44 protein-coding genes and 2 pseudogenes (2 of these 46 only partly in view) are annotated in these 57,671 nt (G+C 70.1%); 32 read left to right on the forward strand and 14 right to left on the reverse strand.

Features of this window, described 5'->3' with window-relative positions; all coding sequences use genetic code 11:
• Positions 1-247, forward strand: the 3' end of a protein-coding gene (locus AB5J54_RS34535; protein WP_369147860.1) for an AAA family ATPase. Its footprint begins 278 nt before the window's first position; 247 of the gene's 525 nt are visible here — the last part of the coding sequence; its start codon lies off the left edge, out of view; its stop codon occupies positions 245-247.
• 40 nt (positions 248-287) lie between these two features.
• Here the strand turns inward: AB5J54_RS34535 and AB5J54_RS34540 are convergent, their stop codons facing one another.
• A complete protein-coding gene (locus tag AB5J54_RS34540) occupies positions 288-1,361 on the reverse strand; it encodes a tyrosine-protein phosphatase (protein WP_369147861.1) in 1,074 nt (357 codons plus the stop codon).
• A 335-nt stretch (positions 1,362-1,696) separates the two neighbouring features.
• Here AB5J54_RS34540 and AB5J54_RS34545 point away from each other — a divergent pair, with 335 nt between their 5' ends.
• The 7 genes from AB5J54_RS34545 (at position 1,697) to AB5J54_RS34575 (ending at position 8,949) form a co-directional block, all read left to right on the forward strand.
• On the forward strand, positions 1,697-2,368 hold the full coding sequence (locus tag AB5J54_RS34545) for a DUF4097 family beta strand repeat-containing protein (RefSeq protein WP_369149552.1): 672 nt from the start codon (positions 1,697-1,699) through the stop codon (positions 2,366-2,368).
• A 59-nt stretch (positions 2,369-2,427) separates the two neighbouring features.
• Positions 2,428-4,704 carry a DPP IV N-terminal domain-containing protein gene (locus AB5J54_RS34550; RefSeq protein WP_369147862.1) on the forward strand — a complete coding sequence of 759 codons (2,277 nt, stop codon included), beginning with the start codon at positions 2,428-2,430 and terminating at the stop codon, positions 4,702-4,704.
• 289 nt (positions 4,705-4,993) lie between these two features.
• Positions 4,994-5,590 carry a dihydrofolate reductase family protein gene (locus tag AB5J54_RS34555; RefSeq protein WP_369147863.1) on the forward strand — a complete coding sequence of 199 codons (597 nt, stop codon included), beginning with the start codon at positions 4,994-4,996 and terminating at the stop codon, positions 5,588-5,590.
• Positions 5,591-5,855: 265 nt separating this feature from the next.
• On the forward strand, positions 5,856-6,260 hold the full coding sequence (locus AB5J54_RS34560) for an SAV_915 family protein (protein WP_369147864.1): 405 nt from the start codon (positions 5,856-5,858) through the stop codon (positions 6,258-6,260).
• 75 nt (positions 6,261-6,335) lie between these two features.
• On the forward strand, positions 6,336-7,619 hold the full coding sequence (gene lysA / locus AB5J54_RS34565) for a diaminopimelate decarboxylase (protein ID WP_369149553.1): 1,284 nt from the start codon (positions 6,336-6,338) through the stop codon (positions 7,617-7,619).
• Between the two features lie 102 nt (positions 7,620-7,721).
• The gene (locus tag AB5J54_RS34570; RefSeq protein ID WP_369147865.1) at positions 7,722-8,384 is read left to right on the forward strand and encodes a class I SAM-dependent methyltransferase; all 663 of its coding nucleotides are present in this window, start codon (positions 7,722-7,724) and stop codon (positions 8,382-8,384) included.
• A gap of 205 nt (positions 8,385-8,589) precedes the next feature.
• Positions 8,590-8,949 carry an SAV_915 family protein gene (locus AB5J54_RS34575; protein ID WP_369147866.1) on the forward strand — a complete coding sequence of 120 codons (360 nt, stop codon included), beginning with the start codon at positions 8,590-8,592 and terminating at the stop codon, positions 8,947-8,949.
• 131 nt (positions 8,950-9,080) lie between these two features.
• On the opposite strand, the gene AB5J54_RS34580 is transcribed toward AB5J54_RS34575, so the two are convergent.
• Entirely contained in the window at positions 9,081-11,036 is a 1,956-nt protein-coding gene (locus tag AB5J54_RS34580; protein ID WP_369147867.1) for an amino acid transporter, read from the reverse strand.
• 247 nt (positions 11,037-11,283) lie between these two features.
• Positions 11,284-11,466: a hypothetical protein gene (locus AB5J54_RS34585; protein ID WP_369147868.1), complete on the reverse strand. Its 183-nt coding sequence runs from the start codon at positions 11,464-11,466 to the stop codon at positions 11,284-11,286.
• Between the two features lie 180 nt (positions 11,467-11,646).
• On the opposite strand from AB5J54_RS34585, the gene AB5J54_RS34590 reads away from it, so the two are divergent.
• Together AB5J54_RS34590 and AB5J54_RS34595 are read left to right on the forward strand one after the other, a co-directional pair.
• A complete protein-coding gene (locus AB5J54_RS34590) occupies positions 11,647-13,485 on the forward strand; it encodes an APC family permease (RefSeq protein ID WP_369147869.1) in 1,839 nt (612 codons plus the stop codon).
• Between the two features lie 111 nt (positions 13,486-13,596).
• Positions 13,597-14,355 carry a DUF4118 domain-containing protein gene (locus tag AB5J54_RS34595; protein WP_369147870.1) on the forward strand — a complete coding sequence of 253 codons (759 nt, stop codon included), beginning with the start codon at positions 13,597-13,599 and terminating at the stop codon, positions 14,353-14,355.
• Here AB5J54_RS34595 and AB5J54_RS34600 read toward each other — a convergent pair.
• The 4 genes from AB5J54_RS34600 to kdpB (AB5J54_RS34615) form a co-directional block, all read right to left on the reverse strand.
• Complete coding sequence (locus AB5J54_RS34600; protein WP_369147871.1) at positions 14,333-14,869, reverse strand: hypothetical protein; 537 nt, start codon at positions 14,867-14,869, stop codon at positions 14,333-14,335. The genes AB5J54_RS34595 and AB5J54_RS34600 overlap by 23 nt on opposite strands.
• Before the next feature lie 64 nt (positions 14,870-14,933).
• Complete coding sequence (locus tag AB5J54_RS34605; protein WP_369147872.1) at positions 14,934-15,713, reverse strand: GNAT family N-acetyltransferase; 780 nt, start codon at positions 15,711-15,713, stop codon at positions 14,934-14,936.
• A 154-nt stretch (positions 15,714-15,867) separates the two neighbouring features.
• A complete protein-coding gene (locus AB5J54_RS34610) occupies positions 15,868-16,674 on the reverse strand; it encodes an SDR family NAD(P)-dependent oxidoreductase (RefSeq protein ID WP_369147874.1) in 807 nt (268 codons plus the stop codon).
• A gap of 257 nt (positions 16,675-16,931) precedes the next feature.
• Positions 16,932-19,103 (reverse strand): potassium-transporting ATPase subunit KdpB, encoded by a 2,172-nt coding sequence (gene kdpB / locus AB5J54_RS34615; RefSeq protein ID WP_369147875.1) that lies wholly within the window; start codon positions 19,101-19,103, stop codon positions 16,932-16,934.
• Between the two features lie 638 nt (positions 19,104-19,741).
• Between kdpB (AB5J54_RS34615) and AB5J54_RS34620 the strand changes: the two genes are divergently transcribed.
• The 11 genes from AB5J54_RS34620 (at position 19,742) to AB5J54_RS34670 (ending at position 34,147) form a co-directional block, all read left to right on the forward strand.
• Complete coding sequence (locus AB5J54_RS34620; protein ID WP_369147877.1) at positions 19,742-21,157, forward strand: hypothetical protein; 1,416 nt, start codon at positions 19,742-19,744, stop codon at positions 21,155-21,157.
• A 163-nt stretch (positions 21,158-21,320) separates the two neighbouring features.
• Positions 21,321-21,410, forward strand: a complete 90-nt coding sequence (kdpF, locus tag AB5J54_RS34625; protein ID WP_369147878.1) for a K(+)-transporting ATPase subunit F — start codon at positions 21,321-21,323, stop codon at positions 21,408-21,410.
• Between the two features lie 2 nt (positions 21,411-21,412).
• Complete coding sequence (locus AB5J54_RS34630) at positions 21,413-23,923, forward strand: ATP-binding protein (RefSeq protein WP_369149554.1); 2,511 nt, start codon at positions 21,413-21,415, stop codon at positions 23,921-23,923.
• 154 nt (positions 23,924-24,077) lie between these two features.
• Entirely contained in the window at positions 24,078-25,943 is a 1,866-nt protein-coding gene (locus AB5J54_RS34635; RefSeq protein ID WP_369147879.1) for an NAD-binding protein, read from the forward strand.
• Positions 25,944-26,033: 90 nt separating this feature from the next.
• Positions 26,034-26,189, forward strand: a complete 156-nt coding sequence (locus AB5J54_RS34640; protein ID WP_369144311.1) for a hypothetical protein — start codon at positions 26,034-26,036, stop codon at positions 26,187-26,189.
• Positions 26,186-26,275 carry a K(+)-transporting ATPase subunit F gene (gene kdpF, locus AB5J54_RS34645; RefSeq protein ID WP_369147880.1) on the forward strand — a complete coding sequence of 30 codons (90 nt, stop codon included), beginning with the start codon at positions 26,186-26,188 and terminating at the stop codon, positions 26,273-26,275. The genes AB5J54_RS34640 and kdpF (AB5J54_RS34645) overlap by 4 nt, the downstream gene beginning before the upstream one ends.
• A gap of 8 nt (positions 26,276-26,283) precedes the next feature.
• Positions 26,284-27,948, forward strand: a complete 1,665-nt coding sequence (gene kdpA / locus AB5J54_RS34650) for a potassium-transporting ATPase subunit KdpA (RefSeq protein ID WP_369147881.1) — start codon at positions 26,284-26,286, stop codon at positions 27,946-27,948.
• A complete protein-coding gene (gene kdpB / locus AB5J54_RS34655; protein ID WP_369147882.1) occupies positions 27,945-30,083 on the forward strand; it encodes a potassium-transporting ATPase subunit KdpB in 2,139 nt (712 codons plus the stop codon). Before kdpA ends, kdpB (AB5J54_RS34655) begins: the two co-directional genes overlap by 4 nt.
• 6 nt (positions 30,084-30,089) lie before the next feature.
• Positions 30,090-30,755: a potassium-transporting ATPase subunit C gene (locus AB5J54_RS34660; RefSeq protein ID WP_369147883.1), complete on the forward strand. Its 666-nt coding sequence runs from the start codon at positions 30,090-30,092 to the stop codon at positions 30,753-30,755.
• Positions 30,756-30,888: 133 nt separating this feature from the next.
• Positions 30,889-31,581, forward strand: a complete 693-nt coding sequence (locus AB5J54_RS34665; RefSeq protein WP_369147884.1) for a response regulator — start codon at positions 30,889-30,891, stop codon at positions 31,579-31,581.
• Positions 31,582-31,603: 22 nt separating this feature from the next.
• Entirely contained in the window at positions 31,604-34,147 is a 2,544-nt protein-coding gene (locus AB5J54_RS34670; RefSeq protein ID WP_369147885.1) for an ATP-binding protein, read from the forward strand.
• Between the two features lie 43 nt (positions 34,148-34,190).
• Here the strand turns inward: AB5J54_RS34670 and AB5J54_RS34675 are convergent.
• Positions 34,191-34,853, reverse strand: a pseudogene (locus AB5J54_RS34675) (DUF4097 family beta strand repeat-containing protein); the annotation flags it as partial.
• 351 nt (positions 34,854-35,204) lie between these two features.
• Here AB5J54_RS34675 and AB5J54_RS34680 point away from each other — a divergent pair.
• From AB5J54_RS34680 to AB5J54_RS34695, 4 genes are all read left to right on the forward strand, one after another.
• Positions 35,205-35,351 (forward strand): hypothetical protein, encoded by a 147-nt coding sequence (locus AB5J54_RS34680; protein WP_369147886.1) that lies wholly within the window; start codon positions 35,205-35,207, stop codon positions 35,349-35,351.
• Positions 35,348-36,088, forward strand: coding sequence for a helix-turn-helix domain-containing protein (locus AB5J54_RS34685; RefSeq protein ID WP_369147887.1), 741 nt, complete (start codon positions 35,348-35,350; stop codon positions 36,086-36,088). Before AB5J54_RS34680 ends, AB5J54_RS34685 begins: the two co-directional genes overlap by 4 nt.
• Positions 36,089-36,132: 44 nt before the next feature.
• Positions 36,133-36,687, forward strand: coding sequence for a dihydrofolate reductase family protein (locus AB5J54_RS34690; protein WP_369147888.1), 555 nt, complete (start codon positions 36,133-36,135; stop codon positions 36,685-36,687).
• A gap of 212 nt (positions 36,688-36,899) precedes the next feature.
• Positions 36,900-37,409: a universal stress protein gene (locus tag AB5J54_RS34695; RefSeq protein WP_369147889.1), complete on the forward strand. Its 510-nt coding sequence runs from the start codon at positions 36,900-36,902 to the stop codon at positions 37,407-37,409.
• Positions 37,410-37,446: 37 nt separating this feature from the next.
• Here the strand turns inward: AB5J54_RS34695 and AB5J54_RS34700 are convergent, their stop codons facing one another.
• A complete protein-coding gene (locus AB5J54_RS34700; protein WP_369147890.1) occupies positions 37,447-38,010 on the reverse strand; it encodes a hypothetical protein in 564 nt (187 codons plus the stop codon).
• Positions 38,011-38,210: 200 nt separating this feature from the next.
• On the opposite strand from AB5J54_RS34700, the gene corA reads away from it, so the two are divergent.
• Complete coding sequence (gene corA, locus AB5J54_RS34705; protein WP_369149555.1) at positions 38,211-39,293, forward strand: magnesium/cobalt transporter CorA; 1,083 nt, start codon at positions 38,211-38,213, stop codon at positions 39,291-39,293.
• Between the two features lie 100 nt (positions 39,294-39,393).
• Here corA and AB5J54_RS34710 read toward each other — a convergent pair whose 3' ends face one another.
• The 3 genes from AB5J54_RS34710 to AB5J54_RS34720 form a co-directional block, all read right to left on the reverse strand.
• Positions 39,394-41,646, reverse strand: coding sequence for an NACHT domain-containing NTPase (locus AB5J54_RS34710; protein WP_369147891.1), 2,253 nt, complete (start codon positions 41,644-41,646; stop codon positions 39,394-39,396).
• Between the two features lie 347 nt (positions 41,647-41,993).
• Positions 41,994-42,509 (reverse strand): hypothetical protein, encoded by a 516-nt coding sequence (locus tag AB5J54_RS34715; protein WP_369147892.1) that lies wholly within the window; start codon positions 42,507-42,509, stop codon positions 41,994-41,996.
• A gap of 80 nt (positions 42,510-42,589) precedes the next feature.
• On the reverse strand, positions 42,590-43,588 hold the full coding sequence (locus AB5J54_RS34720; RefSeq protein ID WP_369147893.1) for a GNAT family N-acetyltransferase: 999 nt from the start codon (positions 43,586-43,588) through the stop codon (positions 42,590-42,592).
• A 110-nt stretch (positions 43,589-43,698) separates the two neighbouring features.
• Here AB5J54_RS34720 and AB5J54_RS34725 point away from each other — a divergent pair, with 110 nt between their 5' ends.
• The 6 genes and pseudogenes from AB5J54_RS34725 (at position 43,699) to AB5J54_RS34750 (ending at position 52,049) form a co-directional block, all read left to right on the forward strand.
• Complete coding sequence (locus AB5J54_RS34725) at positions 43,699-44,292, forward strand: TetR/AcrR family transcriptional regulator (protein ID WP_369147894.1); 594 nt, start codon at positions 43,699-43,701, stop codon at positions 44,290-44,292.
• Positions 44,289-45,125, forward strand: coding sequence for an alpha/beta fold hydrolase (locus tag AB5J54_RS34730; RefSeq protein WP_369147896.1), 837 nt, complete (start codon positions 44,289-44,291; stop codon positions 45,123-45,125). Before AB5J54_RS34725 ends, AB5J54_RS34730 begins: the two co-directional genes overlap by 4 nt.
• Positions 45,126-45,512: 387 nt before the next feature.
• On the forward strand, positions 45,513-46,091 hold the full coding sequence (locus AB5J54_RS34735) for a hypothetical protein (RefSeq protein ID WP_369147897.1): 579 nt from the start codon (positions 45,513-45,515) through the stop codon (positions 46,089-46,091).
• A 10-nt stretch (positions 46,092-46,101) separates the two neighbouring features.
• Positions 46,102-46,350 (forward strand): annotated as a pseudogene (locus AB5J54_RS34740) (hypothetical protein); the annotation flags it as partial.
• A 246-nt stretch (positions 46,351-46,596) separates the two neighbouring features.
• Positions 46,597-49,494 carry an RICIN domain-containing protein gene (locus tag AB5J54_RS34745; RefSeq protein WP_369147898.1) on the forward strand — a complete coding sequence of 966 codons (2,898 nt, stop codon included), beginning with the start codon at positions 46,597-46,599 and terminating at the stop codon, positions 49,492-49,494.
• Between the two features lie 47 nt (positions 49,495-49,541).
• Complete coding sequence (locus AB5J54_RS34750; protein WP_369147899.1) at positions 49,542-52,049, forward strand: RICIN domain-containing protein; 2,508 nt, start codon at positions 49,542-49,544, stop codon at positions 52,047-52,049.
• 227 nt (positions 52,050-52,276) lie between these two features.
• On the opposite strand, the gene AB5J54_RS34755 is transcribed toward AB5J54_RS34750, so the two are convergent.
• Both AB5J54_RS34755 and AB5J54_RS34760 read right to left on the reverse strand, forming a co-directional pair.
• A complete protein-coding gene (locus tag AB5J54_RS34755; protein WP_369147900.1) occupies positions 52,277-52,765 on the reverse strand; it encodes a DUF1877 family protein in 489 nt (162 codons plus the stop codon).
• Between the two features lie 190 nt (positions 52,766-52,955).
• A protein-coding gene (locus AB5J54_RS34760; protein ID WP_369149556.1) for a DNRLRE domain-containing protein crosses the window boundary here: on the reverse strand, positions 52,956-57,671 show its 3' portion. Its footprint extends 2,931 nt past the window's final position; only the last 4,716 of its 7,647 coding nucleotides appear in the window; the start codon falls outside the window, past its right edge; its stop codon occupies positions 52,956-52,958.

The following is a 57,671-nucleotide window of genomic DNA, read 5'->3' on the forward strand; positions in this document are numbered from 1 at the left end:
CTCAGGACTCGCCCGGCACGCGATTCCGGTACGTCACTTCGTCCTCCATGCCGACCAGGACACCCTCCGCGCGCGCATCGCGGGCGACACCGTTCTCGGCCCCGACTCCCCGTTCCGGCTCGCGCACCTCGAGCCCTACGCCGAGGCGGCCCGTACATGGCTGCACGCGGAGGCGGAGGTCGTCGACACCACCCACCTCACGCCCGCCCAGGCCGCCCTGCGGATCGCGGAGGCCGCCAAGGGTTGAGGGCCGCTCGTCGATCGCCCCTGGGCGTGGCCTCGTCCGGTCAGCCGACGAGGAGGTCCTTCTTGAGGCGCTTCAGCTCGATGTGGTCGATGCCGAGACCGTCGTTCAGGTAGCGGTCGAAGGTGCCGTACTCCGCCTCGACCTCGTCGTAGCCGGAGTTGAGGTACTCGGGGCGGACGTCGAGCAGCGGCTTGTAGACGGCGGCCTGCTGGGGCGGGAGGTGGCCGAGGAGGGCGTCGTTGGCGGCCTTGCGGTACGTGTTGCTGGCGAGGTAGTCGGCCATGACGGTGTTCCGTGGCACTCCGAGGGCGGTGAGCAGGGCGGCGTCGGACCAGCCGGTGCGGTCCTTGCCGGCCGTGCAGTGGAAGAGCACGGAGCGGGCGTCGTCCTCGCGGATGCCGTCGAAGACCTGGGTGTAGGCCTTCCTGCCGCCGTCGCCGCTGACCATCGCCTTCTCGGCGTCGATCATCATCCGTTCGGCCTCGGCCGGGGTCTTGGGCATGGCCTGGAAGGCGCCGGAGCCCGCGAAGACGTCGGCGACGACGTAGTCGGCTCCGGCCGGGACGTTGTCGGGGGCCTTGGCGCGCTCGTCCTGCGTGCGCAGGTCGAAGACGGTTCGGACGCGCAGGCGCTGGAGCTTGGCCAGGTCCTCGGCGGTGAGCTTGTCGAGGGCGTCGGAGCGGTAGACCTCGCCCATCCTGACCCACTGGCCGTTCTCGGTGCGGTAGCCGCCCACGTCACGGAGATTGACGGTTCCGGAGAGCTGGACAAGGCGGTCGGCGAGGCGCAGGCCCTGGCCGCGGTCGGCCTCGAACCAGAACCACTGACGGTCCGCGACGGGCAGCCCGGTGACCACGGCGCGGCCTGAGGCGCCGCCCCTCGCGACGACCTTGCCGTCGGCGCGGATCTCCACTCGCCGGACGCCTTCCGCCTCCCAGGTGAGCGTGAAGGAGCCGTCGGCGCCGGCGGTGACGGTGGCTGCGGTGAACGGGACGGCCTGACCGGACCGGTGCCGGAAGGCCTGGTCGGGAAGTTCCCGCGCGGAAGCGGGGACGGCGGCGGTGAGGGTGAGGGCTGCGGCGACGGCCGTCGCCGAGAGGATTGCCTTGTTCATGGCCGTGACACTGGGCGGCCGCGGCGAACGTCATATGAACGCGACATGGCTGGATCCCGCCCCGCCGACGGCGAGTGGCAAAACGTGCCACCTCTGCATCATGTGACGGCGCCCTGCTCGTCCAGCTGTTCCCGCAGGCGCCCCTCTGTAACATTCACCTTCAGTCCATTGCAACGATCACATGGCTGTCGTTGCGTTAATCTCCAAGATCATAGCAACGATCTTCCTTCTTTTACCTGCAGTTATGGCTATTTGCGGCTGCAGGGCGGTTGATGGAATCATGAATGCAACGTAGCTTTTCCCTCATCGGAAACAGCGAGCTCAAGGAGAGCACCATGCAGATCTTCGACACCCCCGGCACCATCTCCGCCGTCCTCGACATCCCCGCGGGACGCATCCGGTTCATCGCCACCGACCGGGCCGACACCGTGGTCGAGGTCCTGCCCGCGGACGCCTCGAAGCGCCGCGACGTGCAGGCCGCGGAGAAGACCGAGGTCGCGTACAGCGACGGCGTTCTGCGGATCGCGGCCCCGGAAGCGAAGAACCAGCTCCTCGGCGACTCGGGATCCGTCGAGGTGACCGTCCAGCTGCCCGTCGGCTCCCGCGTCGAGACGAAGACGGCCAGTGCCGAGTTCCAGGGCGTCGGACGGCTCGGCGACGTCGACTTCGAGGGTGCGCAGGGCACGGTCGAGCTCGACGAGACCGCGAGCGCCCGTCTCGCCCTCGCCGCCGGCGACGTCTCCGTCCGCCGCCTGGGCGGCCCCGCCCGGATCAGCACGCAGAAGGGCGACATCCGCATCACCGAGGCCGTGACCGGCACGGTCACCCTGAGCACCGAGCACGGCGCGATCTCCGTCGGCGCCGCCCGCGAGGTCTCCGCCTCCCTGGACGCCCGCACCTCCTACGGCCGGATCCACAACTCGCTCACCAACACCGAAGGCGACGCCGCGGGTCTGAACATCCACGCGACCACCTCCTACGGCGACATCACCGCCCGCGGCCTCTGATCCGCGCGGCGACGCGCCGTGGTACCAGCACACCCCAACCGACGAGAAGGAACCGAAGAATGAGCACCACTCAGAACTACGAGGCCGCCGAGCAGCTCCTGCGCCGGCCCGCCCGACCCGGTGAACTCGTCGTCGGCGACAAGGTCAGGCCGCAGTGGATCGACGGCGGCGCCCGCTTCTGGTACGCGGTGAGCAACGGCGCCGGCAAGCGGTTCGTGCTGGTCGACCCGGCGGCCGGCACCCGTGAGCCGGCCTTCGACCACGCCCGGCTCGCCGCCGCCCTCGCCGCCGCCTCCGGCCATCAGCCCGACCCCGAGTTCCTTCCCACCACGGCGATGGAACTGACAGAGAACACCGTCGAGTTCGACGCGTTCGGCGAGTACTGGCGCTGCCACCTGGACGACTACACCTGCGAGCGCGCCGAGTTCACGCCGCCGGGCAACCCCCTCGAAGTCCCGTCACCCGACCACAAGACCGCGGTGTCCCGGCGGGGCCACGACCTGTGGGCGCGCTCGCTGTCCGACGGCCGCGACTGGGCGCTGACCGACGACGGTGCGCCCGGCCACCCGTACGGCACCGGCCCGGACTGCACGGCGAACGGCACCCTGCTCCGGAAGATCGGCCTGCCGTACATGCCGCCCGCGGTGGCCTGGTCGCCCGACTCGACGAAGGTGCTGACGCACCGCACCGACGAGCGCGCCGTCCGGGAGACCCACCTGGTGGAGGCCAGACCCGCCGACGGTGGGGCCCCGGTGCTGCACACCCAGCGGTACGCCTACCCCGGGGACGAGCACCTGCCGCTGGCCGAACTGGTCGTACTGGACGTCGCCGCGGGCACGGTGGTCCGCGCACAGGCCGATCCGCTGCTCATGCCGCAGCTGTCTCCGATCATGACCAAGTGGGCCTGGTGGGCTCCGGACGGCTCCGCGGTGTACTACCTCGGCCGGCCCCGCGACCTGCGCACACTCACCCTGTACCGGCTGGACCCGGTCACCGGCGGGGTCACCGCCGTGCTCAGCGAGACCGGAACCACCCGCGTGGAGCCCAACCAGTTCGGGTACGAGCCGCCGATCGTGCGGGTCCTCGCCGGCGAGGTCCTCTGGTACTCCCAGCGGGACGGCTGGGGCCACCTGTACCGGTACGACCTGCGGACCGGCGCCCTGCTCGGACAGGTCACCTCCGGCCAGTGGGCGGTACGGCAGATCCTGCGCGTCGACGAGGCCGAGCGGGTCGTGTACTTCACCGCCTCCGGGCTGGTCGAGGAGGACCCGTACCGGCGCACGGTCTGCCGCGTCGCCCTCGACGGCTCCGGCTTCGCCAGGCTCACGGACGACGACCTGGACCACACGGTCACCTTCCCCGACCACCAGCAGTACTTCATCGACTCCGCGTCCACCGTCGACATCCCGCCGGTGACGACGGTCCGCGACCTGACCGGACGGGTCCTGGTGGAGCTGGAGCGCGCCGACATCGGCAAGCTCACCGCCACCGGCTGGACGGCGCCGGAACGGTTCCGCGTGAAGGCCGCCGACGGGGTGACGGACCTCTACGGCGTGCTGTACCGGCCACGCGGCTTCGACCCCGCCCACCGCTATCCCGTGGTGGACAACGTCTACCCCGGCCCGCAGGTCAACCGGGTCGCCCCCTGCTTCGACCCCGGCGGGATGGGCCTCGACGCCGAACCCCTCGCGGCGCTCGGCTTCGTGGTGGTGGCACTGGACGGACGCGGCACCCCGGGCCGGGACAAGGCCTTCCACGACGCCTCCTACGGCCGCCTCGCCGACGCGGGCGGCCTGGCCGACCACGTCGCGGCGCTGTCTCAACTGGCCGCGACCCGGCCCTGGATGGACCTGGACCGCGTCGGTGTGTTCGGCCACTCCGGCGGCGGGTTCGCCGCGGCCCGCGCGATGCTGGACTTCCCCGAGACGTACAAGGCGGGCGTCGCGCTCTCCGGCTCGCACGAGACCCGGCACTTCAACGCCGGCTTCGTCGAGACCTACGACGGCTCCGACAACTCCGAGGCCTGGGTCCGCACTTCCAACGTGGACCTCGCCGATCGGCTGGCGGGCAAGCTGCTCCTCGTCCACGGCGAGATGGACGACCAGGTCCACCCGGACCACACCCTGCGCCTGGCCGACCGCCTCGTCGCCGCGGACAAGGACTTCGAACTGCTCGTCGTCCCGGGCGCCGAGCACACGTTCATCGACCACCTGGCCTACGTCCGGAAGCGCTGCTGGGACTTCCTGGTACGCGAACTGACGGGCACACAGCCGTCCGCCCACCGGCCCGCCCCCATCGCCATCAGCCCCGAGACGCTCGCCGAGCTGTTCGCCTGAGCACGCCACCCGCACGAGCGTTCACGTTCAGGTCATTGCAATGGATCGACGATGGCCCTTGCGTTCAGCGGCAGGACGATTGCAATGATTTCCCTCAACTGACCTGCATGAACAGGAGGATTGAGTGATCCATCGGTTGCTGGGCCCCTGAACGCAACATAGCTTTCTCCCGTCGCGAACGAACGGCAGGGATTCCAGCGGCAGGGAGTCCGACGCGAGCCTTCAGGCCGTCGACACCGCCGCGGCCCACCCCATCTGAACCCAACGGATCAGGAAGCGAGACATCCCCATGCGCATTGCGATCGGCGAATTCATCAGCTTGGACGGCGTTGTTCAGGCCCCGGGGCACCCGGACGAGGACACCGACGGCGGGTTCGCCCACGGTGGCTGGACCCACCCGTTCTTCGACCCGGAGGTGATGGGCGGCGCCCTGGCCGAGTGGCAGACCAGCACCGAGGCCCTGCTGTTCGGACGCCGCACCTGGCAGACCATGGCCGCGGCGTGGCCGGGCCGGGCCGGCGACCCGTTCGCCGACCACATGAACAGCGTCACCAAGTACGTCGTGTCCAGCACCCTCGGCGAGGACGAGCTGACGTGGAACAACACCACGCGCATCCCCGGCGACCAGGCCCTGGACCAGATCAAGAAGCTGCGCGAGGCGGAAGGCCGTGACCTGGTCGTCATGGGCAGCGCGTCCCTCACGCGAACCCTGCTGGCCGAGGGGCTGGTCGACGAGCTCCGTCTCATGATCCTGCCGGTGCTCCTGGGCGGCGGTAAGACGATCTACCCGACCGACGGCCACCTCCGCACGTTCGACCTGGTCTCCACGGTCGTCAGCGGCACCGGAGTGCACGTGTGCACCTACCGGCCGAAGGCCGAGGTGTAGTCGGCGGACGTACGAGCCGATGCCGACCGGGCGGGCGACGTTCCGGGAGGTGATCCGGCCTCGGTCGAGGCCGGATCGCATCGTCCCGTGCCCGGCCTTCGTCAGGAGCGCGTTACGGGTCCGGGGAAAGGCGTCAAGCCCGCGTCAGTGACGTGCCCGGAGCCCGTCCCGGCGGGCATAGCTTCCTCTCGGAGCACGCACGGCCGAACGGCCGGGCGACACCGCATCACCTGCTCCGTCTCCGACGTCTCCGAGAGGCACTGCCATGTCTGAAGTCGAGCACTCCGAGGACCCCGAGCCTTCCGAACGCGTCCCGGCCGGACCCCTCCTCGTCCCCGTCCGGTCGGGCCCCGCGGGCTGCAGCGCCCGCCTTTTCCGTACCCCCCTGGGCGGCCGGACGGCCGTCGGTTTCACCTCCGCGGCCGGACTCGCCGCCACGCTCGGCCCGGACCACGCCTGCGTGAGGCTCTCCGAGCCCGCACTGCGTGCCCTCGTGGCACCGCTGGGTGTCACCGCCCTCACCGTCGACCCGCAGTTCGCCGCCCCCGGCGTCACGAAGACCCCGCGCGACGACAGCTCCTGGCGGACCTGGGACCCACGACACGTGGGCGTCCTGCGCGTGGCGGGTGCCGCCGCCGTCATCTCCCGCATCAATCTCTTGATCGGCTGAGGAGACGTCGTGTCCCCGTCCCTTTCGTCACCCCAGGCGCCGTCACCCGCGCCTCACGGAACCGGCGAACCGTCGATCTGGCCGCGTTCCACCCGCCCCGAGCACAGCGGGGACGTCACCGTCGCCGGTGTGTCGCTGGCCGAGACCGCGGGCCGGTTCGGCACCCCCGTCTACGTACTCGACGAGGACGAGGTCCGGGAGCGCTGCCGTACGTACCGCACGGCCTTCCCGGAGAGCGACGTCGTCTACGCCGCGAAGGCGTTCCTGTGCCGGGCCATGGCCCACTGGGTGCGGGAGGAAGGCCTGGGCCTCGACGTGTGCTCGGCGGGCGAGCTGATGCTCGCCGTCACCACCGGCTTCCCGCCCGAGAAGATCGTCCTGCACGGCAACGCCAAGAGCCCCGAGGACCTCGACACGGCGATGCGGCTCGGCGTCGGGCGGATCGTCCTCGACAGCGCCTCGGAGATCGCGCGCCTCGCCGCGATCGTGCCGCACGGCTCGCGCCAACGGGTCATGCTGCGCGTCGTCCCCGGCATCGCGGCCGGCGGCCACGCCAAGGTGCGGACCGGTACGGAGGACCAGAAGTTCGGGCTGTCCATCACCGACGGCTCCGCGCAGCACGCGGTCGCCCGGGTGCTCGACCAGCCCCGCCTGGAACTCGTCGGACTGCACTGCCACATCGGCTCGCAGATCACCACCGTCAAGCCCTACGTCGCCGCCGTACGCCGCATGGTCGGCCTGATGGCACGGGTCAGGGAACAGCACGGCGTGGCGCTGCCCCAGCTGAACATCGGCGGTGGCCACGGCATCGCCTACCGGCCCGGCGAGGAGAGCCTGGACGTGCATCAGCTCGCGGCACGCGTCCGGGCCGAACTGCGGGACGGCTGCGCCAAGGTGAAGCTGCCCGTACCCCGGCTCACGATCGAGCCGGGCCGTGCGGTCGTCGGACCCGCGGGCGTCTGCGTCTACCGGGTGCTCGCCGTCAAACGCACCGGAGCGCACACCTTCGTCGCCGTCGACGGCGGCATGAGCGACAACCCCCGGCCCGCGCTGTACGGCGTCCGCTACGCACCCCGACTGATCGGCCGGCGCTCCACGGCGGAGCCCCGCCTCGTCACCGTCGTCGGCCGCCACTGCGAGGCCGGCGACATCCTGGCGGACGAGGTTCCCCTCCCTGAGGACGTCCACCCCGGAGACCTCCTGGCCGTCCCCGTGACCGGCGCTTACCACCTGTCCATGGCTTCGGGCTACAACCTGGTCGGCCGCCCGCCCGTCGTCGCCGTGAAGGACGGCACCGCGCGCACGCTGGTACGCCGGGAGTCGCTCGACGACATGAACCGCCGCGACGTCGGCCTCTGACGCTCCCTCGTCTCGTCCGCCCAGCCTGAACATGCCGCTGCCGCCGACCGGGCAGCGCCATGTCTAGGCTGGGCGGGGGAGCACAGCGGGAAAGGGAGCACCGTGGCGGACGAGCGCGAGCAGGTCCAGGCCCAGCAGCGGCACTGGGAGGACACGTACGCCGCCCACCCAGGCATGTACGGCGAGGAGCCGTCCGACCCCGCGATCCACGCCGCCCGCGTGTTCAGGACGGCGGGGGCCCAGGACGTGCTGGAGCTGGGGGCCGGGCACGGCCGGGACGCGCTGTTCTTCGCCCGTGAGGGCTTCACGGTGCGGGCGACGGACTTCAGCCACGTCGGTCTCGAGCAGCTGCGGGACGGCGCCCGCTCCCGGGGCGTCGACGCGCGGGTGACCACCACGGTGCACGACGTCCGCGAGGCCCTGCCGCTGCCGGACGCGTCGGTGGACGCGGTCTACGCGCACATGCTGCTGTGCATGGCGCTGTCGACGAAGGAGATCCAGGCCCTGGTCGGCGAGGTCCGCCGTGTCCTGAGGCCCGGCGGGGTGTTCGTCTACACCGTGCGGCACACGGGCGATGCCCACTACGGAGCGGGCACGGCGCACGGCGACGACATCTTCGAGCACGGCGGGTTCGCCGTCCACTTCTTCGGCCGCGAGCTCGTCGACGCCCTCGCCGTCGGCTGGACCCTGGACGAGCTCCACGCCTTCGAGGAGGGCGCACTGCCCCGCCGCCTGTGGCGCGTCACCCAGACCCTGCCCCGGTGACCGAGCTGCCCGCGCCATCGGTGGACGCCACCCGTCGACGGCGCGGGCCGTCAGGGAAGAGCATGAAGACGACTGGTGGTCGTCAGGATCCCGTCAGGGGCGGGCAGGACGTATGGGGACGCGGGCATAGCTTCGATGCCGTGCCGGATCGCGCTCACGGATCCGGCGGACATCTGTCCGATCGAGGTTCCTCAAGGAGCGCCCCATGTGCCTCTTCCAGTACGAAGACGACGACCCCGAGCCCGAGGAACCCGACCCGGCCGGGCCCCTGTACGTCCCGGGCCGGCCGGGGACACGAACGGTGGCGGTCCGGGTCTTCCGTACCCCGCTGGGCAGTCGTACCGCTGTCGGGTTCACCACCGTGGAGAGGCTGACCGCCACACTCGGCGCCGAGCAGCCCTGGATCCGGCTCTCGGAGTCGCTCCTGCGCGCGCTGGCCGAGCCGCTCGCCGTGGAGCTCCTGACCGTCGACCCGACGCTCACCGCCCCCGCGGTCACGAGCCCGTCGGCCTCCGCCCAGGCATCGCGAAAGAGGCCGGCCGGACGCGTGGCCCGGACTACCTGACCCGTGCTGCGCACCGCGCCCCGCGCGTTCCGCGACTGCGGAACCCGCGGGGCGCGGTCATGGCCCACCCGTGCGACCGGACGAGGACACGGCGACTGCAGGATCTGTGGGCTCTCGGGCAGCCTCGGGTATCAGCCGACGTGGACGCGGGGGCGCCGCTCCCGGTCGGGCTCCGCCTCGCGGAGGATCTCACGGGTGGTGGGCGCGACCTCGCCACGGCCGAGGAGGAAGAAGCGGAAGAAGTTGGCGAAGGGGTTGCCCTCGGTCCACTCGAAGTAGATGTGCGGGCGGACGCCGGTGAGGTCCCGTGCGTGGAGCAGGAGCGCCGCGAGGGCGTTGGGGACGGAGGAGCTCTCCACGGTCAGGACCCGGAAGCGGTCGTGCAGGACTTCGCCCTTCACCGTCAGGCCGGCTTCGAATTCGGAGGGGTCGGTCACCGTCACCTCGACGAAGACGAAGTCCTCCGTGCCGGGGATGTCGTTGTCCGCGCGGATCTGGTCCTTCTTCGCCCGGTACTCGTCGGCGTCCCGGTTGTCCGGCTCGTTGGCGATGAAGCGCGGGGTGCGGCGGGAGATGTCCTGGATGAAGCGCTCGGCCATCTCGTCGAGATCGATGTGGGTGACCCGCAGCTCGAAGGCGCGGCCGAGCCGGGAGAGGAGGGAGATGAGGATGATGCCGGCGATGAAACAGGCACCGATCTTCACGCCGTCGGGACGCTCGATGACGTTGACGACGGTGGTGTACAGGAAGACCACCGAGATCACGCCGAAGCCGATGGTCCAGCCGCGCTGGCCCGCCTTGCGGGCCGCGATGGTCACCGCGATGGCCGCCGACGAGATCAGGACGAGCACACCCGTCGCGTAGGCGCCGCCCTGGGCGTCGACGTCGGCGTCGAAGATCCAGGTCACCAGGAAGGCGACCAGGGTGAAGACGATCACCATGGGGCGCACGGCGCGGGCCCAGTGGGGTGCCATGCCGTACTTGGGCAGATAGCGCGGCATCAGGTTCAGCAGGCCGGCCATGGCGGAGGCGCCCGCGAACCAGAGGATCGCGATGGTGGAGATGTCGTAGATGGTGCCGAAGGTGTTGCCGAGGTACTCGTGGGCCAGATAGGCGAGGGCACGGCCGTTGGCCTGGCCGCCGGACTCGAACTCCTTCTCGGGGATGAGGACCGTGGTGATGAAGCTGGTGCAGATCAGGAAGACGCTCATGATCAGCGCGGCCGTGGTCAGCAGCTTCTTCGTGTCCCGGATGCGGCCCGTGGGCTTCTCCTCGGTGTCGCCCGGGTCGCCCTGGACGTGCGGCATGACGGCGACGCCGGTCTCGAAGCCGGACAGGCCGAGCGCGAGCTTCGGGAAGACCAGCAGGGCGACGCCGACCATGGCGAAGACGTTTCCGTGCTCGGCGGTCAGGGCCGCGGTCCAGTCGGTGACGACATGGCCCTCGGTGATCACGTGCCACAGGCCGTTGACCACGACGACCGCGTTCAGGGCGAGGTAGACCCCGACCAGGGCGACCGCGACGCCGATGGCCTCCAGGAAGCCCTTGAGGAACACCGCGCCGAGCAGTGCGACGAGGATCATGGTGATCAGCACCTGCTTGTCGTGCAGCGCCGATTCCAGATGCGGGTTCTCCACCAGGTGGGTGGAGGCGTCGGCCGCCGACAGGGTGATGGTGATCAGGAAGTCGGTCGCGGCGAAGCCGAGCAGGGTCAGGACGAAGAGCTTGCCCTTCCAGAAGGACAGCAGGCGCGACAGCATCGCGATCGAACCCTCGCCGCGCGGGCTCTCCTCCGCCACCCGCCGGTAGACGGGCAGGGCGCCCGCCAGGGTGACGATCACCAGGACGATCGTGGCGACGGGCGAGAGCAGCCCGGCGGCCAGAGCCGCGATGCCGGGCTGGTAGCCGAGGGTGGAGAAGTAGTCGACACCGGTCAGGCACATCACCCGCCACCAGCGCTGCCCCTGGTGCCCGGCGTCCGCGGCCGGTTCCTTGGGGCGCGAGGGCTTGCCCTTCCCCATGTCGGAGAGGCCCTCCAGCATCCACGCGCGCAATCGTCCGGTGCGCGCGTCCGGTGTGGTGGCCATGAGGTACTCCCGAGCTGGGCTGGATGAGGGGTATCCGTCCATACGTGCGGACGGCCGGGCCAGCGTAAGCAACGCGTCAACGACTGATCGGAGCGGGCGCGTCAGGAAAGCGTCAAGATGCACCGGGCGGGCTCATCTCCGGCACTCACCGACCGAGGGTGTCGGCGCTGTGTGAGACCGGAGGATCGGCACGTCTGCCCGAGGAGACCGCGCACAAGTGCGAGACGACAGGGCGTCGACGGCGATCTCAGGGACGGTAGACGAGTTCGATCAGGATGGCCGCGACGAGGAGCCAGGCTCCTGCGCCGAGCACCCACACGACGTCCTGGACGACTCCGAGGACGCAGACGGGCAGAGCCGCGGCGGCGAGCGACAGCGAGATGCGTCGCATGCGGATCTCGGCGGGTGTCCGCGAGCTGTTCCGGACCATGACACGACCGTAGCCCGATGCGTCCCCACCGGATGCTCGATGACCGGCGGTTCCCGAGCACTCGTGTCAAAAACGTGTGAAGAGAGGCGCACCCGGCGCAAAGAACGCGCCAGGAAGTGCCCGAACCACGTCAGGCGGGGGACACCCTGAGCGGACCTGAGTACGAAGGAGACCACCCGCATGTCCGCTCTGACCACCGAGAACGGGGCCGCGCCCGTCGCTGAGGAGCCCCCGGATACCGGTGCGCGCCACAAGCTGACCGCCGTCACCGGGCTCGCCGCGCTGTCGCTCGACGCGATGGCTTCGGTGGCGTACGGCCCCGAGGCCATCGTCCTCGTCCTCGCGGCGGCCGGCGGCTACGGCCTCGGGTTCACCCTGCCCGTCACGCTGGCCATCGCGGGCCTCCTCGGCGTGCTCGTGGCCTCGTACCGGCAGGTCATCGCGGCGTTCCCGGACGGTGGTGGGTCGTACGCGGTCGCCAAGACGCACCTGGGCTGCCGGACGAGCCTCGTGGCCGCCGGCTCCCTGGTCCTGGACTACGTGCTGAACGTGGCCGTGGCCGTGACGGCCGGTGTCGCCGCCCTCACCTCCGCCTTCCCCGAGCTGTACGGGGACCGGCTGGCGATCTGCCTCGGCGTCCTCGTCCTGATCACCGCCGTGAATCTGCGAGGGATCGTCGACTCGGCGCGCGCGTTCATCCTCCCGACTGCCGTCTTCATCGGCGCGATCCTGGTGCTGATCGTCGTGGGCCTGTTCCGCGACGCGCCCGTCTCCACGGCTGCCTCGGACGGCCACGCCTCCGTCCTCGCCGACAACGCCACCACCGTCGGCACCCTGCTGCTGCTCAAGGCGTTCGCCTCTGGCTGCTCGGCGCTCACCGGCGTGGAGGCGATAGCGAACGCGGTGCCGTCCTTCCGCGCCCCCGCCGCCCGACGCGCCATGCGCGCCGAGATCGCGCTCGGCGCGCTGCTCGGCGTGATGCTGATCGGCCTGTCCGTACTGATCTCCCGCTTCGGCCTCCAGCCGGTCGAAGGGGTCACCGTCCTCGCCCAGCTCGCCGACGCCTCCCTCGGCCACAACTGGGCCTTCTACGTCATCCAGTTCGCCACCATGGTGCTGCTGGCCCTGTCCGCGAACACCTCCTTCGGCGGACTGCCCGTCCTGCTGAAACTCCTCGCCCGCGACAACTACCTGCCGCACGTCTTCGGCCTCAAGGCCGACCGGCAGGTCCACCGCCACGGCGTCGTCTGGCTGGCGGTCGTCTCCGCCGCCCTCCTCGTCTTCTCCGGCGGCGACACCAACACCCTCGTCCCGCTCTTCGCGATCGGCGTCTTCGTCGGCTTCACCATCGCCCAGACCGGCATGGTGCTGCACTGGCGCCAGGAGAGAGGACCCAAGTGGGCGGCAAAGGCCCTGCTCAACGGTCTCGGCGCGGTCCTCACGGGCGTGTCGGCGGTGGTCGTCACCGCCACCAAGTTCCACGACGGGGCCTGGCTGATCGTCATCGCGCTGCCCCTGCTCGTCGCCCTCTTCGAGGCCGTCCACCGCGCGTACGGGAAGATCGGTGAGCGTCTCGGCGTCGGCCGGATCCCGGAGGCCCCGCACCGTGAGCGCTCCCTCGTTCTGGTCCCCGTCTCCTCCCTGACCCGCGTCACCAGCGAGGCGCTGACCGCGGCCGTCTCCCTCGGCGACGAGGTCCGCGCCCTCACCGTCTGCCACCCGGACCCCGAGGACCTGGCGGCCACCGAGGCCCTCGAACGGGACTGGGCCCTGTGGAACCCCGGTGTTCCTCTCGTACGGCTCCCCTCCGAGCGCCGCTCCCTCGGCCGGCCCATCACCGCCTACGTACGCGACCTGCGGGCGGCCGAACCGGGGACCCGGGTCACCGTCCTCATCCCGGAGGCCGAACCCGAGCGCCTGTGGCAGCGGGCCCTGCAGAACCAGCGGGGCGCGGTCGTCGCCCACGCCGTCCGCCGCGACACGAACGCCGTCGTCTGCCGGCTCCGCTTCCGCTGCTGACCCTCGTCAGGGATCCGTCAAAGACTCCTCCGCCCGGTGCCATCCACGCCGCACCGGGCGGAGGCTTGAGGTGTCGGGGGCAGTGGGGGACTGGATCTTGCGAGGTGGATCATGAGGATTCCGCTTCGGGACACGGCCGCTGTCGCCGCCGGAGCCCTGGCGCCGTTCGCCACGGCTCTCGTGCTGATGCCGCTGCGGACCTCCGTCACGCACACCAATCTCGCGCTGCTGCTCGTCGTCGTGGTCGTCGCCGTGTCGGCCTTCGGCAACCGGTTCGCCGGCGCGCTCGCCGCCCTTTCCGCGGCCGCCTGGTTCGACTTCTTCCACACCGAGCCGTACCAGAGCTTCCACATCCGGGACCGGGCCGACATCGAGACCGCCGTCCTGCTTCTGGTCGTCGGTCTGATCGTGTCCCAACTGGCCGTGCGCGGACGGACGATGCGGCGGGTCGCGGTCATGGACGCCATGCATCTGGAGAGGTTGCACGGCACCACCCGTCTGGCCCGATCCGGCACCTCGTCCTCCGACGATGTCGTCCGACGGGTGCGGGAGGAGCTCATCGAGGCCCTCGAGCTGCGAGGGTGCCGTTTCGAGTACGGCGCGCTCATCGGGCGTCCGCCACGGCTCGACCCGGACGGGACGGTGAGGGTGGACGGCTGGATCTGGGACCTGGAGCGGCAGGGCTGGCCGGACGGCGAGATCGAACTGCGCGCCATCGCCCACGGCCGGTACCAGGGCCGCTTCCTGCTGACCCCCGAACCCGGCTCCGTACCACCGCCTCTTGAGGCGCGCCTGGTCGCCGCAGACCTCGCGGCGCAGGCCGCCGCCGCGCTGGACGACGATGCGGTCAGTGCAGGCCCGAGATCCTGAAGACGGAGTGGGCGGTGTCCCGTTCGACACGGTCCTTGAGCCGGTCGAGGTCCCGTACACCGTCCTTGAGGGTGCCGTTCTCGTAGGAGGCCCTCGCGTCGGCTTCCCAAAGCAGCCAGAGAGCCGGATTGGCGAGGAGAATGCGTACGTCGATCTGGGTCCGGCCGCCCTCCATGTCGGTCATGACGAGACGCTGCTCGATCCCGTCAGGCCAGCTGATGGTCGTGAGCCGGTCGGTGCGTACGACCGTCCGGGTCCACAGGGTCCGGACGGTCAGGCTGCCCGGTGCCGCGGTGACCCTGGCGGGCAGCAGGATTACGAAGAGCGCGACGGCCAGCGCGATCCACAACAGCGCGCTCGACAGGGTCAGGCCGTCGTCCCCGGCGTCCACGCTCAGTGACACGGTCAGCAGGAGGCCGGCGCAGCCGAAGGCGGCCCAGGCCTCGCCGGCCCACGCGCCGTCGTGAACGGTACGGCCGACTGGCTCCGACCGAGGGGCGAATCGTGACTCCATGGCACGGACGCTAGAACCATGACCGGCCCCGGCCGGTCTCCGCCGCTCCGTCTTGACGGGGTACTTATGCGGCCTCCGCCGACCTTGACGCGCCGCTGACGGGACCGGCGATGTGATGGACGTATTCGCGGGTGAGGCGGAAGCCGGCGGTCCAGGCGAGGAGGCGGCTCGGACGGTTGTCGCGGGAACAGCTCCAGCTGGCGCGGTGGCTGCGGGCCGCGATGTCGGTCGTAAGGCCGGTGACGCAGGCGAGGGCCAGGTGCTGCCGGCGTTCGTCCGGAGCGGTGGCGCAGGCGACGTCTTCGTACCGGCTGCCGAGGAAGCGTGTGGAGGCGACGGCGAGCACGCGGCCGCGGCGGAACGCGGCCCAGGCCGCACCGGAGGCGGCGAGGGCGGCGGGGCCGTCCCAGGTGCCGTGGATCCAGGCCATGGAGGGATCGAGCGCCGAGAGCGCCGGGGCGTCCTCAGGGGCGAGCCTGCGGACGGTCACGCCACGGGGGACACGGGGTGTGACGGCCTCCGCCCGGTGGACGTAGAGCATCCGCTCCCACGGGACCAGTTGCTCGAAGGCGGCGCCGAGGGCGGGGAGGAAGCGGTCCGCCGCCTCGATGCAGTGCCCGGCGAGCGCGGCCAGCTCCCCGGGGGCCACGGCGGTGGGATCGCCGGCGAGGAGGGCGTGGTCGCCGCAGGAGACCGCCACCACGCGCGGCCGGTCGGCCCGGTCGGTCCACCACTGTCCGTGTCCGGTGGCGAGCACGTGCTCGGCGAGAGCCGCGGTGCCGGGAGCGGCGGAGGGGAACGCCCGGGCGGAGGCGGGAGGCTGATGGGACGGGTGCGGGATCACAGGAGCTCCTGGTACGGAACGGGGAAGGGGGCGGCCCGGGTGCGGGCCGCCCCCCGGGGGGTTCAGCGGGCGCCGGCCCTGCGGCCGTGGTTCGCCTTCTTCTTGCGGCGGTCCTTCTTCTTGCGGGCGCGCTTGGACATGTCCCGGATCCCTCTCAGGCGTTCTGGCCGACGAGGAGGTCGGCGAGCTTGGCGAGGCGCTTGACGGTGCGGGCCTCGGAGGCGGCGGGCGCGGGGGCGACGCGCTGGTCGCGGTCGTAGTAGGCGCCGTTGACGATCTCGACGGCCGGGTCGCAGAGCCGTACGACATGGGCCGCGCCCTCGGCCGGTGACACGCCCTCGTGGGCGTAGAGGGGGAGGAGGCTGGTGGTGCAGATGCCGGGGTGGACGGAGACGGCGGTGACGCGTGGGTCCGCGGCGAAGACGGTCAGGGCCAGCTGGGACTGTGCGTAGGCGGCGAGGCGCGAGTAGCGGCGCACCCGGTTGGGGTCGTTCCACTGGATGGAGCCCGTGCGGTGCAGGGAGGAGGAGACGTTCACGACCCGCCCGCCCGCGCCGCCGGTGAGCGCCGGCTCCAGAAGGTGCGTGAGCAGGTAGTGGGCGAGGAAGTTGACCTGGAACGCGATCTCGTTGCCGTCGACCGTGACGGTGTGGCGCTCGGGCGCGGCCAGGCCCGCGTTGTTGACGAGGATGTCGAGGCGCGGGTGCTCGGCCAGGACCCGGGCCGCGAGGTGCTCGACCTCCTCCAGGCGGGTGAAGTCCGCGCCGAGCGGGCAGAGCCGGGACCCGTCGACGTCGGCGAGGGTCACGAGCCGGTCGGTGGCGGCGTGGGCCTCCTCGGCGGTGCGGCCGTGGACGAGCACCGTGGCGCCGCGCTCGGCGAGCAGCCGCGCGGTCTGGTAGCCGATGCCGGAGGTGGATCCGGTGACGAGAACGGTGCGTCCGGGCAGGGAAGAAGACATGGTTCGTCCAGGGGTAGGTGAGGTGGTGGTACGAGAAAGGGGGCGCCGGACCGGTATGGTCACGGCGCCCCGAGGACTGCGGAGCGGTCGTCAGCGCGAGGCGGACGGCTCCGGACAGCGGGGCGTGCGACACGGCGACGCCTGATGAGGCGGCCGGTCGAGCAGGGGCCACGCGCTGTTCATGACGTCCATCGAACCCCTGCCGCAGTCCCCGTGCAAGAAGAACGGTATTTCCCTTACGTCCTCCTGACGAAGGCTCACCCCAGGCCGGGAACGGTGGACACGAGCAGGTCGATGACCTTGATGCCGAGGAAGGGCAGCACGAGTCCACCGAGGCCGTACACCAGCAGATTGCGCCTCAGTAGGTCGTGCGCGGAGGCCGGCCGGTAGCGGACCCCGCGCAACGCCAGCGGGATGAGCGCCACGATGATCAGGGCGTTGAAGATGATGGCCGAGGTGATGGCCGAGGTCGGGCTGTGCAGCCCCATGATGTTCAGCGCTTCCAGCCCCGGGTACGCGCCCGTGAACATCGCCGGGATGATCGCGAAGTACTTCGCCACGTCGTTCGTGATCGAGAAGGTCGTCAACGCGCCCCGTGTGATGAGGAGTTGCTTGCCGATCTCGACGATCTCGATGAGCTTGGTCGGGTTGGAGTCGAGGTCGACCATGTTGCCGGCCTCCTTCGCGGCCGACGTGCCCGTGTTCATCGCGACACCGACGTCGGCCTGCGCCAGGGCAGGGGCGTCGTTCGTGCCGTCACCGGTCATCGCGACCAGCTTCCCGCCCTCCTGCTCCTTCCTGATGAGGGCGAGCTTGTCCTCGGGCGTGGCTTCGGCGAGGAAGTCGTCGACCCCGGCCTCATGCGCGATCGCCCTGGCGGTGAGCGGGTTGTCGCCGGTGATCATCACCGTACGGATGCCCATGCGGCGCAGCTCCGCGAACCGCTCCTTGATGCCGTCCTTGACGACGTCCTTGAGGTGGACGATGCCGAGGACGCGGGGGCCGTCCCAGTCGTTGACGGCGACCAGGAGCGGGGTGCCGCCGGCCGCCGAGATCTGGTCGCTCCAGGCGCGCGCCTCGCCCGGCACCGTACCCCCGTACATCTCGACCCACGCGATGACCTGCGCCGTCGCGCCCTTGCGGATGTGGCAGACGGCCCCGTTGTCCCAGCGCAGGTCGATGCCGCTCATCCGGGTCTGTGCGCTGAACTCGACGAACCGGGCGTTCGCCAACTCGCCTTCGGCCGGGGCCCGCAGTCCGTACCGCTCCTTCGCGAGCACCACCACCGACCGGCCCTCGGGTGTCTCGTCGGCGAGCGAGGCCAGCTGCGCGGCGTTCGCGAGCTGGGCCTCCTCGATCCCCGGCAGCGGGATGAAGTCGGCGGCTTCACGGTTGCCGAGGGTGATGGTGCCGGTCTTGTCGAGGAGGAGCGTGGTGATGTCGCCCGCGGCCTCGACCGCGCGTCCCGACATGGCGAGGACGTTGCGCTGGACGAGCCGGTCCATGCCGGCGATGCCGATCGCCGAGAGCAGCGCACCGATGGTCGTCGGGATCAGTGTCACGAGCAGGGCGACGAGGACGGTGGTGGAGGGGGCGGCTCCGGCATAGGTGGCCATGGGCTGGATCGCGACGACGACCAGGACGAAGACGACGGTGAGCGCCGCGAGCAGGATGTTCAGCGCGATCTCGCTCGGTGTCTTCTGCCGGGAGGCGCCCTCGACCAAGGCGATCATCCGGTCCATGAAGGAATGGCCCGGGCGGGACGTGACCCGTACGACGATCCGGTCCGACAGCACCGTCGTCCCGCCCGTCACTCCGGTCCGGTCGCCGCCCGACTCGCGGACGACCGGGGCGGATTCGCCGGTGACGGCGGACTCGTCGACCGCCGCGACCCCGTCGACGACGTCGCCGTCGGCCGGGATCAGCTCGCCCGCCTCGACGAGCACGAAGTCGAACAGCCGGAGGTCGGTCGCGGCGACGGCCTCCGTCTCGGCCCGGTCGAGGTCCATGCCGTAGCGCCAGTGCCTCAGCCGCAGCGCCACCGTGTCCGTACGCGCCTTGCGCAGGGACTCGGCCTGCGCCTTGCCGCGGCCCTCCGCGACGGCCTCGGCGAGGTTGGCGAAGATCACCGTCAGCCACAGCCAGACGCTGATCACCCAGGTGAACACGGATGGGTCGAACACCGCCGACAGGGTCGTGAGCACCGAACCGACCCCGACGACGAACAGCACCGGATTGCGCACCAGGGCCCGTGGATGCAGCTTGCGCACCGCTTCCGGGAAGCACTTCACGAGCTGTACGGGGTCGAGCAGCTCACTCCGTTCGGAGCGCCGTCGCTTCGGCGCGGGGGCCGGGAAGCGGGGCGGCGCCTGCGGGGCGGACGGCGTCGGGGGAGTGGAGGGCGCCCGGTGGGGCGCGCGGGATTGCATCGCGGGAGACCTTCTGGATGAGCCCGGCCCCGCCCGATCGGCGCCGGCCGGGAGAGCACGGCAGGGCCGTCCTCGTCCGCGTCCCGTGGGTGCACAGGGGTTCCCGGCAGGGGGGGATCCCCGGCGCCCACAGGACGGCTGCGGACGGACAGCGACGCTCGTGGTGCGGGGGCACGGCAGCCGGATGGGAGGGGGTGCCGTGCCCCCGCGGTCCGGGGACGATCAGGCCACTGACGTCCGCGGCCCGGTGAGCGACCGAGAAGAAAACTAGGCCACCCTGCGAGGCGCGAGCATCATCGGAACGCCCGAATTGACGGCCCCCTGACGGACGTTGGCCCCGGCCGTCAAGGGCCCGTCAATTCGGAAGGCAGCAGCGTCAGGGCCGCGTCAACGCCGTCGGACCGTGGCCGAAACGAACCCCAGACTCCTCACCACGGGGGATCGGACAACCGTCCGAGGTGTGAGGGTGGGAGGGAAGCGTGGTTACCACTGCCGGTAGCGCGCACGGTCCGGAAACGACGGCCCGGAGCGTCACCACCACACCCAGGGCGGCTGTACGAGGGGTGGGCCGCCCCGGTCCGCGACCACGAGGGGGTCGCGGACCGGGCGGGCCATCCGCGGGCGACATCGTCCGGCGCGTGACCCGACGCCCGCACGCGTGGCGGCGCCGCGCCTGGGACACGCTCCCCGCCCGGCTGCGCCTGCTGCGTACGGCCATCCTGCTGCTCGCGACAGCCTGGATCGCGCTCGTGATCACGGCCGGGGTCGCCGCCTCCGACACCTGGGGCGCCGTCACCGGCCACCACGCGCCGCGCACTGTGAGCGCCGCCGGTCTCAACCTCGCCCTCAACGACATGGACGCCCAGGCCGTCAACTCCCTCCTGGCGAACGGCGACGCGGGCAAGGGCCGGATGACCGTCCCGTACGACAAGGCCATCGAGCTGTACGACGAGGCGCGCGAGGCCGTCAGCCGCGATCTGCGGACCCTCGGCGTCGCGGCGGAGGGCGATGCCGGGGCCGAGCAGACCGTCGAACGCGTCACCGCCGACTTCGCCCGGTACCAGGAGTTCATCGGACGCGCCCTGGAGAACGACACCCGCACCGGCGGCAAAGCGGAGGCCGTCGAGAACTACCGCACGGCCAACGACCTCCTCACTCAGCGGCTCCTGCCCGAGGCCCGCAGCCTCGTCGACGGCACCAACCGCCAGTTCGAGGACGCCTACGCCACCGAACGCTCCGACCTCGGCACACAGGCGGCCCTGCTCGTGGGCCTGGGCGTCATCCTGCTCGCCGTCCTCGTCGTGCTCCAGTGGCACCTCGCCCGCCGCTTCCACCGCATCCTCAGCCCTGGCCTGCTCGCCGCCACCGCCTGCGCCCTCCTCGCCGTCCTCCTCGGCACCCAGGCGCTCACCATCACCTCCGAGGACCTGAGGATCGCCCGCCACGACGCCTTCGACTCGGTCGTCGCGCTCTCCCGTGCCCGGGCCATCGCCTACGACGCCAACGCCGACGAGAGTCGCTACCTCCTCGACCGCGACCACCGCACCGCCCACGAGGCGGACTTCCTCGCCAAGTCGCAGAGCCTGTACGGGACGACGGGCGCCGACCTTCCCTCGTACGAGTCACGGCTGGCCGAGACCTGGGAGGCGTACCAGGTGAACCACGAGGACAAACGGTTCACTGGTGAGTTCCGGCGCGAGCTGGACAACATCACCTTCCCGGGGGAACGGGCAGCAGCCGAGCGGACCGTCGAGGCGTACACGGTGTACCAGCGGGACGACCGCACGGTCCGCTCCCTGGTCGCCGCCGGCAAGGAACGGGAGGCCGTCGCCTTCTGCATCAGCTGGGAGCCGGGGAAGTCCAACGCCCACTTCGGCGCGTGGATGAAGGCCCTCGACGAGGTCACGGCCGTGAACAGCCGTGCCTTCGACGCGGCGGCCGACGACGGCAGGGACGCGCTCACCGGACGCCTGCCCTGGGCGGTCGGAGGCCTGCTCGCGGCCGCGGCCCTGGCCGCTCTGGGCCTGCGTCCGCGTCTCGCCGAGTTCCGCTGACCGACTCCGCCGAGCGAGCGGCTCCGCGCTAGAGATCCGCCAAGACGCCGTCAGCATGCGACGGCACCCCGCAAGGGACCCGTCAAAGTGCTCGTACGCGCGCCGCGCACCGGGTTTCCTCACAAGAGACACCCGTAGGGACTCACCAGGGAGTGACGCGCTCATGAGCGTGGAGAACGTGGTCGGCCTGATCGTCGCCCTCAGCATCGTGGGCTATCTCGTGGCCGCACTGATCCGCCCGGAGAAGTTCTGAACCTGCCCGCACCGTCGAGGCCCGTCGACCCGGAGGTTCGTCCGGGGAGGCTCAAGGTCTTCGTCGGTGCCGCCACCGGGGTCGGCAAGACCTACCGCATGCTGGACGAGGGCCGGCGCAGAACCGCGCGCGGCGCCGACGTGGTCGTCGGCATCGCCGACTGCCGGCGCCGCCCGCACACCGAGGCGATGCTCGCCGGTCTGGAGCACCTGGAGCCGGCCCGAACCCCCGGCGCCGTCCGCGCCGGCCGCGTCCGCCCCGAGCTCGACCTCGACCGAGCCCTGCGACGCGGCCCCGCCCTGATCCTCGTCGACGACCTCGCCCACACCAACCCGCCGGGCCACCGCAACGCCCACCGCTGGCAGGACGTCGAGGAGCTGCTCGCCGCCGGCATCGACGTCGCGACCACGGTCAACGTCCAGCACCTGGAGTCGCTCAGCGACGTCGTCGAGAAGATCACCGGGGTGCCGCAGGACGAGACCGTGCCCGACGCGGTCGTCCGCCGCGCCGATCAGATCGAGCTCGTGGACATGGACCCGCAGGAGCTGCGGCGCCGGATGGCCCACGGCAACATCCACCCGCCCGAGGACGTCGACGCCGCCCTCGCCAGCTACTTCCGTACGGGCAACCTCATCGCGCTGCGGGAACTGGCCCTCCTGTGGGTGGCCGACCGGGTCGACGAGGCGCTGCACACGTACCGCTCCGAACGTGGCATCGGCCGCGTGTGGGAGATACGCGAGCGGATCGTCGTGGCCCTCACCGGCGGGCCCGAGGGCGACACCCTGATCCGGCGAGCGAGCCGCATCGCCGCCCGGACCGCCCAGGGCCGGCTCCTCGCCGTGCACGTCGTCCGCAGCGACGGCCTGGCGGCCGGTACCTCGTCCGCGGCCCTCGGCCGTCAGAGGCGGCTCGTCGAGAGCCTCGGCGGGACCTATCACACGGTCGTCGGGGACGACGTGCCCACGGCCCTGGTCGAGTTCGCCCGCGCCGAGAACGCCACCCAACTGGTCCTCGGCACCAGCCGTCGGGGTCGCCTCGAACGCTTCCTGACCGGCCGGGGCATCGGGGAGACGACCGTCGCACTCTCTGGTGACATCGACGTCCACGCGGTCACCCACGAACGGGCGGGACACGGCCGACTGCTCCCCTCACGCCGCCCCACACTGCCGGTCTCGCGCCGGATCGCCGGGCCGCTCGCAGGGCTCGTCCTGCCGGTCCTGCTCACCCTGGTCCTCGACCACACCAGGGGAGTGTTCAACCTGACCAGCGAGGCACTGCTCTTCCTCGCCACCGTGGTCGGCGTGGCCTGCATCGGCGGGGTCGTCTCGGCGCTCGTCGCCGCCGTCACCGCGTCGCTCCTGCTCAACTACTCGTTCATACCGCCCGTGGGTGCCTTCACCTTCGCCGACGCGGACAACATGCTCGCCCTCGCGGTGTTCGTCCTGGTCGCCGCCGTCATCGCCGGAGCCGTCGACCGTTCCCTACGCCTGTCCAGACGTGCGGCCCGGGCCACCGCCGAGGCCGAGACCCTCTCCTCACTCGCCGGGTCGGTGGTACGGGGCGACCACACGGTGCCTGACCTCCTCGCCCGTACGAGGGAGATCTTCGGCGCCGAATCTGCCGAACTAGTGCCCGCCGAACAGGCCACCGCCGCGCACGCGGGAGACCCAGCGGTCAGCCAAGTCGCGGTAGGCGACGGCCACTTCCTCGTCCTGCGCGGCCGGACCCTGCCCTCATCGGATCGCCGTGTCCTGGCCGCCTTCGCCGCCCACGTCACCGCGGCAGCCGAACACGCCCGGCTCGCCGAGGCTGCGGCGGAGGTGGAGCCCGTACGGGCCGCCAACCGGATGCGTACAGCCCTGCTCGCCGCCGTCAGCCACGATCTGCGCACCCCCCTCGCCGCCGGCTGGGCGGCTGTCGCCTCCCTGCGCAGCACCGACGTCGAGTTCACCCCGGACGAGCGAGACGAACTGCTCGCCGCCGCCGACGAGTCCATGGCTCGACTGGCCCGGCTCATCGACAACCTCCTCGACATGAGCCGCCTCCAGGCGGGCGCCCTGAAGCTCTCGCTCCGCCCCACAGCGCTGGAAGAGGTCTTGCCCGCTGCCCTCGACACCCTGCCTTCCGGCGCGACCCGACCCCTTCTGCATGGTTTCGAGCACGCTCCGCCGGTCTTCGCCGATCCACCCCTGCTCGAACGGGTGATCGCCAACCTGGTCGGAAACGCCAGCCGTTACGCCCCACCCGCCCACCCCGTCCTCCTCACCGTGAGCGCACTCGCCGGCCGGGTGGAACTCAGGGTCGTCGACCGCGGCCCCGGACTCCCGCCCAGCGACCGGGAGCGGGTCTTCGAGCCGTTCCAACGACTGGGCGACACCGACAACACCACAGGTGTCGGCCTCGGCCTGGCCTTGGCCCGCGGCCTCACCGAGGCGATGTCCGGCACGCTGACCCCGGAGGACACCCCGGGCGGCGGCCTGACCATGGTCGTCTCGCTGCCGTGCGCGGTGTGAGAAGGCGGTGAAGGAGGCTTCCCTGCGATCCTGACGCGACCTTGACGCCGAACTCTCGTACGAAGGAGGACGCGGCGGGCTTCGTTCGGCAGGGTTGCCGGATGTGACGTCAACGCTCCATCTCCGTATGCCACTTGGGCAGCGCTCTCAGCACATGGTGATCTGTGGGGACGACAGTCTTGCTCACCGCCTCGCCGTCGAACTCGACGCCGTCTGCGGCGAGGCGGTCACCGTAGTCCTCCCCTCACGGCGTGACCAGCACGGCGCCGACATCGCCGCGCTGCACCGCGATCCGCGCTCCCCGATCGAACTGATCGTGGCCCCCGCCCCCGACGAGCGGACGCTCCGAGCCGCCGGCGTCGAGCGCGCCGCCGCGCTCGCCCTCACCTACGCCGACGACCAGGTGAACATGACGGCCGCCCTGCTCGCCCGTGGCCTCAACCCGTCCATACGCCTGGTCATCCGCATGTATCACCGTGAGCGGGGGCGCCATCTGGAACGGCTCCTGGACCGGGCGGCGGGTGTGCAGGGGGAGTCGGACGCCTCGACGACCGTCCTCTCCGACAGTGACACGGCCGTTCCCGAGCTGGTGGCCGCGGCCGCAGTCGGCGAGGGTCACACCCTCCAGGTCGAGGGGAAGGTGTTCCGCGGTGTGGTGCGCGCGGCGGGCACCTCACCGCACACCGCCGACCTTGCCACCCTCGCCATCCTGTCCGGGGCGCACGAGGACGACCCGGCGAGCGAGGACAGCGCCGAGACCACCGGCCTCGGGGGCACCCAGCTGCTGCCCGACACCAGGACCGCGGACCGTCGTCAGTTCACCCACGGCCGCCTCATGCTCGAAGAGGTCACCCACCACCACGCGCCGCGTGTCCCGGACGACGGGAGCGGCGGCGGCACCTGGCTGCGTGCACGGTTCACGCACCTCCCGTGGAAGGTGTTCCTCGCAAGGGAGGTCCTCGCCGTCTTCGGCGTGCTCGCCGCGATCGTCGTCGTCCTCTCCGTCGCCACCTGGCTGGCGGAGGACGGCCCGCTGTGGCGAGCCGTCTATCTGCCGCTCCTGGACATCTTCACCATGGGTGATCCCGCCACCGGTGACGACGAGTCCCCCGCACGGCGGATTCTCCAGCTCATCGCCGGCTTCGTCGGGCTCGCCATCCTGCCGCTGGTGGTCGCCGCGACCATGAACGCCACCGAAGCCTTCCGCACCGGCTCGGCGAACCAGCCGCCCGCCCCGGAGATGGGCGACCACATCGTCCTCGTCGGCCTGGGGAAGATCGGCACCCGCGTCCTGGCCCGCCTGCGCACCACAGACCACAAGGTCGTCGTCATCGAGCGCGACCCGGCGGCGCGCGGCGTCGACTATGCCCGTGAGCTGGGCGTTCCCGTGCTCCTTGAGGACGCAACCGCGCCCGGGGTCCTCGAACAGGCCAGGATCCGGCACAGCAAGTCCCTCCTGGTCGTCACGCACGGTGACGGGGAGAACCTGGACATCGCGATGGCGGCGCGGGAGATCAACCCGGCGATCCGGGTGGTCATGCGCCTGTACGACGACGATTTCGCGGCCACCGCGTCAGCGACCATGCGTGCCTCGTACCCCGGCGCGCTCACCCGTAGCCGCAGCGTCTCCGCCCTTGCTGCGCCAGCCTTCGCCGCCGCGATGATGGGGCGACACGTCCTGGGCGTGATGCCGGTCGAGCGAGGCTCGCTGCTCTTCACGGTCGTCGACGTGGCCGGTCACCCGGAGCTGGAGGGGCGCTCGGTCCACGATGCCTTTCGGGTGAACGAGTGGCGGGTCCTCGCCGTGGGGACGGGGCCCGTGCATCCGGTGGCGGCCGGGGACACCCTGGCGGGGTTTCGTTACGAGCGACCTACCGGCTTCGACTGGCGTCCGGTGCACGGCCGGGTGCTGCGTGCGGGTGACCGCGTCGTCCTGGCGACCAGCCGGCAGGGCTTGGACGTCCTCATGTCCGGGGTCCAGCCGCACCCGGAGCGCCGACGCGAAGGGGCGGGGGAGTGACCTGGTTCCACGTCGGGAGCCAGGGAGCCGTAGGGGACGCGTCAAGACCGTGCTGCGGGGCGTAAGAGGGACGTTAACGAGGGCCGATCCGTGGCCGAAACGCGATTTCCTCATCTGGTCCGAGAATCCGTTCTTCCTTCTTCCTGCATCCGGGAGCTCACGATGGCCGACGTGGCCTTCGTCGTCACCACGATCGCGGTCTTCGCGCTGGTGGCCTTCATCGCCAAGGGGGTGGCCAAGCTGTGACTGCCGAGAACATCGTCGGTCTGATCGTGGCCGCCGCCCTGCTGGTCTATCTCGTCCTCGCCCTCGTCAAGCCGGAGAGGTTCTGAGTACGGATATGAGTCCTGTTCTTGCTGGAGTCCTCCAGCTTCTGGCGCTGATCGTCGCTCTGGGCCTGTCGTACCGACCCCTTGGCGACTACATGGCGAAGGTCTACTCCTCGGAGAAGCACTACAGGCCCGAGAAGTGGATCTACAAGGCGATCGGCGCCAACCCGAACGTCGAGATGCGCTGGCCCGCCTACCTGCGCGGGGTGCTCGCCTTCTCCGCCGTGAGCGTCCTCTTCCTCTACCTGCTGCAGCGGGTGCAGGGCTCCCTGCCCGGCTCGCTCGGCTTCGTGTCGATCGACCCGGACCAGGCGTTCAACACGGCCGCGTCCTTCGTGGCGAACACCAACTGGCAGTCGTACTACGGCGAGCAGGCCATGGGCCACGTCGTACAGACCGGCGGCCTTGCGGTGCAGAACTTCGTCTCGGCGGCCGTGGGCATCGCGGTCGCGGTCGCCCTGGTACGCGGCTTCGCCCGCTCCCGTACGGGTGAGCTGGGCAACTTCTGGGCCGACCTGGTCCGGGGTACCGTCCGCATCCTCTTGCCGATCTCCGTGATCGGCTCCCTGGTGCTGGTCGCGTGCGGTGCGATCCAGAACTTCTCCGGGATCCACGAGGTCGGCCAGTTCACGGGCGGTACGCAGCAGTGGAACGGTGGGGCGGTGGCCTCGCAGGAGGTCATCAAGGAGCTGGGCACGAACGGCGGCGGTTACTTCAACGCCAACTCGGCCCACCCCTTCGAGAACCCCAACGGCCTCTCCAACCTCTTCGAGATCTACCTGATCCTCGTCATCCCGTTCGCGCTCACCCGCACCTTCGGCCGCATGGTCGGTTCGATCAAGCAGGGGTACGCGATCCTCGCCACGATGGCCACCATCTGGCTGGGCTTCACCGCCCTGATGATGTGGACCGAGTTCTCCCACCACGGCCCGGCCTTCGACATCGCCGGCGGGGCGATGGAGGGCAAGGAGACCCGGTTCGGGATCGGCGGCTCGTCCATCTTCGCGGTGGCGACGACGCTGACGTCGACGGGTGCGGTGAACTCCTTCCACTCCTCGTACACGGGCTTCGGCGGCGGGATCACGATGCTGGGCATGCAGCTCGGCGAGATCGCGCCCGGCGGTGTCGGCTCAGGCCTCTACGGCATGCTGATCATGGCGATCATCGCGGTGTTCATCGCCGGTCTGATGGTCGGCCGTACCCCGGAGTACCTGGGCAAGAAGATCGGCACGCGGGAGATCAAGTTCGCCGCGCTCTACATCCTCATCACCCCTGCCCTGGTCCTGTGCTTCACGGCGGCCTCGTTCGTCCTGGACACCCCCTCGCACTCGATGACCAACTCCGGCGCGCACGGCTTCTCCGAGATCCTGTACGCCTTCACCTCCGGCGCGAACAACAACGGCTCGGCGTTCGCCGGCCTGAACGCGGACACGCAGTGGTTCAACACCACGATCGGTATCGCGATGCTCCTGGGCCGGTTCCTGCCGATGGTGTTCGTGCTCGCGCTCGCGGGTTCGCTGGCCGAGCAGACACCGGTGCCGGAGACGGCGGGCACCCTGCGGACCGAGAAGCCGCTGTTCACCGGCCTCCTGGTCGGCACCATCATGATCATCACCGGTCTCACCTACTTCCCGGCCCTCGCCCTGGGACCGCTCGCCGAAGGGCTCGCGGCATGACCAACGACGTGAAGAAGCACGAGGACGACATGTCCACCACGACGACTGCCCCCAAGGCGCCCCACGGCGACCTGTCCGGGGGGCACCACGCCCCCGGTCGGGTCGGCGGTGGTCTGTTCGACCCGAAGCAGCTGGTCAAGTCCTTCCCGGACGCGGTCAAGAAGCTCGACCCGCGGGTGATGGTCAAGTCGCCGGTCATGTTCGTGGTGCTCGTCGGCTCGGTCGTCACGACTTTGCTGGCGTTCAAGAACCCGGGGGACTGGTTCGGCTGGGCGATCACCGCCTGGCTGTGGCTGACCACGATCTTCGCCAACCTGGCGGAGGCGGTCGCCGAGGGCCGGGGCAAGGCCCAGGCCGACACCCTGCGCAAGGCCAAGACGGACACCGTCGCCCGCCGGATCACCGGCACGAACGAGGAGCGCGTCCCCGGCACCGAGCTGAAGATCGGCGACCTGGTGGTCTGCGAGGCCGGCGACATCATCCCCGGCGACGGTGACGTCGTCGACGGCGTCGCGTCCGTCGACGAGTCGGCGATCACCGGCGAGTCCGCCCCCGTGATCCGCGAGTCCGGCGGCGACCGGTGCGCGGTCACCGGCGGTACGAAGGTGCTGTCCGACCGGGTGGTCATCAAGATCACGACGAAGCCGGGCGAGACGTTCATCGACCGGATGATCAACCTGGTCGAGGGCGCGGCCCGGCAGAAGACGCCGAACGAGATCGCGCTCAACATCCTCCTCGCGTCCCTCACCATCGTCTTCCTGCTCGCCGTGGTCACGCTGAAGCCGTTCGCGATCTACGCGGGCGCCGACAAGCAGACCTCGATGATCGTGCTGACGGCCCTGCTGGTCTGTCTGATCCCGACCACCATCGGTGCGCTGCTGTCGGCGATCGGCATCGCCGGCATGGACCGGCTGGTCCAGCGCAACGTCCTCGCCATGTCCGGCCGCGCGGTCGAGGCCGCCGGCGACGTGAGCACCCTGCTCCTGGACAAGACGGGCACCATCACGCTCGGCAACCGCCAGGCCTCCGAGTTCGTCCCGGTCAACGGCACCACCGAGGCCGAGCTGGCGGACGCCGCCCAGCTTTCCTCGCTCGCCGACGAGACCCCGGAAGGGCGCTCGGTCGTGGTCCTCGCGAAGGAGAAGTACGGCCTTCGGGAACGCCACCAGGGCGAACTGGCGCACGCCACCTGGATCGAGTTCACCGCCCAGACCCGCATGTCGGGCGTGGACGTGGACGGCAAGCAGACCCGCAAGGGTGCGGCCGGTTCGGTCGTCAACTGGGTCCGCGAGCAGGGCGGTGAGGTCGCCGAAGACGCCGACGCCCTGGCCAACCGGATCTCCGAGGCCGGCGGCACGCCGCTGCTCGTCGCGGTCAAGGACGACAAGGGCGCGCGCGTCCTCGGTGTCATCCACCTGAAGGACGTGGTGAAGGAGGGCATGCGGGAGCGGTTCGACGAGCTGCGCCGCATGGGCATCAAGACGGTCATGATCACGGGTGACAACCCGCTGACCGCGAAGGCGATCGCCGAGGAGGCGGGTGTCGACGACTTCCTCGCCGAGGCCACGCCCGAGGACAAGATGGCCCTCATCAAGCGCGAGCAGGCCGGCGGGAAGCTGGTCGCGATGACCGGCGACGGCACGAACGACGCGCCCGCGCTCGCGCAGGCCGACGTCGGTGTCGCGATGAACACGGGCACGTCGGCCGCGAAGGAGGCCGGCAACATGGTCGACCTCGACTCCAACCCGACCAAGCTCATCGAGATCGTCGAGATCGGCAAGCAACTCCTCATCACCCGAGGTGCGTTGACGACCTTCTCGATCGCCAACGACGTGGCGAAGTACTTCGCGATCATCCCGGCGATGTTCGCCGTCGCCTACCCGTCGCTCGACAAGCTCAACATCATGGGCCTGGCCTCGCCGGAGTCCGCGATCCTCTCCGCCGTCATCTTCAACGCGCTGATCATCGTGGCCCTGGTCCCGCTCGCTCTCAAGGGCGTGCGCTACCGGCCCTCCAGCGCCGACTCGATGCTCCGCCGCAACCTCGGCATCTACGGACTCGGCGGCCTCATCGCCCCGTTCATCGGCATCAAGATCATCGACCTCCTCATCTCCCTCATCCCCGGAATCGGCTGACCCGCGATGAACAACTCCGTAGGAAACACAGGACGCGTGCTCTGGGCCGGACTCCGCGCCCTCCTCGTCCTCACCGTGATCACTGGCGTCCTCTACCCGCTCGCCGTCACCGGCATCGCCCAAGTGGCCTTCCCCGGCAAGGCGAACGGCTCCGAGGTGAAGGTGGACGGGAAGATCGTCGGCTCCGAACTGATCGGCCAGACCTACAACCTTCCGCTGAAGGACGGCGAGGAGACGCCGGCCCCGGACCTGAAGTGGTTCCAGCCGCGTCCGTCCAACGGGCTCGGCGCCAACAGCGCCAACACCCAGTACAAGCTGATCCTCTCCGGCGCCACCAACCGCTCCGGCGACAACGAGGACCTGATCAAGTGGGTCACCGACGCCAAGGCGGCCGTCGTCAGGGACAACTCGGTCAAGGGCTACGCGGTCAAGCCGTCCGACGTCCCCGCCGACGCCGTCACCTCCTCCGGCTCCGGCCTGGACCCGCACATCTCCCCGGCCTACGCCGAGCTCCAGGTCCACCGGGTCGCCGAGAACAACCACCTCTCCGTCGCCCAGGTCGAAAAGCTCGTCGCCGACCACACTGACGACCGCATCCTCGGCTTCATCGGCGAACCCCGCGTCAACGTCCTCCAGCTCAACATCGCACTCCGGGAATTGACCCAGGGCTGATGGCCTTATCGAAGCGGCACGGGAGTCGGCGGATCCGGGAATGCCCCGGGTCCGCCGGCTCCCGCGGCACGACGCACAACACGAGCTACCCGAACCACAGGAACTGCACGTACAAGAGGAAGGCAGCACGCCGATGACGCGGGTGCTGGTGGTCGAGGACGACGCACAGCTCGCACGAGCTCTGGTGATCAACCTGCAGGCGCGCCAATACGTGGTGGATGCGGCGCCGGACGGTGCCACGGCGCTCTCCCTCGCCGCCGCCGAACCGCCGGACGTGCTGATCGTCGACCTGGGGCTCCCTGACATGGACGGCGTCGACGTCATCCAGGCCTTGCGGCGCTGGAGCCGTTCCCCCGTACTGGTCCTCTCGGCTCGCAGCGGCTCCGAGGACAAGATCCGCGCTCTCGACGCCGGCGCCGACGACTACATGACCAAGCCGTTCAGCATGGACGAGCTCCTGGCCCGGCTTCGGGCCGCCACCCGGCGTACGGCCGAAGCGTCCGCGGTCTCCCCGGCCACGGATGGCGGTCGGGTCATCACCGACGATTTCACGGTCGACCTGGTGGCGAAGAAGGTGAAGCGGATGGGCCGGGACGTACGGCTCACCCCCACCGAGTGGCACCTGCTGGAGATACTGATCTGCAACCCGGGGCGGCTCATCAGCCAGCGCCGGCTGCTCCAGGAGGTGTGGGGCCCGAGCTACAGCACCAAGACGAACTATCTGCGGGTCTACATGGCCCAGCTGCGGCGCAAACTGGAAGTGGACCCGTCGCATCCCCGCTATCTGATCACCGAACCCGGTATGGGTTACCGGTTCGAACCGTAGAGCCGTAGGAGAGACGCAGAACATGGGACGCGGAAAGCTGCGTATCTACCTGGGCGCCGCGCCGGGCGTCGGCAAGACGTACTCGATGCTCTCCGAGGGGCACCGGCGCGTCGAACGCGGCACGGACTGCGTCGTGGCCTTCGTCGAGCACCACAACAGGCCCCGGACCGAGGTCATGCTGCACGGTCTGGAGATGATTCCGCGCCGGACGATCGAGTACCGGGGGACGTCCTTCACGGAGATGGACGTGGACGCCGTCCTGGCCCGGCGGCCGGCCGTCGCGCTCGTCGACGAGCTGCCGCACACGAACGTTCCCGGCTCGCGGAACGCCAAGCGCTGGCAGGACGTCGAGGAGCTGCTCGCGGCAGGCATCGACGTCGTGTCGACGGTCAACATCCAGCACCTGGAGTCACTCGGGGACGTCGTCGAGGCCATCACGGGCATCCGGCAGAAGGAGACCGTCCCCGACGAAGTAGTCCGGCGCGCCGACCAGATCGAACTCGTCGACATGTCGCCCCAGGCGCTGCGCCGCCGCATGGCGCACGGCAACATCTACAAGCCGGACAAGGTCGACGCCGCCCTCTCCAACTACTTCCGCCCCGGCAACCTCACCGCGCTGCGCGAACTGGCCCTGCTGTGGACGGCAGACCGGGTCGACGAGTACCTCCAGGAGTACCGCACCGAACACCGGGTCTCGAAGATCTGGGGGTCGCGGGAGCGGATCGTGGTGGGTCTGACCGGCGGGCCCGAGGGACGGACCCTGATAAGGCGGGCTGTACGGCTGGCCGAGAAGGGCGCCGGAGGAGAGGTCCTCGCCGTCTACATCTCGCGTAGCGACGGCCTGACCTCGGCCTCCCCGAAGGAGCTGGCGGTCCAGCGCACCCTCGTGGAGGACCTGGGCGGCACCTTCCACCACGTCGTCGGCGACGACATCCCGGCCGCGCTGCTCGAATTCGCCCGAGGCGTCAACGCGACCCAGATCGTGCTGGGCGTGAGCCGGCGCCGTTCCTGGCACTACCTGTTCGGGCCCGGTGTCAGTGCGACGGTCGCCCGTGAGTCCGGGCCCGACCTCGACGTCCACATCGTCACCCATGACGAGGCGGCGAAGGGTGGGGGGCTGCCCGTCGCTCGCGGGGCCCGGCTCGGTCGGTCCCGGACGATCTGGGGTTGGGGCGTGGGCCTCGGTGGACCGGCCCTCCTCACCTTGATCCTCAGTTCGACCGTGCCCGACGTGGGTCTGGCCAACGACGTCCTGCTCTACCTCACGCTCACCGTCGCGGCGGCGCTCCTGGGCGGGCTCAGGCCGGCCCTGGCGTCCGCCGCCTTCGGATCCCTGCTCCTGAACTGGTTCTTCACCCCGCCGATCCACGAACTGACGATCGCGGACCCGCGCAACATCGTCGCCCTGGCCATCTTCGTGGGCGTGGCGATCTCAGTGGCGTCGGTCGTGGACCTGGCCGCCCGGCGCACCCACCAGGCCGCCCGGCTGCGGGCCGAATCCGAGACGCTGTCCTTCCTCGCCGGGAGCGTGCTGCGCGGCGAGACGACCGTCGAAGCGCTCCTCGAACGGGTCAGGGAGACCTTCGCCATGGAATCGGTCGCCCTCCTGGAACGCCCCGACGAGACGGACCCGTGGTCCTGCGTCGCCTCCGTCGGCCACCGTCCGGCCGACCGCCCGGACGACGCGGATGTCGACATGCCGGTCGGTGACCACCTCGCGCTCGCGCTCACCGGCCGTGTGCTGCCTGCCGAGGACCGGCGGGTGCTCGGTGCCTTCGCCGCTCAGGCCGCGGTCGTCCTCGACCGGCAGCGGTTGGTGGGCGAGGCGGAGGAGGCCCGCAAGCTGGCGGAGGGCAACAAGATCCGCACGTCGCTCCTCGCGGCCGTCAGCCATGACCTCCGTACCCCCTTGGCCGGCATCAAGGCGTCGGTCTCCTCCCTCCGTTCCGCCGACGTCGAATGGTCCGAAGAGGACCGGGCCGAGCTCCTCGAGGGCATCGAGGACGGCGCCGATCGCCTCGACCACCTCGTCGGCAACCTCCTCGACATGTCCCGCCTGGACACGGGCACCGTCACCGCCGTCATCCGGGAGACCGATCTCGACGAGGTGGTGCCGATCGCCCTGCTCGGAGTCCCCGAGGGCAGCGTCGAGCTCGACATCCCAGAGACGCTGCCGATGGTGGCCGTCGACCGAGGTCTCCTGGAGCGGGCCGTCGCCAACATTGTCGAGAACGCGGTCAAGTACAGCCCGCACGGGCAGATCGTGCTCGTCTCGGCGAGCGCCCTGGCCGACCGCGTGGAACTCCGGGTCGTGGACCGTGGCCCGGGTGTCCCGGACGAAGCCAAGGACCGCATCTTCGGCCCCTTCCAGCGCTACGGCGACGCTCCGCGCGGCGAGGGGGTCGGTCTCGGCCTGGCGGTGGCGCGGGGCTTCGTGGAGGCGATGGGCGGAACTCTGACGGCGGAGGACACGCCCGGCGGTGGGCTGACCATGACGGTCACCCTGCGGATGGCCGAAGGAGCCGCTGCCTCCGTCCCGGACCTGGCGGCCGAGGCGACCACCTGAGACCGAGAAGGCCGTCGGGGGATGAGGGGGGTTCGGGGGGGCAGAGGCTGCGGGCGGCGATGTCGCCGTAGGCGGTGGTGGCATGGATGTTGAGGCCGGAGGTGCCGTCGTTCTTCAGGGCGTTGCTGACGCGGCCGTAGGCGGTGCCGGCGTCCAGGGAGGCGGAGACACCGGCCGCGGCGGTGACGGAGATGTCGCCCTTCTGGGTGGTCAGCGTGACGGTGCCGCTCACGGCCTCGGCGACGCGGATGTCGCCGCGGGCGGTGGTGATGTCGGCGGAGCCGGTGATCCGGCCGACCTCGACGTCGCCGTCGGTCGCGGTGAGGCGGAGGTTGGCGGCCTCGTCGATCTTGACCTGGTGGTAGGCGCCCTCGAAGGCGATGTCGCCGAGCCGGCCGACCGCGCGGAGTTCGGCGGCCGCGGCCTGGGCCTCGACGCGGGAGCCGGCGGGCAGCTGGACCGTCACCTCGATGGAGCCGGTGCCGCCCAGGACGTTGTTCTTCGACTTCGGGACCTCGATGCGCAGGACGCCGTCGGTGTAGGTGACTTCGGTCCGCTCGGCCGTCTTCACGTCGCGGCTCTTGGAGGCGTCGGCGGGCAGGACCTCGACGGTGGTGTCGGTCCGGTCGGCGGCGATGAGGTTGATGCGGCCGGCGGGGACGGCGAGGACGGTGACGATCGCGGCGGCGGTGTCGAACTTCTGCATGGTGCTTCTCCTTCGTGTGGAGCGGGCGCTTGTTCGCCGCGCTCTTTCCGATAAAGGAAAAGCTACGTTGCGTTCGACATCCCGGCAAGCACTTCGTTGCGAGAAAACCCCATCACTGCAGGCCAGTTACTGGATTTCATTGCAATGGTTCTGAATCTAACGCAACAATCCACCCTCATTGCGTTGCAATGGACTGTGAGTGAACGCTCTGGCGAGAGTGTCGCGGACGGCCTCGTCGGTGCGGGTACCGGTCTGGGAGTGCGGCGACCACGCACACGGTGCGACGCGCAGGGACGACACGCGTGGAACACCTTCCGGTTCCTCAGGCGTACGACGCTCACGACGGACATCGTGCACGTCAACAGCGAGTTCGCGGACCAGGCCGACGATCACGACCCCCAGGTCGTCCGACTCGTCCCCTGGCCCCGCGAAGCGCCGCTCGCCGCCCTGCCACGTCCGGACGGCGTGGCAGACTGGCGGCTCACGCGGCGGCGGTGAGCGGGGAGTTGATCCGGTTGGGGCTGGAGATCGAGAGCCGGTCGTCGGAGCTGCCGTACATCGAGCGGGTCTGGCGCAGCCGAAGCGACGACGTCGGGCGGATGACGTCGATCGCGACGTCGCACTGGGAGCTCGTCTTCTGGGAGCACGACGGCCGGGTCCAGGCCGCGGTACTGGGCCCGGAGCCCAAGGCCGGTCCGGCACCCGTCCCGAAGGACGCCACCTTCTTCGGCATCAGCTTCGCCCTCGGTACGTCGATGCCGCATGTTCCGATCAGCCGGCTGGTGGGCGGCAGCGCGGAGATCCCCGACGTGACGCGGCGGTCCGTGTGGCTGAAGGGCTCGGCGTGGCACGTGCCCGATTACGACAACGCGGAGGCGTTCGTGCGGCGCCTGGTGCGCGAGGGCATCGTGGATCGCGATCCGATCGTTCCCGCCGTGCTCGACGGGGCCGCTCCCGACGTCTCCGAACGCACCCTCCAGAGACGATTCGTCGCCGCGACGGGCCTCACCCGGGGCGCCGTGCGGCAGATCCACCGTGCCCGCCGGGCGGCGGTGCTGATCCAGGAGGGCGTTCCGGCACAGGACGTCGTACACAGCCTCGGGTACTTCGACCAGCCGCACCTGGCGCGGTCCCTGACCCGGTACATCGGCCGCACCGCCACTCGGCTGAGCGCGCCGGACACGACGGAGCCGCTGTCGCTTCTGTACAAGCCCTCGGCCTCGGAGCCCGCATAGCCTTCCTGACGTAGCGACAACCCCGCACACGTCACGGAGGAATCATGCGCAAGGTCGTTTCCGGTCTGTTCGTCTCGCTCGACGGTGTCGCCCAGGCGCCGAACGAGTGGCAGTTCGCCTTCGACGAGGAGATGGGCGCCGCGCTGGAGGAGACGCTGGAGACGGCCGACACGATCCTGCTGGGCCGGGTGACGTTCACCGAGTGGGCCGGGTACTGGCCGACGGTGACCAGCGGGGAGGACGTCGGCTTCGCCAAGTGGATCAACGACTCGCCCAAGTACGTCTTCTCCTCCACGCTGGACAGCGTCGACGACTGGGCGAACAGCACGCTCGTCAGCGGCGACCTGGCGGCCACGGTCGAGGGGCTCAAGGCGGGCGAGGGCAAGAACATCACCGTCGCGGGCAGCCCGACGCTGGTGCGCTCGCTGCTGGAGCTGGACCTCCTGGACGAACTGATCCTGCTGATCCACCCGGTGGTGGCCGGCGAAGGGCGCAAGAAGCTGTTCGCCGACGACGCCGCCCTGAAGAAGCTGGAACTGGTGAGCGCCCACCCGACCAGCAGTGGAGTGATCATCGCGACCTACCGTCCGAAGCGCTGACGCATCCTCCGGTGGCGCGGGCGTCGTCGCCGGCGGCACGGTCGCGTATGAACCGTGTCAGGGCGACGTACGGCGACGTCAGAATCGCGTCAGTGGAACCGCCCCGGCCTCTCTCCCCCCGGTAGTCATGGGGTGCCGTGCCGAACGCGCCATCGTGGAAGGCACGGCAGGAGCCGCGGGGAGCCCCGCGCCACGCAGCGAAGGAGGAGGCAGTGCCGAAGATAGTGGTCGGAGTGAGCGGGAGCCTCGGCTGTCTGACGGTTCTGCACCGGGCCGCTGCCGAGGCCCGACTGCGCCGGGCGGAGCTGTGGGCCGTCCTGGCCTGGGAGACGCCCGGCGGAGAACTCGGCGGCCGCTGTTCCGCACACGTCTCGGCCGTGGCCCAGTGCCGCGCGACCGCCGGCGAGCGGCTGCGCGAGGCGCTCGACACCGCGTTCGGGCCCGGGCGACCGGAGGTCACGGTCCAGGGCGTCACGGTCTGGGGCAGCCCGGGCGCGGCGCTCGTCGATGTCGCACAGGACCCCGACGACCTCCTGGTGGTGGGCACCGGATCCCGCGGGCGCCTGCGCCGTCTGGTCCACCGCTCCGTCTCCCGCTACTGCCAGACCCACGCGGTCTGCCCCGTACTGGCCGTGCCACCGTCCCCGCTCCTCGCGACGTACGACACGACCCACCGCCGCAACCTCTGGCACATGCGGCTCGACCCGCGCGAGGTCGGCTGAGCGTCGTTGCCAACGGTGACGCCCTCCCGTGGCAACCTCACTTCGCAGAGAGGAACGGGCCCTTCCGGGGTGCCACGCATTTCTCGACGAGGGTCTTGTGGCCTTCCACCGAGCCGTTGAGGCAGAGCCGGCCGCCCTTGTCGCGCAGGTCGAGGGCGAACGTCGTGGCCGTGCCCGACTGCCGGAGTCCGTGGATGCGTGCGTCGATGTAGCCGAGGCCGTTCAGGATCTTCCTGACCTTGTCCGGGCTGGGGTCCGCCAGCTCCCAGACCGCCTGGGTGATGCGCTCCTCGTGCAGGGCGCTCGCGCACCAGTCGCGAGCGTTCAGCTCCACCTCCGGTCCCGCCGTGGGAGCGGGCGCGAACGCGTCGCCCGGGGGCTTCTCCACGGGGCCGGGCTCAGGGCACGACCGCGCCACCTTGTCGAGCATCGCGGTGAACGCCCTGTCGGCCGAGGCACCGGCGGAGGAGTCGTCCCGTACGCGTACGGCCTCCTGCGGCTGGGCTCCGCAGCCGACAAGTGCCAGGACGGCCAGGGCGGTTGCCGAGATGATGTGCCGCGAGCGGGCGAACGAACCGGTCCGAGCTGGGATTTCGATCATGCGCCAAGTCTGTGGCGGTGCCCCGGGCGCCACATGAGTACGCGTACTCAATCGCAGCCGTGCGTGCACACGGGGCGGCGTCAAGAAGTACGCGACCGTCGACGCGGCACGCGCCCCGGACACGCGCGGGACGGCCTGTCGTCCCTGACCAGGCTGCTGGCAGACTGGCGGGCGATCTGCCGAAGGAGCCTCTCGTGTCGATGATCCACCGCCTGCGCAGCGCCGTCCGCCGGACGTACCGGCGTGCCGTCGACCTCAGTCACCCGGCGCGTTCGCCGCTCGGCAGCGCGGTGGTCAACTGTGTGGTCTACCGCGACGGCGTGCGGCAGGACGAGGTCCGGTCGGTCGAGGAGGCCGTGCGGCGCGTGCGGAAGTCGGGTGACGGGTTCGTGTGGATCGGTCTCCACGAACCGGAGGAGAAGGAGTTCGCCGGGCTGGCCGAGCTGTTCGGGCTGCACCCGCTCGCGGTGGAGGATGCCGTCCATGCCCACCAGCGCCCGAAACTGGAGCAGTACGACGACGTGCTGTTCGCCGTCTTCAAGACGGTGCGGTACGTGGAGCACGACGAGCTCACCGCCACCAGCGAGGTGGTGGACACCGGGGAGCTGATGGCCTTCACCGGACCCGACTTCGTCATCACCATCCGTCACGGGGGACACGGTTCGCTCGGTCCGCTCCGTGAGGCCCTTGAGTCGGAGCCCGAGCAGCTCGCGAAGGGGCCCTCCGCGGTGCTGCACGCGGTCGCGGACCACGTCGTCGACGACTACCTCGCCGTCACGGAGGCCGTGCAGGACGACCTGGACGCGATCGAGACCGCGGTCTTCTCCGAGCAGGGGCACCGGGGAGACGTCGGCCGGATCTACCAGCTCAAGCGCGAACTCCTCGAACTCAAGCGGGCGGTGACACCACTGGGCCGTCCTCTCCAGCGCCTGGCGGCCGAACCGATGCCGATGGTCGCGGCCGAGATACGCGCGTACTTCCGTGACGTGGCCGACCACCTGGCGCGGGTCACCGAACAGGTCGCCTCGTTCGACACGCTCCTGGACTCGATCCTCCAGGCACACCTCGCGCAGGTGACCGTCGCCCAGAACGAGGACATGCGCAAGATCACCGCCTGGGCCGCGATCATCGCCGTCCCGACGATGGTGTGCGGGGTCTACGGCATGAACTTCGACAACATGCCGGAACTGCGCTGGACCTATGGCTATCCGCTGGTCCTCGGCGTCATGGCCGTCGCCTGCTTCGTCATCCACCGGGGCTTCCGCCGCAACGGCTGGCTCTGACCCGCCGACGCGCCGCACGTCCGCCGACGCGCCGCACGTCCGCGGCGCCCGGCGGGACCCGCCACGCGACAGCTCGTGGACCCGCTCGGTCGGCCGCCGTTCAGCCGGTCGGGCCGCGCCTGCGGAGCTTCGTGAGCGCCTTGGTGGCGTGCCTGCGGGTGCTCCCGCCCTGGGCCATGCGGGTGAGCAGCGCGAGGGCCTCCCCGTGGTGCCCGTCCACATCGGCCAGGAACTCGGCCGCCTCCACGCGCGCGAGGCTGTCCCAGGCGTCCGGGTCACCGGCGATCCTGGCCAGCGCTCGCGCGCCCTCCTCGCGGTGCCGGGACAGCTGGGCGAGCGCACGGGCCGCCAGCATGGGTCCGTAGATCTCGTACTCGGGGTCGTACGAGGTCATGGCCGCAAGCGGCTCGGCCACCCGTTCGTCGTCGAGCCGCGCCAGGCCGAAGGCGGCCCTGGCGCGGGGGCGGGTGTCCAGGGCGGTGTTGTTGGTCATCTGCAGGAGGAACTCGATACCCCGCTCATCGCCCCAGCCGGCCAGGACGGTGGCGATGTCCATGTGCGCGTACACATCCGGATCGCCGGGTCGGGGGGCGCTGCCCAGATGTGAGGCGAGCACGACGATGGCCTCGTCCCGGTACTCGGCCAGCACGCCGAGCGCCTTCCAGGTCTTGAGACGGTCGACGAACGGTCTGCCGTCCCCCATGTGGAGAAGGAGCTTCGCGGCCCGGGACCGGTACTCCCCGACACGCGCCAGCTGCGCGGCCGCCCGTACGCGGTTCGCGAACGTCAGGGCGGTGTCGTCGGCGAGCCCGGCGAGCAGCTCGGCGCCCTCCTCCCGGTGCCCCTCGACCAGGACCAAACACAGCGCGGCCAGGATCCGCTCGCCGGCCAGCTTCTGGTCACGCGCAAAGGCGCCGAACTGCCGGGCCAGCAGGTCAGCGGGAAGGCCGGTCCGCATCTTCAACTGGTCGGTCAGCAGCCGCAGGCCGGCAAGGGGGGCGTGCGCGGCAAGCTCGTCCAGGGCCCGCACGGTGTCGGCCGCGACGCGGTCCCCGGGAGCGAGGAGCCCGTTGAGGAGGAAGCCCAGGTAGGACGGGTCGAGGGCGAGCAACTGCACGGGAGACACGGGAGACACGGGAACGGGGGACGGTGCCGCGTCGTCCGCAGCGGAGATTGGCCGGCGGGGAAACAGCCGTGTGTGCAGCTCGGCGCGGGCCCGTACGTCACGGGTGGCGTGCCGGGCGGCGTGGTACTCGAGCAGCGTCTGGTGGAGGAAGTGGAAGTCTCCCGCCCGCTCGGCCAGGAGTCCGGTGGGCCGCAGGAGATCGCCCAGGAAGGCGTTCCAGAGCGCCGGCCTGACCTTGTCCGGGCGCCGGACGTGCAGGTGGGAAGCGAGGATCGCCACGATCGGGGCGGTGTTCCCGTTCATCCTCTCGTACGCCACGTGGTCGATGAGGTCCGGCAGTTCGTCCCGCACCGCACGCGCGGCCTGCTCGGCCGCCCGCTGGTCGCGGGGGATCTGGTGCCGGTCCGCGAGGACGCGGATCGCCTCGGCGTGAGTGGCCGCGATGCTCTTGTGCGTGTTCTGCTCGTACAGCAGCTCGACGAAGGCCCCGTAGGCACCGGTGCGGCCCTCGGGCAGGGGCCGGTTCGGGTCGGCCGCGTACAGCGGACACAGCATGGAGGCCATCAGCGGGGTGCGGGCCAGCTCCTGCAGGCCCGATGCTCGCAGTCCCGTGGTGAAGACCTGGAGATGCCTGTCGCGGTTCGGCAGGTCGCGGAAACACCGTCGGGCGTACGTACCCAGGTCGGCCGGAGTGAAGGGCTGGAGTTCGAAGCGGCCGACACCCGGCCCCAGCCGGGCGAGCTCGTCGTCGGGCAGCGGACGGGTCGCGACGACGAACCGGTAGACCGTCGGCTCCTGGCTGCCCTCCCGGGCGAGCCGCTCAAGCAGGGCGACGCGGGTGGCGCGGTCGGGAACCTCGTCCAGGCCGTCGACCATGACCAGCCAGGGTGTCCCGGGGGACGGCGGCCGGGTGAAGAAGTCCGCGGTCGGCGCCTCGCGGAGTCCGTACGGGCCGAGTTCCTCGATGACAGCGGCTTCGAGGGCACAGGACAGGAGGGGTTCGGCGGCGAGCGCGGTTGCGCGGATCAGGACCGGGACGGCCGAGCGCGACCGGTCGTGGGCCCGGCCGGCGAGTCGGCGGACGGCCCAGTTCGACAGGTGTTGGCGCAGGAGTACGGACTTGCCGCCGCCCGCGGTGGCCAGGAGGGTCCGTATGCGGTCGGTCCCGGTGAAGACGGCTTCGGCGGGCATCCGCCGGCTGTCCGCGCTCGGTACGTCGGCGGTCATGTCGCCCGGCACCCGCGTGTCGGGTCGCTGGTCCTCGGCCTCCTGGTCCTCGGCTCCCTGCTCCCCGGGTACCTGGTTCTCGACGAGCTGGCGGACGTAGACCTCGGAGAGCGGGAAGGGGCCTGGCCCCTCGGCAAGACCGGGGTAGGGGTGGCGGCCGGCCGTGAGCGCGGCGGCACGCAGGTAGGACGCCAGCAGCGCATCGTGCCCGGGGGCGAGGTCGCCGCGTCCCGGAGCCAGGACGTAGTAGTTGACCTGGTCGGTGTGTCCGACCGCGAGGCCGCCCCCGGAGGCGGTGATCGCGGTCCGGGCGGTGTCGGGCGGGGCTGGGGTGGCGCCGGGCGCGCTCAGTACTGGGGCGGGCCCGGCAACGGAGGGTTTGCCAGGGTGACGTCCCCCATGCGCAGCGCGGCCACTGAACCATGGTCGGCCCGGATCGCGACATCCCCGCCGACGGCGAGCCCGTCACCGGTCGCCGACACCGCAGCGGCAGGGGAGGGCGCATGCGCGTCGAGCAGGGCGCGCAGGGCCTCGGCGGCCGGTCCCCGCTCGTGGTCGGCGAGCCCGGCGAGGGCCGTCTCGAACCGCGCCTGCCACGCGTCCCGTACGGCACGCCGCACGGCCTCCGCCACGGCGTCGTCGGCGCTGGTCAGCGCATGGGCGCTCCGGTCCAGCTCGGTGCCCACGCTCTCCTCGTCCTCACGACCGAAGTCCTCACGACCGAAGTCCTCACGACCGAAGTCCTCACGACCGAACCACCCGACCACCGCCTGCCGGAGCCCCGGCCAGGCACTCGTTCCCGCAGCCCGCACCACCGCCGTACCTCCCACCGCGGCCGGTGCAGTCGACTCCTCCGCCACCATCTGCCGTCCCCTCGCTCGCCCCTCGTCGGACGCCTGACGACCGTAGCGCCCGACCGGCCCCCGCACAGGCCCTTCCGCCATCAGGTGATCGTTCGCCCGCCGAGCGGCTTGCGGTAGCGGACGTACTCGTTCTGCCGCCGGAACCCCACACTCTCGTACAGGCCGTAGGACCGGTACGGATTCGCCGTGCCCGTGAACAGCCGGGCGGTCGTCGCACCCTGCTCGCAAAGGCTCCGCAGCCCCTCAAGGAGCAGGACCCGGCCGATGCCGAGGCGTCGATGGTCCGTCCGGACGCTCAGCTCTTCCACCTCGCCCACGGTGTGGTGGTGACGGCGGAGGGAGCAGAGGGCGACGCCGACCATGTCCTGCCCGTTCCAGGCAGCCCTCCAGCACGCCGGGTCGGCGCTGTCGACGAAGTCCTGGAAGGGCCATCGCTGAGTGAAACCGGTGTCCGCGTACGAATCGACGACCGTCCTCCAAGCCGCACGGTAGTGCTCCGTCCCGATCGGCCCCGTCTGTATCCCGGCCGGCAGCTCGGTGCCGGGCTCGGGCAACTGCTGCAGATCGCCCAGAGCCATCTCGACCAGGCTGAAGACCCGTCGGTAGCCGGCTGCGAGCAGCAGCGCCGTGGCGTCCTGCTCGGAGGCCGCGGCGTTCGCACCGATCACCGCTGTCCGCGCCGTTCCGTGCTGTTCGACGAGCTCGCGGATCCGCTCCTCGGCCCAGCGCAGCATGGCTGAGCCGATGCCCTGGCCGCGATGCCCGGGCAGGAGGTGGCCGCGGTGCAGGTACAGCCACGTGCCGTCCCGCTCCTGCCACCACCGGATCGTCGAGTAGCCGACGACGCTCCCGTCGAGCACCACCAGGATCTGGTCCTCGGACGGTTCCTCCAACTCGGCAGAAGCTTCGGCGATCTCGGCGGCCGTCGGGAGCCCTTCCACCACCGAACGGACGTCGACCCGGTCCCGTTCGACACACCCCACCCGCACCGCGGCCATGGCGCCGTGGTCTTCCTCGCCGCGATACGGCCGGAGCCCGAAGCCGACCGGAAGGTTGCGTCCTGCCGTGCCCTCCCACATGACCGGATCATCTCGAACTTGGAGGGAGGCAGGTAGGCCACCCTGATGTCTCTCCTTGCGATCCTAGGGGCTCTAGGTTAAAACTAGGACCCCTAGGATCGGGGGAGTGGATGGCGCGGGCAGGGCTGACGGCGGAGCGGGTGACGATCGCGGGTGCCGAGCTGGCCGACGAGGTCGGACTCGACCGGGTGACCATGTCGCAGGTGGCGCGGCGACTCGGCGTGAAGGACGCGAGCCTCTACACGCACGTCCGCAGCCTGGAGGATCTCCGCGGACGCATCGCGCTGTTGGCGGCGGACGAGAAGACCCTGCGCATCGCGGAGGCGACCTCCGGGCGGGCGGGCAAGGACGCGCTGGTCGCGTTCGCCGACGCCTGGCGTGAGTACGCCCACGAGCATCCCGGTCGCTACACGGCGACGCAGACCCCGATCCGGATCGACCCCGACCTGGCGGCGAAGGCGGCCGGCCCGCGGCGCGCGGTCGAGCTGACGTACGGCATGCTCCGCGGCTATGGACTGGCGGAGCCCGATCTGACCGACGCGGTCCGGTTGCTGCGCAGCACGTTCCACGGGTTCGTGGCCTTGGAGACCGCGGGCGGCTTCGCGCACGAGCGCACGCCGCAGCAGTCCTGGGTCCGTGCTCTCGACGCGCTCCACACCCTCCTGGAGCACTGGCCCCCCTCCCGAGAAGGAGACTCCGCATGACCGACCCGACCACCGGCACCCTGCGCGTGAACGGTGCGAACCTGCACTACGAAGTGCGCGGCCGGGGCCCGCTCCTGCTGCTGATCCCCGGAGGGACCGGCGGCGCGGCCTCCTTCGACGGCATCGCCGACGACCTGGCCGCCGAGTACACCGTCGCGACCTACGACCCGCGCGGCATGTCGAGAAGCACGCTGGACGACCCCGAAGCCGAGCAGCGCGTGGCCGAACACGCCGACGACGCCTTGCGCATACTGGACCTGCTGTCGCCCGACGCGCCCGCCCGAGTGTTCGGGTCCAGCTCGGGCGCGATCGTCGCCCTGCACCTGCTCACCGCCCATCCCCGACGCGTCGAACGCCTCGTGGCGCACGAGCCTCCGGTCGTGGAGGTCCTGCCGGACGCCCCCGAACACCGCGCGCTCATCGCACGCGTACAGGCGACGTTCCACCGAGAGGGGCTCATGCCGGCGATGGCCGTGTTCGCCGCGGGTCTCAAGAAGGACGGCGACACCTCCCAGCCGAAGGCCGAGATCACGCTGCCGCCGCAGGCAGCGGCGCGGATCGAGCGGACGATGGCCGACCTGCCCTATTTCCTCGGGCGCATCGTGCCGGCCTTCATGTCCTATGCCCCCGACGTCCACCGGCTGGAGGCACTGTCGGACCGGCTCGTGCTCGCCTGCGGCCAGGACTCGCGCGGCGAGCTGCCCTACCGGCCGGCCGCCTTCCTGGCCGAGCGCCTCGGAACGGAACTCCAGCACTTCCCCGGCGGGCACACCGGCCTGACCACGCACCCCGCCGAGTTCGGCGAACGCCTCCGGAAGGCATTCCGGGCCTGACCCTGGAGCAGACCCATGGGGTGATGCGGCTGCTCGTCGGCACCGGCGTCACGTTCGTCCAAGGCGCGCGTCCAGCGCCCGCGACGAATCGTTCTGGAGAATCGCGTGTCCCGCACCACACCCCGCGTCCCTACGACGTCGAGGCGTTGTTCCCCGCCCTCGCCGGCCACCGGCGTACGGCGACGAGACTGCACCCCCGCCCCGGCGAGCCGGAGGCGCACGACAGCTCCGTCGCCGGGCCGATGCTCTGGCCGGCCGACGAACCCTGGCCGGTGTGCACCGCCGTCCACGCCAAGGCGACCGGGCACCCTGTGGGCACGCGACATCCCCGACCTCTCCGGACCCGAGGGCCATGACCTCCTCCAGGTCTTCTGGTGCCCCTTCGAAGTGCACGGCACCGGCCAGACCGTCGACGTCGTCCTGAAGTGGCGCCGCAGCGAAGACATCGGAGCCGTCCTCCAGGAGCAGCCCGAACCGCTGGTGGTCGGCTCACCCGAGTGCGTGCCCCAGCCCTGCGAACTCCACCCCGAGCAGATCACCGAGCACGCATACCTCGGCCTGCTCCCCGAGGACCTCCAGGAGGCCATCGCGACGTGGGAGGAAGAGCTCCTCGACGAGGAGGAGGAAGAGGCGGAGGCGGACTTCCCCACCGAGTACTCCAGCGATCTGTCCCTCGCACCCGGCTGGAAGGCCGGCGGATTCGCCACCTGGCACCTCAGCGACCCCCACCCTGTCGACTGCACCGTCTGCGGCACCCCCATGCCACCGCTCCTGACCGCGTACTACGTCGAATGGGACCCCGCCTCGGAGAGCTGGGCCCCACGGGAAGACCTTCGCCCCGACCTGTTCCGGCACGTGATCACCCCCACCGGGGTGTACCTGGGGCGCGGGTATCTGCGCATCCACACCTGCCCTGCAGACCCCTGCCACTCCCACCGACTCAGCGCCCCGGGGCGCCCGTTGTGATCGAGTACGAATGCGGCACGGATCCGAGCGTGATCAACCGGGGGCCTTCGAGCCCGCTGGTAGGCCCTGGTACGTGGCCGCGGGCTGGGCACTGGACCTGTTCCGCGGCAGTCAGACGCGCGCTCATGGGGACATCGAGATCGCGATTCCGGCCGCGAGCTTTCCCGAGCTTCGCCACCGCTTCCCCGGATACGTCTTCGACGCGGCAGGCAGTGGCCGGATCTGGGAGGACGCCACACCGGAGGCGCTGGCCGCCGTGCAGTGACGCGCGAGTTCTTGTGAGGTGTCTTGACAGCCCCGTGCGGCGCTCCGAGACTCGTCTCCGACGCACTCGTGTTTACGTGAACATGAAGGGGTGGCATCTCAACGACGCATGGATGTCACCTCGGTTCGGCCGATCCGCAGCCGCCGGTGAGTTCCGTCGCCCGCGTGGCCCGAGTGTGCACTCTTCCGCAGCACCCCTGGCGGATGCCGTCCCGCTCACCCCCCGCCGAAAGAGCCCCTCATGCCCCCTCATGACTCCTTCAATCGCAGAGGCTTCCTCACGGCAGCCGCACTGACCGCGGGTGCGGTCGTCCTCCCCGGAGGCGTCCTGTCCACGCGAGCCTCCGCAGCCGTCCCGCCCCAGGTCACCCTCCCCGAGCGGGGCATCTACGACACCGCGCCCGCGGCGGCGTGGACCGACGGATTCGTGACCGGCAACGGCGAGTACGGCGCGGTGCTGCACGGCACGCCGAAGCTGGAGAAGATCGTCCTCAACCACCACCGCTTCGTCCTCCCGAACGGCACACGTGACGTGGCGCCGCCCGCGCTCGCCGGCCGCCTTGACGCGGTACGGGATCAGGCCCTGGCCGGCGACTACTGGGGTGCCGCCGCCACCTTCTCCTCAGGGTGGTCCCTGCGCTGGACACAGTCCTTCCACCCCGGGTACGAGCTGCACCTGAGCACCCCGGGCGCGACCACGTCCGACAACTACGCCCGGATCACGGACTTCCGTACCGGCGAGGTCACGCACACCTGGACCGACAGTGCCGGTACCTGGAAGCGCCGCGCCTTCGTGTCGCGCACCGACAAGGTCGTCGTCCACGAGCTGCTCCCCGCCGGCGGCCGTACGGTCGACACCACGGTCAAGGTGAACCCCGCGCTCGAAGGGGTCCCGGCGAACGTCGCCTTCACCACGATCGCCACGGTCGTCGGCCGGGACGGGTACCTCAACCTGCGCGGCACGTATCCGGCGGGAGAAGGCGCGTACGGCTACGAGGGCGTCACCCGGGTCGTGGTCAGCGGCACCAGGGCGTCGGTGTCGGTCAGCGGAGACACGCTGGTCGTCGCCCGAGCGGCCAAGGTGGTGCTCCTCACCAAGCTGGCCCGGTACGAGAACGCCGGCGAGTGGAACGCCAAGCCGCTGCACGCCGCCCTGGCCACGCTGTCCGCCGACTACGCGACCCTGCTCGACCGGCACGCTCCCGTGCACAAGGCCATGTTCGACGGGTCCAGCCTGGACCTCGGCGTCTCCTCCGCCGACCGACGGCTGTCCACGACAGAACTGACCTCGCGGCAGAACGCCGACCGGTCGACCGTCGACCTGGCGCTGCTGGAGCGGATGTACGACTCCGGAAGGTACCTCTTCGTCAGCTCCAGCGGGGTGTTGCCCCCGCGGCTGACCGGTATCTGGTCCGGCAGCTGGAACGGCGCCTGGGCCGACGACTTCACCACCGACGCCAACGTCAACTTCCAGGTCGCCGGCGGCAACATCCTGAGCCACGGCGACGCCATGCAGGGGTACTTCGACCTGGTCCTGGGGCAGCTCGACGACTGGCGCAGGAACGCCGCCAACCTCTACGGCACACGGGGGTTCCTCGCGCCGTCCCGCACCGACGGCGAACACGGCCACATGCTCCACTTCAACGACACCGACTTCCCCGGCCAGTGCTGGACCGGCGGCGCGGACTGGCTGCTGTACCCGCTGCTCGAGTACTACGAGGTGACCGGCGACACCGCGTTCCTGCGGGACAAGCTGGGCCCGGCTCTGATGGAACTCGCCCTGTTCTACGAGGACTTCCTCACCAGGACCGACTCGCGCGGCAAGGCGGTCTTCGTGCCGTCCCTCTCGATGGAGAACTCCCCGTCCAACACGGGCCAGATGCTCTCCGTCAACGCCACCGGCGACATCATGGCCGGCCGCCACGCGCTCCGGGCCGCCATCGACGCGGCCGACGCACTCGGTGTGGAGCAGGGCGCCGGGCAGTGCGTCGCGCGCTGGACCGCTCTCCTCGACAAGCTGCCCGAGTACACGGTCAACGGCGACGGCGCCCTGGCCGAGTGGTCCTGGCCCGGACTGAACGACCGCTACAACCACCGCCACACCCAGCACCTGTACGGCGCCTGGCCCCTCCACGAGATCAACCCCGAGGACACTCCCGACCTGGTGAGCTCGGCGCGCAAGGCGCTCAGAGTGCGCGGCGACGAGAACTACTCGGCCCACGGCAGCCTCCATCGAGCACTCGCCTGGAGCCGGTTGAAGGACGGGGCGGGCGTCTACGACAACATCAGGAAGATCCTCGGCCGCAACATGGTCTGGCGCTCCCTTGCGACCTCGCACAATCCCGACCTGCACATCTACAACACCGACGCGGCCAACGCACTGCCGGCGGTCATCGCCGAGGCCCTGGTCCACACCCGGCCGGGCTTCCTGGAGATCCTGCCGGCGCTGCCCGAAGAGCTCGCCCGGGGCGCGATCCGCGGCGTACGAGGCCGCAACCGCGTCCTCGTCGAGAGCCTCACCTGGGACACCGCGGCCCGCACCGCCACCGTCACACTCGTGTCGGACATCACCCAGCAGGTCACCTTCGTCTGCCGACGCGGCATCACCTCGCTGTCCACCACCGCGACCGTGGCCTCCTCCCCGCTCGGGGACCACGCCAGAAAGCTGTCCCTGACCGCGGGCACCCGTACGGTGGTCACCGTCGGCATGCTCACCGGGACCTTCCGCGTCGTGAACCGGGCCAGCGGCAAGGTGCTCGACGTGTCCGGCCGGTCGACCGCCGACGGAGCCGCGGTCATCCAGTGGCCCTGGTCGGGCGACACCAACCAGCAGTGGAGGCTGCTGCCGGACCACGACGGTTCCTTCCGCCTGTCCAACGTCAACAGCGGCAAGGTCCTCGACAACCCCGGTGCGTCCACGACCCACGGCCAGGCCCTGGACCAGTGGACCGACACCGACAGCCCCAACCAGTGGTGGAAGCTCACGCCCACCGGGACCAGCGGCATCTACCACCTGGTCAACGGATCCAGCGGGCTGCGCGCGGACGTGGAGAACGGCTCCACCGGCGACGGCGCGAGGATCGTCCAGATGCCTTCCGACGGCTCGGTCCACCAGGAGTGGGCGATCGTCGGCGTCTGACGGCCCGCGCCCCACGCCACACTTCGCCCGGTCCTTCGAGGAGAACCATGCAACGCTGGTACAGGACGCCGATCGCGAGGGCGGTCACCGGTGTCGTCGCACTCGCCACCGCCGCGGTCGGCCTGGCTGCGGCGCCCGCCGCGGCCGCAGGGACGACCTACTACGTCTCGCCGACCGGCCGCGACTCCAATCCGGGGTCGTCGTCGAGCCCGTTCAAGACCATCCAGAGGTGCGCCGACGTCGCCGTCGGCGGTGACACCTGCCTGATCCGCGGCGGCACCTATCGGGAGACGGTCACCCCGCCGAGGTCGGGTACGTCCACGGCGCCCATCACCTTCGCGTCGGCGCCGGGAGCGACGGTAACCGTCGACGGCACCGACACCGTGACCGGGTGGGCCCTCGCGAGCGGCAAGATCTACAAGGCGCGGGTGACCCTGGCGGGCACCGCCACGGCCCCCTACAGCTCCACGCAGTACCCCGCCAACGGCGACCTGTGGGCCAACCAGGTGTTCACCTCCGGCTCCCTCGTGCCGGAGGCCGCCTATCCGCCGGCCTCCAGCGACCCGTGGAACCAGTCGTTCATCACCGGCGGCTGGTCCTCCACCCGCTCGGGTTCGGACGCCACCTGCGCCACCCCGCCGTGCACATCGGTCCTCACCGGCACCCTGACCTACGACGGCTTCCCCGCACTCGGCGATATGACCGGTGCCACCGTCTACATGGCGGGCTCCTGGGTCGCCAACTCGGCCACCGTCACGAGCGGCAACCTCAACGGCACCACCAAGGTCCTCAACCTCGGCTTCCCGGGCAGTGACGGTCACGTCACACCGGGCGGACACTCCACGAAGTTCCGTCTGGTCGGCAAGAAGTCACTGCTGACCGGCCCGAACGCCTGGTACTACGACGCCGGCGCCCGCGAGTTGTACCTGTGGGCCCCCGACGGCGGAGCGCCCACCGGAATCACCGCCAAGAAGCGGAACTACGGTTTCAACCTCAACGGCCGCAGCTACATCACCGTGCGCGGGATAGGCCTGTTCGCCACCTCGCTCACCACCGACGACAACAGCACCCACAACGTCCTCGACGGCATCAGGGCCCAGCACCTGTCGACCTGGCAGACCTCGCAGTACGACACGAACCTGCCGTACGCCGGCGTCTACGACGCCAACCACCACTTCGACAGCGGAATCCTGCTCCACGGGGCCGACAACACCCTGCGCAACAGCACCGTGCGCCACTCGATGGGTAACGGCGTCTCCGTCAAGGGAACCGGCCACGTCATCGACGGCAACCTCATCGCCGACGTGGCCTACGGCGGCACCTACACCGCGGCGGTGGCACTGGAGGTGGGAGCCATGGACGTGCAGATCACCCACAACACGATGCGCTCCACCGGCCGGGATGTCGTCAACATGAACACCAACGCGTACCCCAACGCCGGATACAAGAACCTGCGCATCGCCTACAACGACATGTACGACTACGCCAAGATCAACTTTGACCTGGGTGCCGTCTACACCTGCTGCAACACCGCGTACACGGCCACGCGCATGGACCACAACTGGATCCACGACGCGGCCCAGATCGCCAACGGCTTCCACTTCGACAACGGCAGCTACGACGTGAACGTCGACCACAACGTCATCTGGAACATGCTGGGCGGCACCGGCATCTCCCACGGCGGATTCACCCAGTCCGGCGAGCAACTGCCCTACCTGACCGGGAGCATCGTCAACAACACCATCGTGACCGGGTCCGGCTCGACCATCTTCACCTACTACGCCGACCCGCGGCACGTGTCCAACACCGTCGTGCGCAACAACATCCTCGACGGCGCCCACCCGGACGGGCAGACGTACGACTACACCCCGGGCGGCACCCCCGACGAGAGCAACAACCTGGTCACCACCCGCAGCCTCAACAACGCTGCGCCCGATCCGCGGTACACCGCCGCCGGCAGCGGCGACTACGGCATCGAACCGGCATCGCCGGCCGTCGACGCCGGCACCCCCGTCCCGGGTCTGACGGACGGATACTCCGGCACCGCCCCCGACCTCGGCGCGTACGAGACCGGCCAGCCGCGCTGGGTCGCCGGCTGCTCCTTCAGCGGCTGCGCGGACACCACCCCCCGCTCCTTCGCCACGCTGAGCTCCCGGAGCAGCGGCAAGTGCCTGGACGTCCCCGGCGGCTCGATCACGGACGGAGCCGCGGCCGTCCAATGGACCTGCGGCAGCCAGCTCAACCAGCAGTTCACCGCGTCCGACCAGGGCAACGGCTACGTCCGACTGATCAACCGCAACAGCGGCAAGTGCCTGGACGTCGCGAACGGCTCGACCGCCGACGGAGCCGCGGTCGTCCAGTGGACCTGCGGCAACCAGCCCAACCAGCAGTGGACCCTGACCGACACCGGGGACGGCTACCTGCGGGTGGTCTCGCGCAGCAGCGGCAAGTGCCTGGACGTCGCGGACGGCTCGACCGCCGACGGAGCCGCGGTCGTCCAGTGGACCTGCGGCAGCCAGCCCAACCAGCAGTGGAGCCGGCGCGCCGCGGTCTGACCTCCACCGGTGAAGGTGAGGGGCGGGCGCGAACCCAGTGGGGCACGACGAGCCCGGTTCGTCTCGAACCAGGGGCTCGCGCTGACCCCGTCCCACCGAACCCCGTGGCCCTTGTCTCGCCGCCTGGGAACGCATCAGCCCTGATCCGCAGACGACTTCGCCCCGTCGATCACGCGATCGACGGGGCGAAGTCGTTCGGCCCGGGAAGCAGGCCGGTGGATCAGGGCTCAGCCGGAGTACACGCGCTTCACCACAGCCTGGTGGCCGGCGTCTGCGAGTCCGTAGAAATGTTGCAGATTCTGGAGCCGGCGGCGCAGGTCGTCCTCGATCTCCGCCGCAGCGTCACCGACTGCGCCCAGCTTCTTCCGGTGAAGGTCGAACATGGCATCGAACTCGATGCTCGCCAGGTACTCGTGAGCGATGTGGACGCCGTCGGCATCCAGCCAGACCATCATGTCGACAGGAGTGGCAAAGCTCCCCACGTGGACGCCGCCGAGAACCGGAAGAGCTGCGGGGCCGGCCGCCGGGAACTCCTCGCCCGTGAGCAGGAGGTTCACCGTGCGCCATTCTTCTCCGAGGCTGCACAGGATCCCGGACCGAATTTCGCTTGCGAAGACCTCATTGTTCCGGGTCGCAGAGAAAGCCTCTTCCAGGAGGGGAACTCCGCGCTGCAGTTCATCGGCCGGAACCCGGCGCATTCGCATCGAATTTCCCATCAATACTCCATTACGCGATCGTTGTTCTCCGGCTCGAATGCTATCGACGACAGTTTATACCAACCCAGCCCTCACGGAACGGCAGGGGCCGCATCGCGAAATCTCATGACATTCTGCGATGCGGCCCCTGCGTGTCTCTTACCGGTCAAACCAGACGTGCGAATATCGACGGGTCCGACCTATGCGTGGTTCATGCTGCCAGCGCGAACGCCTCCCGTATCATCGCGCCCGACGCCGCGAAGCTGACCGGGTCGTCCAGGATGCCGACACCTCCGGTCCCCACGTCCTCGACGACCGTTCCGATGGCGAGGCCGACCCCTGCGAGTCCCAGTCCCACTCCCGTGGCGATGTCGAGGAAGGAATGGCCTTCGCCCTTGCTCTGGGCGGCCTGACGCTCCGGTTCCTGAGTCCGGTACGCGATCACCCCCGGCGATATGGTCGAAGGCCAGATCTTGACCATCTCGTTCGGCTTCGCGTAGTTGGGAACGACGCCTGGCGGGAAAGCGAAACCGGCTTGCACCACACGGTTGTCGCCGGCGGCCTTGAGCTGCTCCTGGAGATACTTCACCTTGTTTTCGACGTCCTTCTTGCCACGGCGCTCGGCGTCGCCGTCCGCATGCTTGGCATCCCAGACGTAGACCGCGTCGTCGGTCCAGTAGAGGAGGTCCGCATAGCCGTCCTCAAGGCCCGGGTTGTCGGACGATCCGCCCTTGATCTTGGTCTTGCCGTCCCTGAAGGTGTTGCCGGCAGAAGCAGACAGGTCCATGCTCACCTCGCCTCCTCCCATCGGCTGGAATGCCGTCAGGTACGTCGCGACGAACAGGATCGCCGAGTCATGTGCCGAGTTGTACTGATCGAAGTGGCACGAACCGCAGAGATCGTTCGGAGCGTAGAGGAAGCTGCCGCTCCTCCCACAACCGCCGCAGTCGTCGTCGATGCGGTGGCCGTCGAGTTCGACATTGGTCGTGGGGTTTCCGCCCGTGAACGCGTACCGGTTCCCGGTGAACGGGTCCGCGCCGAGGCTCATGTCCGCGAGCGCCCCGTTGTACATGTCCCGGGTGGTGAAGCGGTTCAGGCCCGGGCTGTAGTCCCGGAAGCCCATGTCGTACGTACCGGACTGGGCGTCCCAGCGCTTGCCGTTGTACCGGTACGGGTTGTACGCCTCCTTGGTCGGATCGGCCGCGTCCGGCTTGTCGATACCGGTGAACTCGGACTTGTCGTCCTTGCCGTAGGCGGTGTAGCCGTACGTCGACTTCGTGTTGCCGTTCTTGTCGGTGAGGGTCTCGACGTCGGTGTGGCTGTTGTAGCCGTAGTAGCCGTCCTCGACCGTGCCGTCCGTGTTGTGCTTCACCTGGGACAGGCGCTCGCCCCACGGGCTGTACTGGTACGACTTGGACAGCGCGCCGGCGACCTTCTCGTCCAGGACCTCCTTGGACAGGCCCAGGTACTCGAAGTCCGTCGTCTTGCCGTCCGCCGTCTTCGACGCGGTGCGGTCGAGCGGGTCGAAGACGTACGTCGTGGACTTCATCGCGCCGCCGGCGTCCATTTTCTGGGACTCGACGACGTGGTCGAAGCCGTCGTACACGCTTCGCTCGATGACCTGACCGCCCGCGGTGACGGACTCCTGACGGCCGAACGGGTCGTAGTTGTAGCTCGCCGAGCCGCCCGAGGTCGTCGCCGTCAGCAGCCGGTTGCGGTCGTAGTTGAACGAGGTGGTGGTGTTGCCGACCGTCTGGCTGATGACGTTGGCGTTGGCGTCGTGGACGTAGGTCTCGGTGCCCGCGCCGTTGCCGGTCTTGACCGACTTGGTGAGCCGGTTGGCCGGGTCGTAGGTGTAGTCGGTGGTGGAGTCGAGGTACGCCGCGTTGTTGTCGGCGTTCATCTTCTTCGCCACGTCCTGCGCCTTGCTGCCGTTGGCGTCATAGGCGTAGGTGTGCGACGACACCAGGGTGCCGTTGGGCTTCTTCTCGGACTGGGTCTTGAGCGCCGCGTTGAGGTAGTAGCTGTAGTCGACCGTGTTGCCGTTGGCCTTGGTCTCCTGCAGCCGCTGGCCGCGGTCGGTGTAGGTGTACGAGGTCACCTTCGGCGACGCGTCGGTGGCGGACTTGCCCACCGAGACCGTCCGGACCAGTCCCCGCAGGTCGTACGTGTACTTGGAGAACTGGTCGGGGTGCGTGACCGTGTCCGGCTGGCCGTTGGCGTCGTAGGCGTAGGAGGTGGACTTCTTCTCCTGCCCGGCGAGCGCCTCGGTGACCTTCTGGACCTGGTTGAGGCCGGTGTAGGCGATCGTGTAGGCATCGACCCTGGCACCGGAGGAGGTGTCGTCGATCGATGTCAGGTTGCCGTTGACGTCGTAGCCGTAGGCGAAGGTGTGCTTCTCGGTGTCGGTGTCGCCCGAGTTGTTGCGGACGAGCTTGACGCCGTCGGCGACGACCGCGCCCGCACTGTTCTGGAACAGCTGCAGCTTGGCCGTGTTGCCCTGCTTGAAGGAGAACGATCCGAGGCTGACCCAGGTACCGGTGCCGGCGTTCTGGTCCTTGGTGACGTCAGTGGTGCCGGTGGAGTGCGTGACCGTGTACTTCGCGGCCGTGGCGACTCCGCTGACCTGCGGGTACTTGACGTAGGCGGTGTAGGTGCCGTCCTTGGGGATGTTCAGGGTCCAGGTGAACGCATCGGTTCCGGCGCCGGCGGCGTGGACCTGGTGGTCGTAGCCCTGCTGACCGGAGATGCCGCCCTTGGTCCAGGTCCCGGTGGAAGAGGTGTTCTGAGTGTCGGAGTTGTCGACCAGCGTCACCGCGCTGCCGACCGGCACACCGTCGTCCGACTTGGACTTCAGCTTGCCGTCCGGGAAGTACGACCAGCTCATGGTGCGGTTCGAGGAACCGCCGGCCGAGGAGATCGTGCGGGTGGTCTGCTTGCCGATCTCGTTGTAGTCGTAGGAGGTGACGATGTCCCACGGGTCGGTGGTGGACTTGGCCAAGCCGTTGTCGAAGTAGCCGTAGGTGGTGTCGTTGCGGACCGTCTGGCCCTCCGACGGCGGCGCCGACGTCTTGGAGACCCGGCCCACGTCGTCGTACGAGGTCTGGGTGTAGACGTTCGGGTTGTTGTAGCGGGCGTCCGCCGGGTCGTACGGCTGGAACTTCTTGACCGGACGGTTCAGCGCGTCGTACTCGGTACGGGCGGTGAAGTCGTCCGCCGTGGCCGTGTCCACACCGCGCGGGCTGATCACCTTGGTGGTGTTGCCGACCTGGTCGTACTCGTACTTGGTGGTACGGAACGTCGTCCCGGAGTAGGGGGACTTGACCTGGGTCTGCTTGCCCCGCTCGTCGTAGGTGACCTCGGTGGTGTTGTTCTCGGCGTCCGTGGCGGAGACGACCAGCGAGTCCTTGTCGTAGGACTTCTTGGTGGTCTTGCCCGCGGCATCGGTGACCTGGGTGGCCCGGTGGTTCAGGTCGTAGGCGGTCTTGGTGGAGTAGTCGGTGGTGTCGGCGGTCGCGTTCTTCTTGGGGTCGATGACCGTGACCGGGTTGCCGACGTTGTCGTACTCGTAGGAGACCTTGTCACCGGCGGCGTTGACCGCCGAAGTGAGCTGGTAGATCTCGTCGTAGGTGTTGGTGGTGGTGTAGTCGTTCGGGTCCGCGGTGGTCGCGGTGCCCTTCGCCTCGGTCGTCGACTTGACGTTGCCGACCTTGTCGTAGGTGAAGGTGGACGTGCGCTCCGGTCCCGTAGTGGTGTCCTTCGGAGCGGTCGCCGAGGTGATCTGGTCGGTGGCGTCGTACACCGCCGTGGACACGGCGCCGTTGGCAGCGGTGACGGTGGTGACGTTGTTGTTGGCGTCGTAGACCGGGGCGGGTGCGGTGATCAGGACGCCTGCGGCCTGGTCCTTCGGCACCGTCTGGACCAGCGGACGGCCGAACGTGTCGTACGTCTGCGTGGTCTTCTTGCCCAGCGCGTCGGTGACCTGGGTGACCTGGCCGCGCTCGTCGTAGACGAACGTCGTCGCCTTGCCCAGGGCGTCGGTGATGGTGGCGGGGTAGCCGGTCGGACCGAAGTCGCTGTTGGTGGTCGGGTTGCCGTTGGCGTCGGTGGCCTTGGTCAGCTGGCCGTAGGAGTCGTACTCGTACGACGTCGTGTAGTCGCCGGCCGTGGTGGTGGCGACGCCCTTGGGGTCGGTGACCGTCTTCAGGTTGCCGAAGGCGTCATAGCCGAACTGCCAGGTACGGCCCTCCGGTGACGTCTTGCGGTACAGGTCGGCGGAGTAGCCGTCCAGACGGGTCTGGTACTCGTACTTCTGCGCGTTGGCCGGGTAGACGCCTGGTGCGCAGTCGCTGGACGGCGGAACGCCCGCCTTGTTGTTCTCCGCGTCCCGCTGCCAGAGCGGGTAGCCGGTCCTGGCGTCGTAGCAGTACGCGGTCTTGGCGCCGTTGGCCTCTTCGAGGTACGTGACGTTGTTGTCCGCGTCCCAGCTCATCTTGCTGGTCTGGGACTTGGCGTTGGTCGTCTGCAGCGGGCGGCCGAAGTCGTCGGTCACGTACTCCGTGGCGTGGTTCTCGGCGTCCGTCACGGTGGCGTCGACGAACTTGGTGTTCGCCGTGTCGGCCTTGTACGCGAAGCCGGTGCCACCGCCGAGACGGTCGGTGATCGTCTTGGTCCACCAGTGGTACTTCGGGTCGTCGCCCGTCTGTGGGGCGAAGTACGCCATGTCGGTGGCATTGCCGCGCGGGTCGGTCGCCTTGACCAGCTTGACGTTCTTGTTCCCCTGCGTGGCGTCGTAGGTGAACTTGAACACCTTCGGCTGCGAGGAGCCCAGGCCGTCGGTGAACTGGCCGAGCAGACCCTTGTCGGTGTAGTAGAAGGCGATCTTGCGGCCCGAGATGTCCGTCATGGACTTCACGTGGTCGTAGAT

Origin of the sequence: Streptomyces sp. R44 (assembly GCF_041053105.1) — a bacterium.
Lineage (GTDB): Bacteria > Actinomycetota > Actinomycetes > Streptomycetales > Streptomycetaceae > Streptomyces.

Excerpts from the sequence above, each read along its gene's own strand:
- AB5J54_RS34635 (WP_369147879.1), top strand. The coding sequence starts at position 24,078 with ATGGTGATCTGTGGGGACGACAGTCTTGCTCACCGCCTCGCCGTCGAA.
- AB5J54_RS34585 (WP_369147868.1), bottom strand. The coding sequence starts at position 11,466 with ATGGTCCGGAACAGCTCGCGGACACCCGCCGAGATCCGCATGCGACGC.
- AB5J54_RS34700 (WP_369147890.1), bottom strand. The coding sequence starts at position 38,010 with ATGATCGAAATCCCAGCTCGGACCGGTTCGTTCGCCCGCTCGCGGCAC.
- AB5J54_RS34670 (WP_369147885.1), top strand. The coding sequence starts at position 31,604 with ATGGGACGCGGAAAGCTGCGTATCTACCTGGGCGCCGCGCCGGGCGTC.
- AB5J54_RS34720 (WP_369147893.1), bottom strand. The coding sequence starts at position 43,588 with ATGTGGGAGGGCACGGCAGGACGCAACCTTCCGGTCGGCTTCGGGCTC.
- AB5J54_RS34715 (WP_369147892.1), bottom strand. The coding sequence starts at position 42,509 with ATGGTGGCGGAGGAGTCGACTGCACCGGCCGCGGTGGGAGGTACGGCG.
- AB5J54_RS34690 (WP_369147888.1), top strand. The coding sequence starts at position 36,133 with ATGCGCAAGGTCGTTTCCGGTCTGTTCGTCTCGCTCGACGGTGTCGCC.
- AB5J54_RS34555 (WP_369147863.1), top strand. The coding sequence starts at position 4,994 with ATGCGCATTGCGATCGGCGAATTCATCAGCTTGGACGGCGTTGTTCAG.
- AB5J54_RS34710 (WP_369147891.1), bottom strand. The coding sequence starts at position 41,646 with ATGACCGCCGACGTACCGAGCGCGGACAGCCGGCGGATGCCCGCCGAA.
- AB5J54_RS34560 (WP_369147864.1), top strand. The coding sequence starts at position 5,856 with ATGTCTGAAGTCGAGCACTCCGAGGACCCCGAGCCTTCCGAACGCGTC.
- AB5J54_RS34745 (WP_369147898.1), top strand. The coding sequence starts at position 46,597 with ATGCCCCCTCATGACTCCTTCAATCGCAGAGGCTTCCTCACGGCAGCC.
- AB5J54_RS34755 (WP_369147900.1), bottom strand. The coding sequence starts at position 52,765 with ATGGGAAATTCGATGCGAATGCGCCGGGTTCCGGCCGATGAACTGCAG.
- kdpF (WP_369147878.1), top strand. The coding sequence starts at position 21,321 with ATGAGCGTGGAGAACGTGGTCGGCCTGATCGTCGCCCTCAGCATCGTG.
- corA (WP_369149555.1), top strand. The coding sequence starts at position 38,211 with ATGATCCACCGCCTGCGCAGCGCCGTCCGCCGGACGTACCGGCGTGCC.
- kdpA (WP_369147881.1), top strand. The coding sequence starts at position 26,284 with ATGAGTCCTGTTCTTGCTGGAGTCCTCCAGCTTCTGGCGCTGATCGTC.
- AB5J54_RS34730 (WP_369147896.1), top strand. The coding sequence starts at position 44,289 with ATGACCGACCCGACCACCGGCACCCTGCGCGTGAACGGTGCGAACCTG.
- AB5J54_RS34580 (WP_369147867.1), bottom strand. The coding sequence starts at position 11,036 with ATGGCCACCACACCGGACGCGCGCACCGGACGATTGCGCGCGTGGATG.
- AB5J54_RS34725 (WP_369147894.1), top strand. The coding sequence starts at position 43,699 with ATGGCGCGGGCAGGGCTGACGGCGGAGCGGGTGACGATCGCGGGTGCC.
- AB5J54_RS34610 (WP_369147874.1), bottom strand. The coding sequence starts at position 16,674 with ATGTCTTCTTCCCTGCCCGGACGCACCGTTCTCGTCACCGGATCCACC.
- AB5J54_RS34590 (WP_369147869.1), top strand. The coding sequence starts at position 11,647 with ATGTCCGCTCTGACCACCGAGAACGGGGCCGCGCCCGTCGCTGAGGAG.
- AB5J54_RS34575 (WP_369147866.1), top strand. The coding sequence starts at position 8,590 with ATGTGCCTCTTCCAGTACGAAGACGACGACCCCGAGCCCGAGGAACCC.
- kdpB (WP_369147882.1), top strand. The coding sequence starts at position 27,945 with ATGACCAACGACGTGAAGAAGCACGAGGACGACATGTCCACCACGACG.
- AB5J54_RS34750 (WP_369147899.1), top strand. The coding sequence starts at position 49,542 with ATGCAACGCTGGTACAGGACGCCGATCGCGAGGGCGGTCACCGGTGTC.
- AB5J54_RS34600 (WP_369147871.1), bottom strand. The coding sequence starts at position 14,869 with ATGGAGTCACGATTCGCCCCTCGGTCGGAGCCAGTCGGCCGTACCGTT.
- AB5J54_RS34545 (WP_369149552.1), top strand. The coding sequence starts at position 1,697 with ATGCAGATCTTCGACACCCCCGGCACCATCTCCGCCGTCCTCGACATC.
- AB5J54_RS34540 (WP_369147861.1), bottom strand. The coding sequence starts at position 1,361 with ATGAACAAGGCAATCCTCTCGGCGACGGCCGTCGCCGCAGCCCTCACC.
- AB5J54_RS34660 (WP_369147883.1), top strand. The coding sequence starts at position 30,090 with ATGAACAACTCCGTAGGAAACACAGGACGCGTGCTCTGGGCCGGACTC.
- AB5J54_RS34550 (WP_369147862.1), top strand. The coding sequence starts at position 2,428 with ATGAGCACCACTCAGAACTACGAGGCCGCCGAGCAGCTCCTGCGCCGG.
- AB5J54_RS34595 (WP_369147870.1), top strand. The coding sequence starts at position 13,597 with ATGAGGATTCCGCTTCGGGACACGGCCGCTGTCGCCGCCGGAGCCCTG.
- kdpB (WP_369147875.1), bottom strand. The coding sequence starts at position 19,103 with ATGCAATCCCGCGCGCCCCACCGGGCGCCCTCCACTCCCCCGACGCCG.
- AB5J54_RS34665 (WP_369147884.1), top strand. The coding sequence starts at position 30,889 with ATGACGCGGGTGCTGGTGGTCGAGGACGACGCACAGCTCGCACGAGCT.